The following is a 56,209-nucleotide window of genomic DNA, read 5'->3' as shown; positions in this document are numbered from 1 at the left end:
GTGCCTGAAGGACGTCGTCGAGCGGATGCTCCCGTACTGGTACGACGCCATCGTCCCGGACCTCGCCGCCGGCAGGACCGTCCTGGTCACCGCCCACGGCAACAGCCTGCGCGCGCTGGTCAAGCACCTCGACGGCATCTCCGACGAGGCCATCGCCGGCCTGAACATCCCGACCGGCATCCCGCTGGTGTACGAGCTGGACGCCGACTTCAAGCCCGTCGTCCAGGGTGGCCGCTACCTCGACCCGGACGCCGCCGCGGCCGCCATCGAGGCCGTCAAGAACCAGGGCAAGAAGTAGGCCCGAGAGCGCAGAGGCCCCGCCGCCCGGCTGGAACCGGGGACGGTGGGGCCTTCGTTCGTTTCCGGCCGGTCCGGGATCAACCCGCTTGCCCGGTAGGGGAGTTGGGTAGCCGGAAAATGGTTCAGACCATTGACGGTCCAGTCGGCGACTCCTACCGTGAGGGCACCGGACCGGCGCAGGCATGCCAGGAACTCCCCGTCCGGGCCGCCGCACCCCCACGCGCGCGCGTCTGCCGCCCCCGGCGCACACTCCATCCACCCCCACGGAGGAGCACCATGCGCACACGCCACATCGTCGGGGCGGCCGTCGCCGCGCTGGCGGTCCCGTTGACCCTCGCCTTCCCGGCCTCGTCCCACGGATGGATCTCGACCCCGCCCAGCCGGGCCGCCCTCTGCGACAGCCACGTGGACGGCGTGCCGTGGGACTGCGGCGACATCCAGTGGGAGCCGCAGAGCGTCGAGGGCGCCAAGGGCTTCCCGGCCCTAGGCCCCTCGGACGGCACCATCTGCGCCGGCGGCAACTCGCGCTTCGCCGAGCTGGACGACCCGCACGGGGGCGCCTGGCCGACCACACCGGTGGCGGCGGGCCGGCCGCTCACCTTCACCTGGACGTTCACCGCCCGGCACGCGACCACCGACTTCAAGTACTACCTGACCAAGCCGGGCTACGACGCGAGCCAGCCGGTCACCCGGGCCAACCTGGAGCTGACGCCCTTCCTGACCGTCCCGTACGGCGGCAAGCAGGTGCCGAGCACGCTCAGCCACACCGCGACCATGCCGGGCGGCCGGACCGGCCACCAGGTGGTCGTCGCGGTCTGGACGATCTCCGACACCCCGAACGCCTTCTACTCCTGTTCCGACGTCCGGTTCTGACGCCGGCGGCACTGCGCGAGGTGCACGGCCGCCGCCGGCCGTGCACCTCGGGGAATCCGGCGGGCGACGGCCCGCTCAGTGGCCGCCGCAGCAGCCGCCGTCCGCGCCGCCGCACTGGCAGGGCGCGCCGGACTGGCAGCCGCAGCCGCAGCCGGGGCCGCAGCCGCAGCCGGCCGCGACGACGGGAAGGAACTTCGGGGCGGGCGGCTCGACGGTGTCGTGGGCGGTTGCCGGTCGGGTCGGGTTGGCCTTCATCGAGCTTCCCTCCTAGTGACGGGCACAGTCCTGTGCCCCCACTGTCGAGTGAAGCCGCCGAACGGAGGGAGCGTCAACAGGCGTGCGGTGGTGGGGCGCACGGAAGACCGTGCGCCCGCACCACCCTCGTCGCAGGTTTACGCCCGGACCGGTGGTCAGTCGACCGGCGAGGCCTCGGCGGCCTCGGTGGCGGCCACGAACTCGGCCACGTGCTCGCCCGTCACCAGGTACACCACGCGCTTGGCGACCGACACCGCGTGGTCCGCGAAGCGCTCGTAGTAGCGGCCGACCAGGGTGATGTCGACGGCGGTCTCGATGCCGTGGTGCCAGCGCTCGTCGATCAGGTGCGACAGCAGCTCGCGGTGCAGGGTGTCGATCGCGTCGTCGTCCTGCTCCATCTCCAGCGCCTTGTCGACGTCCTTGGTGGCGATGACCAGACCGGCCTTGGCCACCAGGCGCTGGGCGAGCTGGCCCATCTCCAGGACGGTGGAGTGCAGGTCGCGCGGCACGGCGGTGTCGGGGTAGCGCATCCGCGCGACCTTGGCGACGTGCCGGGCGAGGTCGCCGCAGCGCTCCAGGTCGGCGCTCATCCGCAGCGAGGTGACGACGATGCGCAGGTCGGTGGCGACCGGCTGCTGGCGGGCCAGCAGGTCGATGGCCCGGTTCTCCAGCTCGTGGTGCAGCTCGTTGATCTTCTCGTCGGCGGCGATCACGCTCTCCGCCAGCGCCAGGTCCGCGTCGAGGAGGGCGGTGGTGGCGCGGCCCAGGGCAGAGCCGACCAGCCGGGCCATCTCGACCAGGCTGTCGCCGATCGCATCGAGTTCCTCGTGGTACGCGTCGCGCATGTTCTCTCCTCAGTAGCTGTGTCGGTGGCGGTGCCGACCGGTCAGCCCGTCCGACCGTGGTTCCGGTGTCCGGGTGACCGCTGCTGGTGGCGCGCATCGTACGCGCACACCCGAGCCGGTGGCCGCTGTTCGGCGCACCGATCTCCCCCACACGGGCTGCCTGGCCAACTTTCGGCCGTCAGGGCGACGGTGCACGGCCGCCACGGTGAATCGGTGGCTACCTGAAGGTGAATTCTCGGCAACGCGTGGTGGATGCCTTGATCCAACGCCTGGGGAGTGCCCTGGCCGTGCGCTTACGCTGGCCACATGGACGTGAACGTGGCCGCCGCCGCTGCCTGTGCCATAGCCGGGCTCGGCGTAGGCCTCACCGCCTCCATCGCCTTCCGCTGGAGCGAGCGCGAGCAGGCCAAGGGCAGGTACGGCGGAACCGGCGGCAGGAACCCCGGCCGGTACCAGTCGTTGGGCACCGGCACCCCCGAGCCGCCGCTGCCGCCCGGGGTCGACACCGTACTCTCCGTGCTCCGCTCCTGCGCGATCGTGCTGGGCGAGGGCGACGAGGTGGTCAAGGCCAGCTCGGCGGCGTACGCGATGGGCCTGGTGCGCGGCGGTGCGGTCGCCGTGGACCAGATGCTCGCGCTGGCCCGCGCCACCCGCCGGGACGGCGAGATCCGCCAGGTCGAGCTGGAGGTGCCCCGGCCGGGAGCGGCCCGCGCGGCGGAGCCGCTCGCGGTCTCCGTCCGGGTGGCCCCACTGGGCTCCCGGCTGGTGCTGGTGCTGGTCGAGGACCAGACCGAGCGGCGCCGGGTGGAGGCCGTCCGCCGGGACTTCGTGGCCAACGTCAGCCACGAGCTCAAGACCCCGGTCGGCGCCCTGTCGCTGCTCTCCGAGGCGGTCGTCGACGCGTCCGACGACCCGGAGGCGGTGCAGCGCTTCGCCGGCCGGATGCAGGTCGAGGCGGCCCGGCTGGCCAGCCTGGTCCAGGAGATCATCGACCTCTCCCGGGTCCAGGACGACCGGCTGATGGTCGACCCGGAGCCGGTCGCGGTGGACGAGCTGATCGCCGAGGCGATCGACCGCTGCCGCCAGCAGGCCGCCGCCAAGCAGATCCTGATCGCGGCGGGCGGCATCGCCGGCCTCTACCTGCACGGCAACCGCGGCCAGCTCGCCGCCGCGCTCGGCAACCTGGTCGAGAACGCCGTCAACTACAGCCCGCCCCGCACCCGGGTGGCCATCGCCACCCGCCGGATCTCCAGCGCCGCGGCGCTCGGGGAGGCGGACGGCGAGCTCATCGAGATCTCGGTCACCGACCAGGGCATCGGCATCTCCGAGAAGGACCGAGAGCGGGTCTTCGAGCGGTTCTACCGCGTCGACCCCGCCCGCTCCCGGGCGACCGGCGGCACCGGCCTGGGCCTGTCCATCGTCAAGCACGTCGCGGCCTCGCACGGCGGCACCGTCTCGGTGTGGAGCGTCGAGGGCCAGGGTTCGACCTTCACCGTGCGCCTGCCCGCCGGGCAGGCCCCCGCGGAGGACGAGCCCGACGACGGATTCGACGACGGATTCGACGACGGGCCCGGCCACGGACCCGGCCACGGGCCGGACGGCGCCCCCGCCGACCCCGCCGGACCCGCCGCCGCACCCCGAACCCTCACCACGGACCGTACGGCCCGTCCGCTCCCTGCCGGGGAGCGGGAACAACACCTGTCAGACACAACCCCTCAGCTTGCCCCGGAGGCCTGATCGTGACCCGAGTACTGGTGGTAGAGGACGAGGAGTCGTTCAGCGACGCCCTCTCGTACATGCTCCGCAAGGAGGGCTTCGAGGTGGCCGTCGCCGCCACCGGCCCGGACGCCCTGGAGCAGTTCGAACGCAACGGCGCCGACCTCGTCCTGCTCGACCTGATGCTGCCGGGCCTGCCCGGCACCGAGGTCTGCCGCCAGCTCCGGGTGCGCTCCAACGTCCCGGTGATCATGGTGACCGCCAAGGACAGCGAGATCGACAAGGTCGTCGGTCTGGAGATAGGCGCTGACGACTACGTCACCAAGCCGTACTCCACCCGCGAGCTGGTCGCTCGGATCCGCGCGGTGCTGCGCCGCCGCGGCGAGGACGGCGGCGCGGGCGACAACGGCAGCGGGCCGGGCGCCCTGGAGGCGGGCCCGGTCCGGATGGACGTGGACCGCCACGTGGTGACCGTGGACGGCGCCAAGGTCGACCTGCCGCTCAAGGAGTTCGACCTGCTGGAGATGCTGCTGCGCAACGCGGGCCGGGTGCTCACCCGGATGCAGCTGATCGACCGGGTGTGGGGCGCGGACTACGTCGGCGACACCAAGACCCTGGACGTCCACGTGAAGCGTCTGCGGGCCAAGATCGAGCCGGACCCGGGCGCGCCGCGCTACCTGGTCACGGTCCGCGGCCTGGGCTACAAGTTCGAGCCGTAAACCGTCCCGACCACGCGGAAGGCCCCCGCCGGCAGCCGGCGGGGGCCTTCGCGTCGCTCCGGCGGGCCCGGGCGGGCCCGCCGGCAGCGGGGTGGGGCGTCAGTGCGCGGCCGGGACCGCCGGGGTGGTGGCGGTGCCGGCCGGGGTGGCGGCACCGGTGGCCGGGGCGGTGGCACCCGGGGTGGCGGTCTTGGTGGGCGCGGCGGTCGGGGACGAGGTCGGCCCGAAGCCCTTGTAGAGGCCGCGGCCGTGCTCGCCGGAGTCCGGGGCCACGCCGGCCCGGGTCTCGACCTTCTGGCCGTCCTTGAAGGTGAAGACGGTCGGGACGAAGCCGCCGACGTGGACGGTCGCCGAGGCGACGTAGGCGGACGGGTTGCCCTGGCCGCCGATCACCACCGACTCGCCGGCCGGGACGACGATGCTGGACAGCGGGGAGCCGGCGGCGTCCTTGAAGGTGGCGGCGGCACCGCCGACGCTGACGGACTGGAGCTCGGTCGGGGTGTCCGCGGAGTTCGCGATGTTCACGACCACGTTGGCGGCACCGGTGTGGTCGCCCGCGGCGCCCTCCTCGGTGACGACCACGATGTTGTTCAGCCGGATGTTCGTTCCGAGGGTCGCCGCAGCGTTGTCGGGCTTGATCTGCAGGGTGTCCGGCGTGTTGCCGGCGGCGCAGGAGGACAGCGAGGCGATGGCGATGGCGGCGATGGCGGCGATGCTGCCGCGTCGAAGGCTGCGGCTCACGGCGGCGGCTTCTCCCTAGGTTCACGTGTCGGTCGGTCAGGTCTCAGATTATCGACCTCGCTTATGCGCTCCTCACGGGGTGGTCCCCGTGTCGCACTCCCGGGGGCCGCCGAGGGCCGTCCGGCGGTACCTCCGGCGGTGCGTCCGGCATGTCCGGGTCGCTCGACGGACAAGGTTCGACCAAGATCGAATAACGATCGGGTCGCGACCCGGAAAGGGGTGAAAGCTCAAGATCCAATCATGGTTGCGGGGGTGTTGCGCAAGGGTTTCACCGAACCCCGGAACCGCCTCCGACCTGCGGGAAGCCCCTCCCGAACGCCGGTCGCAGCACGTCATGGGGGTCCTTGTCAAGCCCCGAGACCGGCCCTGACCTGCGAAAACGCCCTTCGGGTGGGCCGAGAAGCGTGTTATTCTGGAAAGCCACGGAAGGGGTCCTGTCACATGACGTTCAAGGTTGGCGACACGGTGGTCTACCCCCATCACGGGGCCGCGCTGATCGAGGCCATCGAAACTCGCCAGATCAAAGGTGTGGACAAGACCTACCTGGTGCTCAAGGTGCAGCAGGGAGACCTGACGCTCCGCGTGCCCGCCGAGAACGCGGAGTTCGTCGGTGTGCGCGATGTAGTCGGCCAGGAGGGTCTGGACCGGGTCTTCGAGGTGCTGCGGGCACCGTACACGGAAGAGCCGACCAACTGGTCCCGTCGCTACAAGGCGAACCTGGAGAAGCTCGCCTCGGGCGATGTCATCAAGGTCGCCGAGGTCGTTCGCGACCTCTGGCGCCGCGAGCGCGAGCGCGGCCTCTCGGCCGGCGAGAAGCGGATGCTCGCGAAGGCGCGCCAGATCCTCGTCAGCGAGCTCGCGCTGGCGGAGAACACCAACGAGGACAAGGCGGAGACGCTGCTCGACGAGGTCCTCGCCTCGTAGCGCACGCCACCGCAGTGCGGTCGGGCTGCCGCCCAACGCTCACAGCGCCCGGTGCCGACGCGCCACTCCTCGGACGAACCGTCCGGGAGTGGTGCAGTGGCACGTCGGGCGCTGAGGCATGTCCGGACCACGCCACCCGCCCTGGCCGGCCAGGTCGGCAATACCGTTTCCGCACCCGCTGTCGTGCGGAGTTGCGGAGCTGTGCGGCGGGCGGTGGACCGTGGTTCTTCGGAAGGGGCCCGGTGCGCCCGCCGGGCACGCCATGGCCATACCCACTTCGCCGAAGGAGTGAAACCTGAACGCGTCAGGAGCAGTCGCAGCAGCAGTGGTGCCCGCCGCCGGACGCGGTGAGCGGCTGGGGCCCGGAGCCCCGAAGGCCTTGCGGGAACTGGGGGGCGTGCCGCTCCTGGTGCACGCCGTCCGGGCCCTGGCCCGCAGCCGGGCGGTCGGCCTGGTCGTGGTCGCCGCACCTGCCGACGGGGTGGCCGAGGTGGTCGCCCTGCTGGACAGCCACGGGCTGGACGGCAAGGACATCCGGGTGGTGGCCGGCGGGGCGACCCGCCAGGAGTCGGTCCGGCTCGGCCTGGCCGCGATCCCGGACGAGGTCGGGATCGTGCTGGTGCACGACGCGGCCCGCCCGCTGGTCCCGGTCGAGGTGGTCGACGCCGTCGCGGCCGCCGTCCGGGCCGGGGCGCGGGCCGTGGTGCCGGCGGTGCCGCTGGCCGACACGGTGAAGCGGGTCGAGCCGAAGCCGGGCGGCCCCGAGCCGGTGCTCGACACGCCCGAGCGCGCCACCCTGCGCGCGGTGCAGACCCCGCAGGGCTTCGACCGCGCCACCCTGGTCGAGGTGCACGCCAAGGCGCTGGCCGAGGAGAGCGCGGGCACCGCCGACGCGCCGCCGGTCACCGACGACGCCGGCCTGGTCGAGCGCTACGGCGGCCGGGTCGTCGTGGTGCCCGGCCACGAGGAGGCGTTCAAGGTCACCCGTCCACTGGACCTCGTGCTCGCCGAGGCCGTACTCGCCCGCCGGAGGGCCGCCGATGCCTACTGACCCCCAGACTCCCGTGATCCCCCGCATCGGGATCGGCACCGACGTGCACGCCTTCGAGGCCGGCCGCCCGCTCTGGGTGGCCGGGCTGGAGTGGCCGGACGCCGAGGTCGGGCTCTCCGGCCACTCGGACGCCGACGTCGCCGCGCACGCCGCCTGCGACGCGCTGTTCTCCGCCGCCGGGATCGGCGACCTGGGCGCCCACTTCGGCACCGACCGCCCGGAGTGGGCCGGCGCGTCCGGGGTGAAGCTGCTCGGCGAGGCGGCCCGGCTGGTCCGCGAGGCCGGCTTCGAGATCGGCAACGTCGCGGTCCAGGTGATCGGCGTGCGGCCGAAGATCGGCAGGCGCCGGGCCGAGGCGCAGGCCGCGCTGTCCGAGGCGGCCGGCGCCGCGGTGTCCGTCTCCGGCACCACCACCGACGGGCTGGGGCTGACCGGCCGGGCCGAGGGCCTGGCCGCGATCGCCACCGCGCTGGTGTACGAGCGGCGTTGAGCCGGACGCGGTGGGCCGGTGGGACGAACCCGTGCCTGACGGGTGTTCACCGACCTTCCTCGGGGCCCGAGTCGCTAGTGTTCGACCCGGGCCCGTGCGGGGCTTCCGCTCGGGCCGCGCCGCGACGAGAAGAGGTTTCCGATGGGTGTCGAACTCGCCGACAAGGTCAAGGACCTGCTCGACAGCAAGAGCTTCGCCGTGGTCTCCACGATCCAGCCGGACGGGAGTCCGCAGTCCTCGGTGGTCTGGGTCAAGCGGGACGGTGACGACATCCTGTTCTCCACCGTCCAGGGCCGCCGCAAGCACCTCAACCTGGTCAGGGACCCCCGGGTGTCGCTCCTCATCAACTCGACGGAGAACCCGTACGAGTACTTCGAGGCGCGTGGCGAGGCCACGCTGACCACCGAGGGCGGACGGGAGCTGATCGACGAGCTCTCCCACAAGTACATGGGCAAGGACTACGGCTGGGACGGGCCGGAGGACGTCCGGGTGGTCGTCCGGATCTCCCCGCGCAAGGTGGTCGGCAACATCTGATCCACCCGCCCGCGCCGCACCGTTTCCCCGGGATCACGGCCCCGTTGTCCCGGGGAATGTGGCGGGGCACCCCCCGGTGCCCACTACGCTTGACGCTGTGAGCATTCGTCTGTACGACACCAGCACCCGCCAGGTACGCGACTTCGTCCCGCTTGTACCGGGTTGTGTCTCGATCTACCTGTGCGGCGCTACCGTCCAGTCGGCGCCACACATCGGGCACATCCGGTCGTACCTCAACTTCGACCTCATGCAGCGGTGGTTCGCCTACCGCGGCTACCAGGTGACCTTCGCCCGCAACGTCACCGACATCGACGACAAGATCATCGCCAAGGAGCGCGAGCTCGGCACGCCGTGGTGGCAGATCGCCTACGAGAACGAGCGCGCCTTCAACGACGGCTACGACGCCCTCGGCTGCCTGCGGCCGACCGTCGAACCGCGGGCCACCGGGCACGTCCCCGAGATGATCGAGATGATGCAGCGGCTCATCGACGGGGGCCACGCCTACGCGGCCGACGGCAACGTCTACTTCGACGTGCGGTCGTACCCCGACTACCTGGCGCTCTCCAACCAGAAGCTGGACGACCTGCGCCAGCCCGAGGGCGAGGGCGAGACCGGCAAGCGGGACCAGCGCGACTTCGCGATGTGGAAGGCCGCCAAGCCGGGCGAGCCGAGCTGGGAGACCCCGTGGGGCCGCGGCCGTCCGGGCTGGCACCTGGAGTGCTCGGCGATGGCCCACAAGTACCTGGGCGCGGCCTTCGACATCCACGGCGGCGGGCTGGACCTGATCTTCCCGCACCACGAGAACGAGATCGCCCAGTCCAAGGCCTACGGCGACGACTTCGCCAACTTCTGGGTGCACAACGCCTGGGTCACCATGGCCGGCGAGAAGATGAGCAAGTCGCTGGGCAACTCGGTGCTGGTCTCCGAGATGGTCCGGGCGTGGCGGCCGATCGTGCTCCGCTACTACCTGGCCGCCCCGCACTACCGCTCGATGATCGAGTACAGCGAGGAGTCGCTGCGCGAGGCCGAGGCCGGCTTCGGCCGGATCGAGGGCTTCATCCAGCGCGCCGTCGAGCGCTGCGGCTCGGTCGACGCGGCGCCCGAGGTGCCGCCGGCCTTCGCCGAGGCGATGGACGACGACTTCGGTGTGCCGCAGGCGCTGGCCGTCGTGCACACCGCCGTCCGCCAGGGCAACAGCGCCCTGAACGCGGACGACAAGGAGAGCGTGGTGGCGCGACTGGCCGAGGTCCGTGCGATGCTCGGTGTACTGGGACTCGACCCGCTCGACCCGCACTGGGCCGGGACGGAGCGCGGCGAGGACCTCCACGGCGTGGTCGACTCGCTGGTCCGCCTGGTCCTGGACCAGCGGCAGGCGGCGCGCGAGCGCAAGGACTTCGCCACCGCGGATGCCATCCGCGACCAGCTCGGCCTGGCCGGGCTGGCGATCGAGGACACCCCGTCCGGCCCGCGCTGGACGATCAACAGCCAGTAACCCCATCCGACGATCGGGGTGATGGGTGGGCCGTACCGGACCGGTGCGGCCCTCCCGCATGACGTAGCGCATGCCGTCGGCCGCCACCGGGCAGACCGGGACGGCCGGGGCATGCCGGACAGACAGGAAGTACAGCCATGGCCGGCAACAGCCAGCGCAGGAACCGCCGCAACCCCGGATCGAAGAAGGGCGCGTCTGTCGGTACCGGCGGGCACAGCCGGAAGTCCCTCCAGGGCAAGGGCCCGACCCCGCCCGGCGCCGAGCGCAAGGGCCACCCCAAGCAGCGCGCCGCCAACGCCGCGCTCAAGCGCGAGCGGGACGCCAAGGCCCGGGCCGGCATGCGCCGGGCCGGCGCCGGCGGTCGCGGCGGCCGCGGCGGCGCGGGCAGCGCCGAGCTGGTCTTCGGCCGCAACTCGGTGGTCGAGGCCCTGCAGGGCGACGTACCGGCCAACGCGCTGTACGTCCAGCAGTTCATCGACACCGACGACCGCGTCCGCGACGCATTCCAGGCCGCCAACGACCGCGGCATCCCGCTGATGGAGGCCCCCCGGGCCCAGCTGGACCAGATGACCGGCGGGATGAACCACCAGGGCCTGGTGCTCCAGGTGCCGCCGTACGAGTACGCGCACCCGGAGGACCTCCTGGAGGAGGCGTCCGACGCCGGCCAGGACGCGCTGATCATCGCGCTGGACGGCGTGACCGACTCGCGCAACCTGGGTGCCGTGGTCCGCTCCGCCGCCGCCTTCGGCGCGCACGGCGTGGTCATCCCCGAGCGCCGCGCGGCCGGCATGACCGCCGGTGCCTGGAAGACCTCCTCCGGCGCCGCGGCCCGGCTGCCCGTCGCCCGGGCCACCAACCTGACCCGCACCCTGGAGGCCTACCAGAAGGCCGGCCTGATGGTGGTCGGCCTGGCCGCCGACGGCGAGGCCGAGATCGGCGACCTGGAGCTGCTGACCGGCCCGGTGGTGATCGTCGCGGGCAGCGAGGGCAAGGGCCTGTCCCGGCTGGTCTCGGAGACCTGCGACATGCGGGTCCGGATCCCGATGTCCGGCCTGACCGAGTCGCTGAACGCCGGCGTCGCGGCGGGCATCGTGCTGTACGAGGCCGCTCGACTGCGCGCCAAGCGCTGAGGTTCTCCGGAGCACGGCGGGGGTGCGGAGCGCAGGCGATCTCCTGAATTCCCCGCAATCCGAGTGAAAGGCGATCGGGCCCGACCGGGCCCGATCGCTTTTTTCATGATCACTTCAAGTGTGCGCCGGACATCCACCCGGGAGAGTGTCCAAAGCGGCGGTCACCCGGTTAGACGGGCGTGGACACCAGAACACCTCGGCGCCCCCTGTTCGGCGACGGCAGCACCGGGATAGACGCGGGCCCCGACCTCAACACGGTCAAGGTGGAGTCGGACCCTTCGCGGCTCAGCAGCACCCAGGCGAGCTTCCGGCTCCGGCTCGGCGCCCCGGTGGCGCCGCTGATCGAGGCCCCGGCCGGACTGCTGTCCTCCGGTGCCGCGTTCGGCGACCCGTACGCCAACCAGGGCCTGATCCGTCGTCCGCTGGTCACCCCGCAGGTCGTCGTGCCCGCCTCCGCCGTCCCGGTGCTGGCCGGGGCCGGGGCCGGCGGCGCACCGCGCCGCAAGGGCCGGGTCACCGCCGTCACCTGGACCGGCCAGGCGCCGCCCGGCGACCTCGCGGCCACCCAGCTGCTGGAGGCGGTGCGCCAGGGCGGCACCCCGGCCGGCGGCGTCCGCCTGGTCGACGCGGACACCCAGCTGCTCCCGTCCCTCGCGGGCGCCCGGGCCCTCCCGCGCCAGCCCCGCGAGGGCACCGGCACCGCCACCGACGCGGGCGTCGGCCCGGTCGGCGAGCCGCACGGCTGGACCCCGAGCGGCGAGCTGCCCGAGGTCTCCGCCGTCGACGCCGAGGGCAAGCAGCCCTGGTACCCGGGCCGCCGGGTCGACCTCGGCCTGGTGCTGCTGCCGCTGCGCGCCGTCCTCGGCTCGCTGTCGGTCTACGCCGGGTTCAGCAAGCTCTGCGACCCGGTGTACTTCGACGGCGGCGAGCGCGGCTCGATGATGCGCTGGCTCTCCTCGCTGCACCCCTGGAAGGTCGCCGAGCCGCTGCTGGCCTTCGCCATGGCGCACCCGGTGGGCGCCGGCCTGGTGGTGTCGTTCACCCAGATCGTGGTCGGCGTGCTGACCGTCCTCGGCCTCTGGCAGCGGTTCGCCGCCGGTGCGGCGATGGCGCTCTCCGCCGCGCTGCTGTTCACCGTCAGCTGGCGGGCCGTCCCGGTCTACGACACCCCGGACCTGATCTTCCTCGCGGCGTGGAGCCCGTTGCTGATCGCCGGGGCGCCGTTCGCCTCGCTGGACGGGCGGCTCAGCCTGGAGGCCTGGCGCCGGTTCGGCGCGGACGCGCCCGGGGCGCTGCGCCGCCGGGTGCTGCGCCGCGGCACCGTCGTCACCACCGTCGTGGTCGGCCTCACCCTGCTGCTCGGCTCGATGCTCGGTGCCGCCGTCCGCACCGGCGCCCGGGCGCACCAGGCGCCGGACCGTCCCGCCACCGACTACGGCACCCCGGTCTGGCCGTCCGGCAGCCCGTCCGGCGGCCCCGGCGGCAAGGGAACGTCCACCACGCCCCCGCCCGCCGCCCCGCGCCCGGCCACCCCGACGCCGAGCGCGCCCGCCCCGTCCACCACGCCGTCCGCCAAGCCGGGCACCCCGACGCCGAGCGGCAAGGGGCACTCGGCCAAGGCGGAGGCCGGGACGGGCGCCTCCCCGGCCGCGTCCGCGCCGTCCGGCGGCTCGGGCGGTACCGCCCCCGCGTCGCGCAGCACCCCGGCCACCGGCGGCGCGGGGTCGGCGCCCAAGTCCAGCCCCAGCTCCGGCGGACTGCTCGGCGGGGTGCTGGGCAGCGCGCCGCTGGCCGACCTGTCCGGCGGCCGGGCCACCCACCCGGGGGTGCCGACCGCGACCTGAGGCCCCTCGGGGACGACGATCGGCCGGGTGCTCCGTGGGGGAGCACCCGGCCGACGTGCGTCCGCGGGCGGTGTGCCGGTTACCGGTGTGCCGGTCGTCGCCGCGCGCTGGTTACCGGGGCGCCCGGCCCGCGCCGGAGGCGAGCTCCTTGGCGGCCTCGGTGAGGTCCTTGGCGGTGTCGATCGCCCGCCAGTACACGCCCTGCGGCAGCTGGTAGCCCGCCAGCCGCTTGCCGCGGGCGAGTTGGGGGAAGGTGGTGCGCTCGTGGTCGCCCACGTCCGGCAGCAGCCCGGCGAACTCGGGGCTGAACACGTACAGGCCGGCGTTGATCAGGAAGGGCGAGGGCGGGGCCTCGATGAAGTCCAGCACGTTGCCGAACTGGTCGGTCTCCACCGCGCCCCAGGGGATCCGCGGCCGGGCCAGCGCGAGCGTCGCGACGGCGTCCCGCTCGTGGTGGAAGGCGGCCATCTCGCGCAGGCTGAAGCGGGTCCAGATGTCGCCGTTGGTGGCGTACCAGGGCTCGTCCGGGCGGGGCAGCGCCTTGGCCGCGTACTTGAGCCCGCCGCCGCGTCCGAGCGGCTCCGCCTCGACCACCGTGCGCACCCGCAGCGGCAGGTCCGCCTTCTCCAGCCACTCCTCCAGCACGTCGGCGAGGTGCCCGCAGGAGACCACGGCGTCGGTGACGCCCTCCTCGGCCAGCCAGGCCAGCTGGTGGCCGAGGATCGGCGTGCCCGTCCCGGGGATCTCGACCAGCGGCTTCGGGCGGTCGTCCGTGTAGGGGCGCAGCCGGGAGCCCTGGCCGCCGGCCAGGATGACGGCCTGGGTGACGGGCGTCGTGGTCGGCCGCGGCGGTCGGGGCCGGGGGTGCGGGGCGGCGGACGGGAGGTCGGCGGCGGGGCCGGAGTCAGCGGTCATGCCTGAACAATAGGGCGGCGGACGGGGGCGTCCGCCGCCTCGGCGGCTTCGGGTGCCGCGGCCCGTTCAGGTGCCGCGGCCCCGTCTCCTCGGCCCTCTCCGGCTTTCCCCGGCCCTCCCCGACTCCTCAGCCGACGACGCCGGCCGCGAACGACCCGTCGCAGACCGGGCGGGCGAAGGAGCGGGCCCGCTGGACGTCGCCCTGGTACTTGCGCACCGCCGCCTTGCCCAGCTCACCGGCCAGCGACGTGCAGTAGGGCGTCAGCGACGGCTGCTCGCGCATCGAGCGCTCCAGCAGGTCCAGCGCGGCGGAGGGGTTCTTCGCGCGCAGTTCGTCCAGCAGTGCCACCCGCAGCGACTCCTGCGGGGCGAGCCCGTCCGAGCCCTTGGCGGCGGCTCCGGCCGCGTTGTTGGAGCGCCCGATCCCGGCGCCGTCGCCGCTGGAGGCCGCCACGACCTGCTGGTCGAGCCCGGTCGGCGGGGCCCACGGGACCCGGGTCACGGCGAGGGTGCCGGTGGTCACCAGGACGACCGGCAGGGTCAGGGCGACGGTCTGGCCGATACGGCGCACTAGCTGCTTCACCCTCAGGAGAGTAGCGGTGCGTACGGCCCGGATCGCCCTCCGTTACACCATCGGGTGACGCAGTGTCCGGTTTTGTCCCCTTGCCGGGTTGACGCGGGGGTGTACGGACGGAGCCCGCCGGACCACGGGGGTCCGGCGGGCTCCGGCGTCGCTCGGAGGCGGCGTCAGTTGCTCAGGCGCAGGCCGGAGCTGGTGGAGAAGACGTGGGTCTCGTTGGCGATCGGTACGACGTGGACGGTCTCGCCGCGGGCCGGGATCTGGCGGCCGGGGACGCGGACGACCAGGTCGTGGTCCTTGCCGCCGATCTGGGTGGTGCCGTAGACGAAGCCGTCCGAGCCGAGCTCCTCGACCACGTTGACGGTCACCGCGACGCCCTCGATGCCGCCCGACGGGACGATCTCGAAGTGCTCGGGGCGGACGCCGACGGTCACCGTCTTGTCGGTGCCGGCGCCGGCCAGGTCCTCGCGGGAGATGTTGACGACCGAGCCGCCGAACTTCACGCCGCCGTCCACCAGCGGCACCTCGACCAGGTTCATGGCCGGCGAGCCGATGAAGCCGGCCACGAAGAGGTTGGCGGGCTTGTCGTACATGGTGCGCGGGGTGTCGACCTGCTGGAGCAGACCGTCCTTGAGCACCGCGACCCGGTCGCCCATGGTGAGCGCCTCGGTCTGGTCGTGGGTGACGTACACCGTGGTGATGCCCAGGCGGCGCTGGAGGCCGGCGATCTGGGTGCGGGTCGAGACGCGGAGCTTGGCGTCCAGGTTCGACAGCGGCTCGTCCATCAGGAAGACCTGCGGCTGGCGGACGATCGCGCGGCCCATCGCGACGCGCTGGCGCTGACCGCCGGAGAGCGCCTTCGGCTTGCGGTCCAGCAGCGCGGTCAGGTCGAGGATCTTCGCGGCCTCCTCGACCTTGGTGCGGATCTCCGCCTTGTTCACGCCGGCGATCTTGAGCGCGAAGCCCATGTTGTCGGCGACGGTCATGTGCGGGTAGAGCGCGTAGTTCTGGAACACCATGGCGATGTCCCGGTCCTTCGGCGGCAGGTGGGTGACGTCGCGGTCGCCGATCCGGATCGCCCCGGTGTTGACGTCCTCCAGACCGGCCAGCATGCGCAGGCTGGTCGACTTGCCGCAGCCCGAGGGGCCGACCAGCACGAGGAACTCGCCGTCCGCGATCTCCAGGTCCAGCGCGTCCACCGAGGGCTTGTCCGCCCCGGGGTAGACGCGGGTCGCCTTGTCGTACGTGACAGAAGCCATGGTCGTTGCTCTCCTTCACCGGCAGGAACGTGCCGGACGATCCGAGTAAAGGGGGTCCGATGTAGTCCGCCGGCCCACCAGTGGTCTGAACCACTGCACTAACCGGCTCCCGGCGACGCTACCTGCGCTCCCGTCGCTTGTCAGCCCCCACCCCACCCGATTTCGGCATCGGTTCCATCACGCCCACCCATCCCACCAACCCCCGGATATCCCCCCACCCCGTCACCCGGGCCCGGTAGACTGCCCCCGGTGCCGCCGTGATCCGTCGCGGACGGCCACCGTGCCTCCTTAGCTCAGCTGGCCAGAGCACCGCTCTTGTAAAGCGGGGGTCGTCGGTTCGAACCCGACAGGGGGCTCCGCGCAGCAGTGGGGAAGGGCCGGTCCGACGGGTGTCGGGCCGGCCCTTCGGCGTTGCCGGGGTCAGACCTGGGTCAGTCCGGGGGGAGGGTGAGGGTGGCGAGGGCGCCGCCGTCGGGGTGGTTGGTGAAGGTCAGGGTGGCGCCGATGACGCGGGCGTGGCCGGTGGCGATGGTGAGGCCGAGGCCGTGGCCGCGGCCGCGTTCGGGGGCGCTGGTGCGGAAGCGCTGGGGGCCGTGCCGCAGGAGGTCCTCGGGGTAGCCGGGGCCGTGGTCGCGGACGGTGATCCGCGGGCCGTCGACGTGCAGGTGGACCGGGCCGGCGCCGTGGCGGTGGGCGTTGAGGAGGAGGTTGCCGAGGATGCGGTCCAGCCGGCGCAGGTCGGTGCGGACCTGCCGGTCGGCGGTGACGTCGACGGTGACGTCCAGGCCGGTGAGGGTGACGGTGCGGCGGGCCGCGCGTTCCAGCGGGACGGCGGAGAGGTCGGGGGACTCGGCGTCCGCGTCCAGGCGGGAGACCTCCAGCAGGTCCTCGACCAGGCCGCGCAGCGCCTGCACCCGGTTCTGCACGAGCTGGGTGGGGCGGCCGGGCGGCAGCAGTTCGGCGGCGGTGACCAGTCCGGTGAGCGGGGTGCGCAGCTCGTGGGCGACGTCCGCGGTGAAGCGCTGCTCGTCCTCCAGCCGCCGGTGCAGGGTGCGGGACATCAGGTCGACGGCGGCGGCGAGGTCGGCCACCTCGTCCTTGCCGTCGACGAGTTCACCGATCCGGGTGTCCGTCCCGCCGGCCGCGATGCCCCGGGCGGCGGTGGCCGCGGTGCGCAGCCGGCGGCTGATCCGGTCGGCGACGAGCACGCCGGCCAGCACGGTGGTGAAGACCGCGGCGACGACGGTCAGCAGGATGATCCGGTCCAGGTCGGCGATGGCCCGCCGGTCCTGGGCGAAGTCCACCCGGACGGACAGCACTCCGTTCTGTACCGGTCCGGCCGCCCACATCGACTCCCCGGCGCCGTCGGCGGCGAGCAGCGAGCCGTGCCGGCCGCTCTCGGCGAGGGCGCGCAGCCGCTCGGGCAGGGCCGGGTCGTCCACGGCGGCGCCCCGGCCGGACGGGGCGCCGCCGCGGCGGTAGTCGTCCAGCGCGGAGTCGAGGACGGCGAGTGCGGTGGAACGGGCCTGGTCGACGTGCTGACGGATCATCGCCTGGTGGACCAGCAGGCCGACGGCCACCGCGACCAGGACGGCGATGGCGGCGACGGCGGTGGCGATCTGGCGGCGCAGGGTCATGCCGGGCGCCGCAGCTTGTAGCCGAACCCGCGGACGGTCTCGATCCGGCCGGAGCCGATCTTGGCGCGCAGCCGTTGCACGTGGACGTCCACGACCCGGGTGTCGGCGCCCCACTCGTAGTCCCAGACGCGTTCGAGCAGGGTGGAGCGCTCCAGCACGATCCCGGGCGCGGCGGTGAACTCCAGCAGCAACCGCAGTTCGGTGGGGGTGAGCGGGACGAGGCGGCCGTCCACCCGGACCTCCATGCTGTCGGTGTCCACCTGGAGGCCGTCGAAGCTGCGCACGGTGGGGGAGGGGACGGGGGCGGGGGCCTCCGGCGGCGGGGTCCCGGGGGCGGCCGGGGGCGGGGGCGGGGCGTCGGCCGCCGGGACGACCCGGACGCGGCGCAGCACGGTACGGATCCGGGCGACCAGGACGGCGCTCTCGAAGGGCTTGACCACGTAGTCGTCGGCGCCGGCCTCCAGCCCGGAGACCACGTCCACCGGGTCGGTGCGGGCGGACATCATCAGGATCGGCAGCTGGCTCTCCTCGCGGATCCGGCGGCAGAGGCCGACCCCGTCGAGCAGCGGCAGCATGACGTCGAGCAGGAGCAGGTCGGGCCGGACGGCGTGGAAGGCCTCCAGCCCCTCCAGGCCGTCGGCCGCCGTGGTGACCGGGAAGCCGTAGCGTTCCAGGGCCATCCGGGTGGCCTCGCGGATCACCTCGTCGTCCTCGACCAGGAGGATGTGCGGGTGGGCGGGGGTGCCGGCGGCGGTGGTGCCGGCGGCCGGGGTGCCGGCGGCGGTGGTGCCGGTGGCGTTGCTGCCTGCGGGGGTGCTGCCTGCGGGGGTGGTCATCGCTTCGCTTCCGGGAACACGGCGGGGGCGGAGGGCACGGTGGACGGCCGGGTGGCGCGCGGGGACGGTACGGCGGCCCCGGGGGCCGCCGGCCTCGGCGCGAGGGGGGTGGGGCGCACCGGTCCCGGACTGGCCTCGGGCGTGGCGGCGGCCGTCCGGCCGGTGTCCGGGCCGGTGGCCGGACCCATGGGCGGACCGGTGGGTGGGAGCACGCCGACGCCCTCGTCCCTGCGTTCCTTCAGGGCGAGCCTGGCCCCGTCCCACTGGTAGTGGCTGCTGGTCTGGACGTAGGCGCTGGTCGGCTCGTACAGCCAGAGGTCGGGGCCGATGGTCGCGGCGCTGAAGGCCGGCTGGACCGGTACCTGGAGGACGGGCAGCAGGCGGTCCTCGACGAGGGTGTAGACGTGCAGCACGACCCGCCCGGGGGTGACGACGACGGTGATCAGCTCGGGCTGCCCGTCGCCGGTGACGTCACGGAACTCGGGGGCGCGGACCTCGCAGCCGGCGCAGGTGCCGAGCGCCTGCCGCTCCTCCGGGCCCACCTTCGGGTCCTTGGCGAGGACGGTGCGGACGTCGACCGCGGTGATGTCGTGCCCGGGGACGGTCACGTCCGGTACGGGCTGCGGCGGCTCCTGGGTGGCACCGGCCGCGGGCGTGGCCGGCGGCGGGGAGGTGGGCAGCTGCGGCCAGAGCGGCAGGGGCACCGGCGGCGGCGTGACGGCCTCGGCCGGGCCCTGGTCGCGAAGCTCGCCGGGGGTGGCCCGGCCGAAGGCCAGGGCGGCGAGGGCGAGGACGACGACCAGGCCGGCCAGGGCGGCCACCGGGACGGCGCCGGGTCGGCGGCGGGGTGGTGGGGTTGCTGCCACGGTCGGTGTCGTCCTCCTGATCTGCGGCGACGCTTCGGCCGTCGCTCCCGTCACCGCCCCGGTGGTAGGTCGCGCGAACGGCGGCCGGCGGTTCCGTGGCGGGGCCCCGTGTCCTCGTGGGGGGCGGCGGGGTTCCGTGTGCTCGTCAGGCCGGGTCCGCCAGCACGATGATGTTGTCCGTCCAGTGGCCGTCCGAGCCGATCCGTCCGCCGCAGGTGATCAGCCGCAGTGCGGGCGCGGGCGTGTCGCCGTACACCTGCTCGGTCGGGAAGTGGTCCTTGGCGGCCTGGAGCAGGGTGCGGACCTTGAAGTCCACGGTGCCGCCGTCCGCGCGCCGGATCCGGATCAGCTCGCCGGGCCGGAGCTTCGGCAGCTGTTTGAAGACCGCCGGGCCGTGCGCGGTGTCGTAGTGCCCGATGAGCACGGCGGGACCGGTCTCGCCGGGGGTGGGGCCGTTGCGGTACCAGCCGACCTCGTCGCCCCGGTCGGCCGACGGCACCTCGACCGTGCCGTCGGGGTTCAGGCCGAGTCCGGCCACCGGAGCGTCCACCCCGACGGAGGGGACCAGCAGCCGGGTCGGCGGCGAGGGCGGGTACGGCTTGGGAGCGACGGGTGCGGTGGGCGCGGTGCCGGTCGTGGCCGAGGCGCCCTGGGCTGTCGCCGGGGTGTCGGTCCCGGCGCCGTGCCCGGAGGTCTCGACCCGCACCACTGGGGTCTCCCGGCCGGACAGGGCGAGCGAGGTGCCGAGCACCAGGCAGAGCAGGCCCGCGGTGCCGAAGGCGGTACGGCGCAGCGGGCCCGGGCCGGGCCGGGCGGCGCGCCGGCGGCCCCGGCGGCGGTCCTTGGCGCGTCGGCGGGTGTCGGTCCCCGCCACCGGGGCGACCCCGGCGCCGCTTCCCCGACTGGCCGGGTACGGGGAAGCGGCGCCGGGGTGCCCGGCGGACTCGGGACCGGTGTCAGCCGCGCGCACCGGAGCGGCGGCGCAGGACGGCGAAGCCCAGGCCCGCGGCGCCGATGGCCGCGACGGTGCCGCCACCGGCGAGCATCAGGCCGGAGCCGTCGGAGGCGGCGGAGCCGTCACCGGCCTGCGCGGCGCCCTTGGGCACCTCGCGGACCTGCGGCCGGGCGTCGCCGGGGGCGACCGGGGCCGGCGAGACGGCGCCCTTCGGGACGGTTACGGCCGGCGAGGCCTCGGGCTTCGGGGCTTCGGCCCGCGGGGCGCTCGGTGCGGCCGGTGCGGGCGTGGCGGTCTTCGTCGCCGCGTCGACGCTCGGGCTGGCGACGCTGGGGGCGGCGGGCTTCGGCGCGCTGTCGGCCCAGGCCTGCCCGCCGGTGACGGTGGCCAGCAGCGCGGCGCCGGTCAGGGCGCAGGCCGCCAGGACGCGGCGGGCGGGCGAGCGGTGGGTACGGCTCATGCGGGGTGTCTCCCTCTGCATCGGTCGGTGCGTGGTGGACGCCGCTCCGCGGTGCGGTTCGCGGGGTCCGCCGTGCTGGTGTCGCGGGACGTCCGTCGTCGGCGCCGGACGCGTACGTCCTCGTCGTGGACGCCCTCCCGGCCGGTTCGAACGGGTCGGTCGGTGGCGTCGTGGACGACGGTAGGACCGCCGTGTCGCGGTCCTCGGCCGGTCGTGTCACGGCGGCCCATCGGCTGCGTAACGGCGGCGCGGAGTCCGTCGCGCCTCACGGCCCGACGGGCGCGGCTACCGGCCTGCCCGCAGTCGGCGGAGGGTCCAGTCCGGGCCGAGGGGACGGGCGTGGGCGGTGAAGAGTTCGGCGGCGCGGCGGTAGGAGAGGCGGGCGTGGCCGGTGTGGGGGCAGCGGTCGCGGGCGGGGGTGCCGGCGGGGGCGCGGCGGTCGGTGAGGAAGAGCGGGCCGGTGGCGCGGCCGGCCATGAGGAGGGGGAGCAGCCGGGCGGTGCCGGACTGCCAGTGGACGGCGGGGTACCCGTGACGGGTGCGGCGGCGGGGCAGGTCGAGGTGGTCGGTGTCCAGGGCGAGGACGGTTTCGATCGGGGCGCCGGACTCGTGCAGCAGGTGCCAGAGCGTCTGTTCGCGCAGTGGCGCGCGGAGGGCGAACAGAGTGCGCAACTGTTCGGCGCTCAGGGCGGTTTCGGCCGGTTCGGGCAGCCGGTGGGGGCGGAGGTCCGCGGTCGGGTCGTCGTCGAGCCAGCCCCGGGCCCGCCACCAGGCGACGGCCGCGCGCAGGGTGGAGAGTTCCCGGTTGAGGGTGCGCGGGTCGGTGTCGGTTCCGCGCCGGGCGGCCGCGGCGCGGAGCCGCGCGGCGGCGTCGGGGTGGTCGAGCAGGGCGAGCGGCAGGACGGGCGGCCGGGCGCGCCGCCGTTCGCGGCCGGTGGGGGCGGGCCGGTCGGCGAGTGCCCACGCCCAGGTGTCCAGCGCGATCCGGTAGATCCGGCGGGAGCCGGCGGAGAGCCCGGAGGCGGCCAGGTAGCGCTCGACGGCGACGGCGTACTCGACCGGTGGGAGCTCTGCCACGGTCCGACCTCTTTCCGCAGTAAATGGCATTCCGGCGACATTCTCGAAGACGCTCGATGCTATCCGTGGTTCGCGGTAAACGGCTAGCAATCGGCAGGTGAGAGGCCTTTCGGCGGGGTATTTACTGCGGTCATTGCCCACGTCGGCGAAATTGATGCCAAAAGACTCAGGTTTTCTCCCGGAAACCCTTGAACCGCGCTCCCGTCGAACCCCAGACTGGCTGCCCATGGCAGTGGACACAGACCGGATCCCGGCCCGCCGAAGGCGCCCGGGAGACCGTCTCGCCGTGCTGGGCGAGCGCGACTTCACCCGCTTCTTCATCGGGTACACGACCTCCCTCGTCGGCTCCTCGATGGCGCCGGTCGCGGTGGCCTTCGCGGTGCTCGACACCGGGGGAGACGGCACTGCGGGAGGCGTCACCGCGGGCAGCGGCACCGACCTGGGGTGGGTGATGGCGGCCCGGATCCTCCCGGTGGTGCTGGTGCTGCTGGCCGGCGGGGTGATCGCGGACCGGCTCGGCAGCCGCCGGGTGATGCTGGGCTCGGACCTGGTGCGCGGCCTGGTCCAGGCGCTGTTCGCCGGGCTGCTGGCGGCCGGGCACGTGCCGGTCTGGGCGATGGTCGCGCTGGTGGCGGTCTGGGGGGTCGGTGAGGGGCTGTTCATGCCGGCCTTCGGCGCGATCGTGCCCGACCTGGTGCGCCGCGGGGAACTGATGGCGGACGCCAACACCCTGCTGGGACTGGCCCGTTCGGTGTCCACCGTGGTCGGCCCCGCCACCGCCGGCCTGGTCACCGCCGCCTGGGGCCCGGCGGCGGTGCTGCTGGCCGACGCGGCGACGTACGGCGTCAGCGCGGTCGCGCTGGCCGGGCTGCGGCTGCCGGTGCGGGCGGCGGCGGCCGGCGGGGAGTCGATGATCCGGGACGTCCGGGCCGGCTGGTCGGAGTTCGCCGCCCGTCCGTGGCTGTGGATCACCACCGTGCAGACCGGCCTGTTCAACCTGCTGGTGTGGGCCCCCTTCCTGGTGCTCGGCCCGCTGCTCGCGCAGCGGGACCTCGGCGGCGCCCGGGCCTGGGGCCTGGTGATGGGCGGGTACGGCGCCGGCGCGGTGCTGGGCGGCCTGCTGATGCTCGGCCGGGCGCCCGCCCGTCCGCTCGCGGTGGCGTCCGTGGCGGCGCTGGCCTGGGCGGTGCCCTCCGGGGTGCTCGCGGCCGGGGCCGGGCTGCCCTGGGTGGCCGCCGGCGCCCTGGTGGCCGGGGTCGGCTCGGCGGTCTGCGGGACGCTCTACAGCACCACCACGCAGAAGTGGGTGCCGGTGGAACTGCTCGGCCGGTTGACGGCCTTCGGCGTGCTGGGCTCCTTCGCCCTCGGCCCGCTCGGGCTGGCGGCGGCCGGTCCGCTGGCGGGCCGGTTCGGCGCGGACACCGTGTTGCTGCTCGGGGCTGTCTGGCAACTGGCAGCCGGGGCCGTAGTGTTGGCCGTACCGGCGGTACGGAACCGCCGCTGGGAGGAGGGCCCGGACAGCTGACCAACCCCTCGGACGGCTCCGGGGCGCACCCCCGGCCCACCGCGCACCGCGCCCGGCCGGCCCCGGAGCGCAACCGGCTGCCCCTCCCGCGCACGTACGCCTCCGCGGCGGGCGGGGCGGCCGACCCGGTCGTACGGTGGAGGGCGGGGGTGACGGAGGAGGTCGATCATGCCCGGCTCGCTCACCATCAGCCATCACGAGTCCGCGGTCACCCTGGACCACGCGGACGCGGAGCGGCTCGCCACCGTCCTGGCGGAACTGGCGTACCTGCTGGAGATCCCGGGGCCCAACCGGATCAGCGACGAACAGCTCGCCGTGCTGTGCGAGGGCCGCGCCCCGGCCCGCGCCGAGCTGGTGCACTGGTGCGCGTCGAACGCCCGCGCGCTGAAGGGGCAGCTCTGACCGGATCCGTCCGTGCCGCCGGCCACCCGCCGTACGATGGCGCGCGGGGCGGGGACGCCCCCCGGGTGCCGGGGTGGCCGGCGGCCGGTCCGGCGGAGGGTGGGGGCCCGAGCGTGCCGCAGTCCTGGTCGATGTCGTGGCTGACCGTGCCGACACCGTTGCCCAGCGGGCCGATGCACATCGCGGTGACCCCGCTCGGCGTGGCCTCGGCCGGGTACACCGGGCCGCGCGACGGCGGCGTGCCAGCGTGCACCGACGCGTCGAAGGTCGCCGCCGTCACCGAGCGGATCGGCGCCTACCTGGCGGGCCGCACCCGAGAGTTGGGCCTGCCGGTCGACTGGAGCCTGACCTCCGGCCCGCACCGCGCGGTGCTGCAGACCCTCTGGCGCGAGGTGCCGTACGGCCGGACCATCACCTACGGCGAACTGGCCGCCCGCAGCGGGGTGTTCGAGGACGTCGCGGAGCCCGGCCTGGCCGCCCGCACGGTCGGGCAGATGATGGCGGCCAACCCCGTCCCCCTGCTGGTGCCCTGCCACCGGGTGGTGGCGGCGGACGGGATCGGCGGCTTCGGCGGCGGCCGGGTCGGGATCGAGGTGAAGCGCTGGCTGCTCACCCTGGAGGGCGTGCTGGAGCCGACCCTGGACTGGAACGGCCCGCTGTAGCGCCGACGTGCCCGCCGACGGCGGCGGCCGCACCGCGCTCGTTCGGCGGCGCCACGCGCGGAGCGTGTCGGAGGGTGGCGCGGGCCGAGGTGCGGATGGGGGAGGATGGGGCCCGGCCCGCGGCCCAGCCGGCGCGCGGATGAGGCCCGGATGAAGCATGGCTGCGCCCGGCGGAGACCCGGCTGAAGCGCGGGACCCCGATACGTTCGAATAAATAGTCGAACGAATATCGATCGGGTGATCTATTCGTACTATTTGTTTGGCCATTCTGAACCACTCGAACGAGTGATTGCGGGTCGCCCTCGAATGGGCCCACCATGAAGCTGCAACACGCATGTGCAAGGCGACACTTCATCGGGATACGCGAAGGGCCCCCATGTCGACCGAAACCAATGCCGGTATTCCCGCGCCCGGTGCGCGATCGGAGCTCCGGCAGCAGCAGAGTCTGAGCACGGCGGGCGCGCGGAACCTCGCGACGACCACCAAGTCCGCCCCGCAGATGCAGGGCATCAGCCCGCGCTGGCTGCTCAGGAAGCTGCCCTGGGTGCAGGTGTCCGGCGGCACCTACCGGGTGAACCGCCGCCTGCGCCACTCGGTCGGCCGCGGCCGGGTGAGCTTCGTCAAGACCGGCGCCGAGGTGCGGATCGTCCCGCCCACGCTGGTCGAGGTGCCGGTGCTGCGCGGTTTCCAGGACGAGGCCCTGCTGGAGGAGCTGGCCTCGCGCTTCGTGCAGCGGGACTTCAACGCGGGTGACGTCCTGGTCCAGGCCGGGGCGCCGATCACCGAGGTCTTCCTGATCGCGCACGGCAAGCTCGACCGGCTGGGCACCGGCAAGTACGGCGAGGAGACGGTGGTCGGCTCGCTCGCCGACGGCGACCACCTCGGCGACGAGGCGATCCGGCAGGACGGCGGCGACTGGCCGTACACCGTCCGCGCCGCGACCTCCGGCACCGTGCTGACGCTGTCCTGGCCCTCCTTCCAGGAACTGCACGACCGCTCCGAGGCGCTCCAGCTCCAGGTCATCGAGTACCTGAACGGCTTCCAGCAGGCGCAGAACAAGCACGGCGAGGCCGCGATCGACCTCTCCGCCGGCCACGAGGGCGAGTACGAGCTGCCCGGCGCCTTCGTGGACTACGAGCTCAAGCCGCGCGAGTACGAGCTGAGCGTCGCGCAGACCGTCCTCAAGGTGCACACCCGGGTCGCCGACCTCTACAACCAGCCGATGAACCAGACCGAGCACCAGCTCCGGCTGACCATCGAGGCCCTGCGCGAGCGCCAGGAGCACGAGCTCGTCAACAACCCCGAGTTCGGCCTGCTCAGCAACGCCGCGTACGACCAGCGGTTCCAGACCCACTCCGGGCCGCCCACCCCGGACGACATGGACGAGCTGCTCAGCCGGCGTCGCGGCACCAGGATGTTCCTGGCCCACCCCCGGGCCATCGCCGCCTTCGGCCGGGAGCTCAACAAGCGCGGCCTCTACCCGGGGACGGTCGAGGTCGAGGGCAAGCAGATCATGTCCTGGCGCGGGGTCCCGGTCTTCCCGTGCAACAAGATCCCGATCGTCGGTAGCACCAGCTCGATCATCGCGATGCGAATCGGCGAGGACAACCAGGGCGTCATCGGTCTGCACCAGACCGGAATTCCGGACGAGTACCAGCCGAGCCTTTCGGTGCGGTTCATGGGAATCGACGACAAGGCCATCATTTCCTACCTGGTGAGCGCCTACTACTCCGCCGCGATCCTGGTGCCGGACGCGGTCGGCGTCCTGGAGAACGTGGACATCGCGCAGTACTGACGGTCCGCGGGGCCGGTCGCCGAGCCGCGCCGTCCTGCCGGGGGCCGTTGGGCGGCCCCGGCGGACGGCGCGCCCCGGTGCGTACGGGCCGGCCCGAGGCGGCCGGTGCGTACGACCGTGCCCGGTCCCGCGGCGCAACTCCGGCCCGCCATCGGCGGGCCGTCCCACGACAGGCGCCCGACAGGGGGAGACACCCATGACGAGTCCCACGCTGGAGCGGGACCACAAAGAGGGGCACGAGGCGGCGGACATCCTCGCCCGGACCCGCGCCCTGGTCGATCCGGTCCTGCGGGCCGCCGTCGACTCGCTGCCCGGCACCATGCGCAAGGTGGCCGGCTACCACTTCGGCTGGTGGGAGGCGGACGGCACTCCTGTCGAGGCCTCGGCCGGCAAGGCGATCCGGCCGGCCATGGTCCTCGCCGCCACCCAGGCACTGGGCGGCAGGCCCGGCGAGGCCGTTGCCGCGGCCGCCGCGGTGGAGCTGGTGCACAACTTCACCCTGCTCCACGACGACGTCATCGACCGGGACGACACCAGGCGCCACCGGCCCACCGCCTGGCGGGTGTTCGGCACCACCGAGGCCGTCCTGGCCGGGGACGCCATGCACTCCCTCGCGCTGCGTCTGCTCGCCGAGGACGGCCACCCGGCCGCCCTCGGCTCGATCCGCCGGCTCGCTGACTGCGTGGTCGAGCTCTGCGAGGGCCAGCAGATCGACTGCGCCTTCGAGCGGCGCAACGACGTCTCGCTGTCCGAGTGCCTGGCGATGGCGGAGGCCAAGACCGGCGCCCTGCTCGGCGCGGCCTGCGCGATGGGCGCCCTGTACGGGGGCGCCTCCGAGGAGGCCGCGCAGGCGTTGGACGGCTTCGGGCGGGAGATCGGCCTGGCCTTCCAGCTGATCGACGACCTGATCGGCATCTGGGGGGACCCGGCGGTCACCGGCAAGCCGGTCGGCGCGGACCTGGTCGCCCGGAAGAAGTCGCTGCCGGTGGTCGCGGCGCTGGGGTCCGGCACCGTCGAGGGAAAGACGCTGGCCGAGCTGTACGCGCTCGAACGACCGCTGAGCACCGAGGAGTTGGCGCAGTGCGCGGCGGCCGTCGAGGCGGCCGGCGGGCGCGGCTGGGCGCAGGGCGAGTCCTGCGAGCGGATGGCCACGGCGATGGCGCAGCTGGCCGCCGCCGTCCCGGAGCCGGCCGCGGCCGACGAACTGCTGGCGCTCGCCGAGCTGGTCACCCGCCGCACGCACTGAGCGGGGCCGTCCGCGTCCTGCGCGTTCTGCGCGTTCTGCGCGGGCCGGTCGCTCGCGTCCGAAGCGGCCGACCGTGCACTGAGCGGGGCCACACGTCCGACGCGCTCGACGGAGTGGGAAGTCGGCCCGGCCGACTTCCCACTCCGGCTGTCCGGGGGCGGCCGAGCGGTCAGCCGAAGGCGGCCAACAGCCGCCGCTCCTTGGCGGGTTCGATGCCGTGCCGGATCGCCGCCCCCGGCCGCCCCTTGCGCCCCTCGGCGTCGGTGTCCTCGACCGGCCCGCGCGTCCGCAGCCACTCCCAGGTGTCCCGAGCCGTCTCGGCGAACGGTCGGCAGCGCAGCCCGGCCGCCTCCGCCCGGCCGGTGTCGGCCAGCCAGACGCCCGCCAGCTCGGGCAGGTCCGGTGCCCAGAGGGGGAGTTCGGTCCACGCGCCGACCTGGTCCGGCCCCTCGGCGAGCAGCGGCCCGTCCGGGACCCAGACCAGCTCGGTGTCCGCGGCGCCCGCGACCTTCCGGCAGGTCTCCAGCCATTCGCCGAAGCGGAGCCGGCCGGGCGGCGCCGTGGTGACGAACCGCCCCGCCGTCCCGGCCGTCAGCAGGTCCAGTCCGAAGGCGGCGAAGTCCCGGACGTCGATCACCTGCATGGTCCGCTGAGGATCCCCTGGGGCGAGCACCCGTCCGCCGCGGGCCATCCGCTCCAGCCACCAGGGCAGCCGGCCGCCGAACTCGTACGGCCCGACGAGCAGCCCGCTGTTCAGCACCAGCGTGCGCCCGGTGCCGAACCCCTCCAGGACGGCGCGTTCGCAGCCGGCCTTCAGGGCGTTGCCGGGTGGCTGGTCGGGCGGGGTGTCGGCGGGGCAGGGGTGCGGCGCGGAGTCCTCGTCGATCACCCGGGCGGGCCAGTCGGCGAAGGCGTGCACGGAGGAGACGAAGGTGTAGTGGCCGGCCCGCTCGCGCAGCAGCCGGGCGCTGAGAGCCGCCTGGGCCGGCTGCTGGGCGGAGGTGTCGACGACGGCGTCCCAGCTGCGGCCCTCGACCAGCCGGGCGAGGTCCTCGGCGCTGTCGCGGTCGCCCCGGACGGCCTCGACGCCGGGCAGATCCGCGGCGCTGCGGCCGCGGTTGAAGGTGGTCACCCGGTGGCCCCGGGCAAGGGCTTCGGCGGCGTAGGCCCGCCCGAGGAAGGACGAGCCGCCAAGCAGAAGGATCTTCATACCGACGACCCTCTCCCGGCCGCCCCGCCCGTACGCCCGGATTCGCGGTCAGCAGACAGCGGCCCACCGGATGCCGCGCGGCATCCGATCCGACGTGCCGCCCCACCCGGCCCCGCTTAGCATCCGATGTGTACCGCGCTCGGCGACCGCACCCCGGCCGGTGCACGACCCGGACGGCGGACCCACCCGCCGCAGCCGGCCCGAACGGCCGCGGGACGCCGAGCGGTTCCGCCGACCGGCCGCCCGCCCCGGACGAAGGACCCGCGATGAACCAGCCCGAGCTGGAGGCCCTGGCCGCCGACGCGTACGTCTACGGCTACCCGCTGGTCGCCGGCCTCACCATGGTCGAGCGCTTCGCCCGGGGCGGCCTGGGCACCCTGCCGGCGGCGCCGTTCAACCAGATCAGCCACGCCGCCCGGCTGGCCGGCCCGGCCGACGACTTCGTCTCGGTCAACAACGACACCGTCTACTCGATCGCCCAGCTCGACCTCTCCGAGGGCCCGCAGGTGCTGAGCGTCCCGGACACCGCGGGCGCCTACTACGTGCTGCAGTTCATCGACGCCTGGACGGAGAACGTCGCCTACCTCGGCCGCCGGGCCACCGGCACCGGTGCGCAGACCTGGCTGATCGTCCCGCCCGGCTGGCATGGCACCCCGCCGGACCCCAGCCGGGTGATCGAGCTGCCGACCACCGTCGGCACCCTCGTCGGCCGCTTCGCCTGCACCGGCCCGGACGACCTGCCCCGGGTCCGGGCCCTCCAGGCCGCCCTGGAACTGGAGCCGCTGGAACCCGGCGGCCTGGTCGCCGGACTGCCCGAGCCGGACGGGGACGTCCCCGAGCGGCTGGCCTTCTTCGAGCGGCTGCGGGTCTGGATGCAGGCCTTCCCGCCCGCCACCACGGACATCGAGTACCAGCGCCGCTTCGCCCCGCTCGGCCTGCTGGACGACGGCGCCTCGCCGTACCGCGCGGCCGCCCCCGAGTGGACGCTCGCGCTGGCCAAGGGCCTGGCCGCCGGCCGGGAACGGGTCGAGGACGCCACCCGCCCGCCCGAGGACCACCCGCCCGGCGAGTGGCGCAGCGCGCTGCACCTCTTCGACTACAACACCGACCACCTGGGCCCCGGCACCCTGGACGACCCCGAGTGGCGCATCCCCGACCGCCGCGCCGCCTATCTCAGCCGGGCCGCCGCCGCCCGGGCGGGCCTCTGGGGCAACCACGCCTACGAGGCCTCGTACGCGATGACCTACGACGACTCCGACGGGCGGCCCCTGACCGGTGCCCACAGCTACACCCTGCGCTTCGACCAGCCGCCCCCGGCCGGGGCGTTCTGGTCCGTCACGATGTACTCCGTCCCGGACTACTACCTGGTGGAGAACCCGATCGACCGCTACTCGATCGGCGACCGCACCCCCGGCCTGGTCCACGGCGAGGACGGCTCCCTCACCCTGACCCTCCAGCACGACCAGCCCGAGGACCCGGTCGCCGCCGCCAACTGGCTCCCCACCCCGCCCGGTGAGTTCCGCCCCATCCTCCGCATCTACCAGCCCGAGCCCGCTGTCCTGGACGGCACCTACCAGGTCCCGCCGATCCACCGGCTCTGACGCGACGCCCGCACCAGAAGTCGGCCAGGCCGACTTTCTGTGCATCCGCCGTTCGGGTTGCAACGAAATATGCAGACCGGTCTACATGTTCTGGTCGCGCATCAGCGGTCGGCCTGGCCGACTTTCTGCGCGTCCACTGCGCCCCGGCTGCCGGGAGGAATATGCAGACCGGTCTACATGTGGGTCGGGCGCCAGCACGAGAAGTCGGCATGGCCGACTTTCTGTGCTGGGCACGGGAAGAAGAGGAGCGTCCCCGCCTTTCCTGTGCGAGAAGTCGGCCCAGTCGACTTCTGGTGCATTCCCCGCTCGGGCTGGCGGAAAGTATGCAGACCGGTCTACATATTCCTGTCCCTGCACGAGAAGTCGGCGTGGTCGACTTTCTGCGCCGGGCGGCGGCAAGAAGAGGGCGCACTTCTTGCCCTGTGTGTGGGAAGCCGGTCGAGTCGGCTTCCTCCCTTTCCTGTGCATTCCCTGCTCGGGTGCGACGAAATATGCAGACCGGTCTACATGTGAGCCGGCGCGCGTGAGAAGTCGACCAGGCCGACTTCTCGCGCGGGCTTCGGCGAGGCTCGGAGGAAGGAATATGACGGTCGGTCTACATATTTTGCTCCCGGCCCGCCCAGCCCCGCACCAGAAGTCGACCCGGCCGACTTCTGGTTCAGCCCTCGGCCAGCGGGCTGCGCCCGCTGTTACCGCCCCGACGGCGAGGCTGTCGCCGTGCCTGACGGGTGTGGCGAGGCGTCCGACGGGGGCGCCGTAGTGGCCGTGCCCGAGGGGGGCGGGGAGCCCGCCGGGGAGCCGGACGGTGATGGGGTCGACGTGGGTGAGCCGGAGGCGGTGGGGGCCGTGGTGGGTGAGGCGGTGGCGGAGCCGGTCGGCACCGGTGTGGCGGACGGCGTCGAGGACGGAGTCGAGGAGGGCGACGGATCGGCCGGGGAAGTGGCCGATCCGCCGCGGTTGTGCGGCCCGCCCTCCAGGGTGACCACCGCCTGCGAGGGCGGCAGCGCGATTCGGGCGGTCCAGGGCGTCGTCGGTGCCCGGTCCTCGTCCACGGTGACGATCACGGTGATCCGCTGGCCGGGCGCCAGGGTGCCGGAGTCGCGGCTGAGCCGGAGCCAGTCGGCCTCCGTCACCGCGCGCCAACGGATCTCCGTGGTGCCGGAGTTGGTGAGGGTGAGGACGGTCCGGTTGCCGTACTCGCCGGCCTCGACGGTGAGCAGCCCGGCCGGGGCCGGACCGCCCGTGCCCGTCGCGGAGGCCCGGTCGACGGTCGGGGCCGGTGCGGCGACCAGGCCGGGGCCGTCGAGCGGGGAGGCGCCGTGGGCCGGTACGGGGACCACCGCGCCCTGGAAGAGGAGCCGCGGAGACCCGGGAAGCAACGTTTCTGCACCGCCCGCACCGGCCCCGCCCCCGACCATCCCGGCCCCGGCCCCAGCCCAGGCCCCGGCCCCGGCCAGCTCCGTCCCCGGCATGCCGGACGCACCCAGTCCCGCCGGACCGTCCACCGCGGGCCGCGGCCGCTGCCCGGTCGGCCGCCCGGCCTCGTCCACCCGCACCGCCGACACCGCGGCCGTCGACCCGGACCCGCCACCACCTCGGTGCCCGGCCCAGAGCGCGACCACCGGCGCCGCCAGGACGGCCGCGAGCACCCCCGTGGTCACCACCCGCCTGCGCACCGCCAGCCCGCGCCCCGCGTCCGGCGCCCGGTGCCGGGGGAAGCCACTCTGGTCGAACCGTGGCCCCGGCTCCGCCCCCCGGGCCGCCGCCACGCCGGTGACCGCACCGGTGACCGCACCGGTGACCACCCCGGTGACCGCACCGGTGATCGTGCCAGCCCCGGGAAGGTCCGCCGGAGCCCGCAGCAGTGCCAGGCCCGACAGCCCCGCCGTACCCTCCACCGCCTCGCTCGCGGCCACCCGCTCCGCCGTTCCCCGGCAGGTCGGGCAGTCCACCACGTGCTGCACCAGCTCCCGCCGCAGCGCCGGGCCGAGCACCCAGTCCCGCCAGGACTCCGTCCCGGCCCCGCCGAGCCGGTCCAGTTCCGGGCAGCTGCCCACCCCGAGCACCAGCAGCGCCGCCCTGGTCCTGGCCACCTCGGCCTCGGCCCCGGCCAGCAGCTCGCGGGTCCGCTCGAACGGCAGGCCCAGCACCGCCGCGACCTCCAACGGGGTCAGCCGGTGCCGGACGGACAGCTCCAGCGCCTCGCGCTGCTCCGGATCGGTGCCGGCCGCCTCCGGCCAGGCGAGCGAGGACAGCTCCCGCCGTCGCCGGGCCGCCTCGGCCTCGTCCGGTTCGGTTCCGGGCGCCCGCCCGGCCCCGGTGCCGGTCACGTCCGGGGCGCCACCCGCGAGCCGGCGCAGGCAGCAGTACCGGGCCAGCGAGAACAGCCAGGCGCGCAGCAGCCCGGGCTCGGCCAGCCGGGCACCGTGCCGCCGCGCCAGCTCGCGGACCTCGCGCAGCGCGTCGGCGGCCGCGTCGTGCTCGCAGAGCACCGAGAGGCAGTAGGTGAACAGGCCGTCCACCTGACGGTCGTACGCCGCGAGCGCGGCGGCCCCCCGGCTCCCGGCAAGCCCGGCCGACCCCGCCGACCCGGCCGCCGGAGCCTGGGCGCCCGACCGGCCCCACCGGCCCGATTCACCCGGCCCGCCCGACCAGGTCGGACCAACAGTTCTCGTCGTCACCCGTCCGACGGTAGAGAACGCGGACGGCTGATCCCGGCCATTCACCGCGTATGTACTTCTTTCGGGTAACAACATCGCCCATCTGTGTGGACGCGCGGCGAGCCGCCGGGCGGGCCGTCGCTGTCGGACCCAGGCGCTACGGTGGGCCGCATGCCTCCGCGTTCCAAGACCACCACCAAGCCCCGCCCGGCGTACCGCTGCACCGAGTGCGGCAACCAGCTGCCCAAGTGGGTCGGCCGCTGCCCGGAGTGCAACGCCTGGGGCACGGTCGAGGAGTACGGCGCGGTGCCGATCCGGACGACGGCCGCCGGCCCGGTCAGCGCGCCGGCCCGGCCGATCGGCCAGGTGGACGGCCAGGTCGCGACGGCCCGTTCGACGGGCGTGCCGGAGCTGGACCGGGTGCTCGGCGGCGGCCTGGTGCCCGGCGCGGTGGTGCTGCTGGCCGGCGAGCCCGGCGTCGGCAAGTCCACCCTGCTGCTGGACGTCGCCGCCAAGGCGGCCACCGCGCAGCACCGCACGCTCTACGTCACCGGCGAGGAGTCGGCGAGCCAGGTCCGGCTGCGCGCCGACCGGATCAACGCCCTCTCCGAGCACCTCTACCTCGCCGCCGAGTCCGACCTCGGCGCGGTGCTCGGCCACATCGAGGCGGTCAACCCCGGCCTGCTGATCCTGGACTCGGTGCAGACCATCGCCTCCGCCGAGCTGGACGGAGCCCCCGGCGGCCCGGCCCAGGTCCGCGAGGTGGCGGGCGCGCTGATCCGGGCGTCCAAGGACCGCGGCATGGCCACCCTGCTGGTCGGCCACGTCACCAAGGACGGCCAGATCGCCGGCCCGCGCCTGCTGGAACACCTGGTGGACGTGGTGCTGAGCTTCGAGGGTGACCGGCACGCCCGGCTGCGGCTCATCCGCGGGGTCAAGAACCGCTACGGCGCGACCGACGAGGTGGGCTGCTTCGAGCTGCACGACGAGGGAATCGTCGGCCTGGCCGACCCGTCCGGCCTCTTCCTGACCAGGCGTGACAAGCCCGTCCCCGGCACCTGCCTCACCGTCACCCTGGAGGGCAAGCGCCCGCTGGTGGCCGAGGTGCAGGCGCTGATGGTGGATTCGCAGATCCCCTCCCCGCGGCGCACCACCTCGGGCCTGGAGTCCCCCCGGATCGCGATGATCCTGGCCGTGGTCGAGCGGCACGGCGGGGTGAAGCTCGGCAAGCAGGACATCTACACCGCGACGGTCGGCGGCGTGAAGCTGACCGAGCCCTCCGCGGACCTCGCGGTGGCGCTCGCGGTGGCCAGCTCCTCCACCGACACCCCGCTGCCCAGCAACCTGGTGGCGATCGGCGAGGTCGGCCTGGCGGGCGAGGTGCGGCGGGTGACGGGTGTGCAGCGGCGGCTCGCCGAGGCGCACCGGCTGGGCTTCACCCACGCCCTGGTCCCGCCGGACCCGGGCAAGGTGCCGCCGGGCATGAAGGTGGTCGAGGTGGCCGACATCGGCGAGGCGCTGCGGGCCATCCCGGGCCGCCGCCGCTCCGCCGCCAAGCCGCGTACCGAGGCCCGCGGTGAGGCCCCGTCGGCGCCGCCGGCCCCGCGCTCCGCCCGGGCCGCGGCCGGCCCGGCGGCGTACCCCGAGGAGCTCATGGAGGGCTGGGAGCCGCTCGACTCCGACGAACTGCGCTGACCCAAGCCCTGCCGAAGCCACACACAGTTAGACTTCCCCCAGTCTCATTGGCCAGAAGGCAGTACCGAGCGGTACTGAGCGACAGAGCAACAGACCGCGGACCGGCGCACGGCGCGAGGCGCGCGGCACGGGTCGACCGGAGGAGTCACGTGGCAGCCAGCGACCGGGGGGCGGACAAGGCCTCCCGCGAGGAGGCCCTGCTGCGGGCCTCCCTCACCGCCATCGCGCCCGGTACCGCGCTTCGTGACGGCCTGGAGCGGGTCCTGCGGGCCAACACCGGCGGTCTGATCGTGCTGGGCTTCGACAAGGCCGTCGAGTCCCTGTGCACCGGCGGCTTCGTGCTGGACGTCGAGTTCAGCGCCACCCGGCTGCGCGAGCTGTGCAAGCTCGACGGCGCGGTGGTGCTCGACAAGGACATCACCAAGATCGTCCGGGCCGGCGTGCACCTGATGCCGGACTCGACCATTCCCACCGACGAGACCGGCACCCGCCACCGCACCGCCGAGCGGGTCAACCGGCAGACCGGCTACCCGGTGGTCGCGGTCTCGCACTCGATGCGGCTGATCGCGATGTACGTCAACGGCACCCGCCGGGTGCTGGAGGACTCCACCACCGTCCTCTCCCGCGCCAACCAGGCGCTGGCCACGCTGGAGCGCTACAAGCTGCGCCTGGACGAGGTGGCCGGCACGCTCTCCGCGCTGGAGATCGAGGACCTGGTGACGGTCCGGGACGTCACCGCCGTGGCCCAGCGGCTGGAGATGGTCCGGCTGATCGCCACCGAGATCGCCGGCTACGTGCTGGAGCTCGGCATCGACGGCCGGCTGCTCTCGCTCCAGCTGGACGAGCTGATCGCGGGCGTGGAGCCGGAGCGCGAGCTGGTCGCCCGGGACTACTTCCCGGAGCGGGCCGCCAAGAAGGGCCGGACGGTCACCGAGGTGCTGGCCGACCTCGAGGCACTCACCCACGCCGAGCTGCTGGACCTCCAGACCGTCGCCAAGGCGCTCGGCTACTCGGGCACCCCGGAGTCGCTGGACTCCGCCGTCTCACCGCGCGGCTACCGCCTGCTGGCGAAGATCCCGCGCCTGCCCAACACCGTCATAGAGCGTCTGGTCGAGCACTTCGGCGGCCTCCAGAAGCTGCTCGCCGCGAGCATCGACGACCTGCAGACCGTCGAGGGCGTCGGCGAGACCCGCGCGCGCTCGGTCCGCGAGGGCCTGTCCCGTCTTGCCGAATCGTCCATCCTGGAGCGCTACGTCTGACCGGACGCGCTCCCGTACGGACGCCCGAACCCGGCGACGGCCCCTGGAGAAACGCTTCTCCGGGGGCCGTCGCACGTCCACGCCAGGCTCGTTCCCCAAGTCACGACGAAGCCCCCCGGAGACGACGGAGCCCCCGGCCGCGCGGCGGAGCCCCCGGCCGCGCGGCGGACGGGGGCTCTGCGGGAAGTTGACCGGTTCTCAGCTGTCCAGCCGGATCGAGGCCCGCGCCGAGACCTTGTCCCCGGAGAGCCCGGTGAGCTCCGCGAGCACCACGTAGGTGCCGCTCGGCGGCGGCGTCTGGTCGGCCGTCGCGCACTGCGGCTTGCTGCGGCTGCGGTCCCAGGTGAAGGTCTCGGTCTGGCTGCCGCTCGCGCCGAGCTGCACCCAGATGCTGCCCTTGTCGGCCGGGCAGTCGCCGGAGGACCAGACCCGGTCGTTGTTGCTCCCGCTCACCGTGATCACGGAGGCGGTGCGGCCCAGGTCCACCCGGCAGTTGGTGCCGGAGGAGTTCTTGACCGTCAGGGCCAGCCGCGGCTTGTCCTTGGGCTGGTACGAGTTCTGGGTGCCGGCCAGCTCCAGCGCCACCTGCGAGGAGGCGCAGACCGGCAGCGCCATGATCTCGGGGGTGTTCACCGCCGGGGCGCCGCCGCCGGGGCCGCCGGAGCCTCCCGTGCCGCCGGAGCCGCCCGTGCCGCCGCCGGTGGCCGGCGCGGCGCCGCCCCCGGGAGCCGGGTTGGCACCGGCGCCGGTGCCGCCGCTGAGGTTCACCTCGGTGCCGCCGCCGCCCGCGACCGGGCCGCCCCCGGTGCCGCCGCCCGGGCGCGCCGCGGGGCCGCTCGGGGAGGCGCCGGGCGTGATGGCCTGGGCCGGGGACTGGTTCTGGGACGGAACGGCCTGTGCGGCCCTGCCCTGTGAGCCGCCGTCACCGCCCCCGCCCTGATCGATCATCAGCCAGGCGATCAGCGCGACGACCGCCGCGACGGCGACGAGCACGACGACGCGCCGACGCCAGTAGATCGAGGCCGGCAGTGGTCCGACGGGTTGACGCAGAGAAGGCACGACCAAACTCTACGAGACTGTGTGTGGCGATTGACTCACCAACACCGCACAGTCACCCCTTCCTTCACATGATCCGCCATTTGATCCGTTCGAGCGAGCTCCAATCGGACGATTTCCGGGAGCTCCCGGGAGGATCCGGAGCGGCCTGATCCACTTCGGCCCGGTCGGCGGGCGTGGGAGGATCGAAGGGCCATGACTGCCATCACCGTTCCCGCCCCCGCCACCGCCACTGCCCCCGCCACCGCCACTGCCCCCGCCACCGCCACCGACGCCGTCCGGCCGCCGCTTCCCCTGCCGCTGTTCCACTCGACCGTCCTGGACTGGTACGAGGCGAGCAAGCGCGACCTGCCCTGGCGGGCCCCCGACGCGACGCCCTGGGCCGTCATGGTGAGCGAGTTCATGCTCCAGCAGACCCCGGTCAAGCGCGTGCTGCCCGCCTGGGAGGCCTGGCTCACCCGCTGGCCGACCCCGGCCGACCTCGCCGCCGAGGCGCCCGGCGAGGCGGTCCGGATGTGGGGCCGGCTGGGCTACCCGCGCCGGGCGCTGCGCCTGCACGCGGCCGCGGTGGCGATCACCGAGGACCACGAGGGCGAGGTCCCGGACGACCACGCCACCCTGCTCTCGCTGCCCGGGGTGGGGGAGTACACCGCCGCCGCCGTCGCGTCCTTCGCCTTCCGCCAGCGGCACGTGGTGCTGGACACCAACGTCCGCCGGGTCTTCGCCCGCGCGGTGACCGGGGTCGAGTACCCGGCCCAGGCCACCACCGCCGCCGAGCGCCGCACCGCCACCGCGCTGCTGCCGGACGACGCCGAGACGGCCGCCACCTGGGCGGTCGGCGTGATGGAGCTGGGCGCGCTGGTCTGCACCGCGCGCGGTCCGGAGTGCGGGGACTGCCCGCTGTTCACGACCTGCGCCTGGCAGCGGGCCGGCCGCCCGCCGTACGAGGGCCCGGCCCGGCGCGGCCAGTCCTACGAGGGGACGGACCGCCAGGTGCGCGGCAAGCTGCTCGCGGTGCTGCGCGAGTCGCACGGGACGGTGCCGCAGGCCCGGCTGGACGCGGTCTGGCCGGACGCGGTGCAGCGGGCCCGGGCGCTGGACGGCCTGGTGGCGGACGGCCTGGTCGAGCCGGTCGAGCAGGGCGTCTACCGGCTGCCCCAGTAGCCGCCTCCCGCAACCGCCTTCCGCAGCCGCTCCCCACGGACGGAAGACGCCCCCGGGAGGACGAACCTCCCGGGGGCGCCGTACGGGGCGGAGCCGTCAGACGGCCGCCGCCTCCAGGGAGGACTCGGCCGGCTTCTCGTCCTTGCCGGCCCCGCGCAGCGGCACCTCGCGCAGGAAGAACGCGGCGGCGATCGCGATCACGGCCACCCCGGCGCCCCACAGGAAGACGGTGTGCATGCCGTTGGACACCGCGTGGTGGTAGGCGTCCTGGACGTTCGCGGGCAGCTTGCGCAGGTCGGCCATGCTCAGCTGGCTCGGGTCCTGCACGCCGCCGCCCGCGGTGGCCTGCTCGCCGAGCTTCTCCGTCATGGTGTCGGTCACCCGGCTGTTGAACAGGGCGCCGAACAGCGCGACGCCGAAGGAGCCGCCGATGGTGCGGAACAGGGTGGCGGTGGAGCTGGCCACGCCCATGTCCTTGAGCTCGACGCTGTTCTGCGCGACCAGCATGGTGATCTGCATCAGGAAGCCCATGCCGGCGCCGAGCACGACCATCCAGCAGGCCGAGGTGAAGCTGCTGGTCTCGGTGCCCATGGTGGAGAGCAGGAGCAGGCCGCCGGTCATCACGAGGGTGCCGATGATCGGGTAGATCCGGTACTTGCCGGTCTTGGTGACGGCCTGGCCGACCACCAGCGAGATCACCAGCATGCCGAACATCATCGGCATCAGCAGCAGGCCGGAGTTGGTCGCCGAGGCGCCCTGGACCGTCTGCTGGTAGAGCGGCAGGAAGACGGTCGAGCCGAACATCACGAAGCCGACGATGAAGCCGATGATCGAGACCAGGGTGAAGTTCAGGTTCTTGAACAGGCCCAGCGGCAGCATCGGCTCCTGCGCCCGCTGTTCCACGTAGCAGAAGGCGATCAGCGAGGCGGCGGCGAGCGCGGCCAGGCCGAGGACCTCCTTGGAGCCCCAGGCGTACTCCTGGCCGCCCCAGGTGGTGATCAGCACGAGCGAGGTGATGCCGACGGTCAGCAGGACCGCGCCCGGGTAGTCGATCCTGGCGGTGCTGCGGACCTTCGGCAGCTTCAGGGTGACGACGACCACGGCCAGCGCGACCACGCCGAGCGGCAGGTTGATGTAGAAGGTCCAGTGCCAGCTGAGGTGGTCGGTGATGAAGCCGCCGGCCAGCGGGCCGCCGATGGTGGCGAGGGCCATCACCGCGGCGAACATGCCCTGGTACTTGCCGCGGTCGCGCGGCGGGACCAGCGCACCCATGATCGACATGACGCCGACCATCAGACCGCCGGCGCCCAGGCCCTGGACGGCGCGGAAGCCGATCAGCTCGTTCATGTTCTGCGACAGGCCGGACAGCGCCGAGCCCACCAGGAAGACCACGATCGAGGTGAGGAAGGTGCCCTTGCGGCCGTAGAGGTCGCCGAGCTTGCCCCAGATCGGGGTGGAGGCGGCGGTGGCCAGGGTGTAGGCGGTGACCACCCAGGACAGGTGCTCGGCGCCACCGAGGTCGTGGACGATGGTCGGCATCGCGGTGCCGACGATCAGGTTGTCGAGCATGGCCAGCAGCATGGTGACGACCAGGCCGACCATCACGAGGCGGATCTCGCGCGGTGACCGCGGTTGCTCCTCCTCGGCCGTCCTGTCCTCCGGCACCGGGCCGGCGGTCTTGGGCTGTGACATGAGGTGGGTCTCCCGGAGGTGGTGCGGACGGACGTCGCGCCGTGCGGCGGCTCACTTACTTGTCGCCCGGCTAGTTTATCGACCGACGGCACGGTAGGTTGTTCCCTAGCCGGTCGTCAAGCCAGTTTTCCGAGCGGCCGTCTGGGCAGGGAGAATGAGCCCGGGGCGGACACCACCCCGGGGTCCGCAGTAGTCACCGACGCAGTCATGAGGCAGGCCATGGGCACTCCGCACAGCCCCCGCAGCGACACCCGGGCTCGCATCATCGAGGTGTCACTGGAGCTCTTCGCGGAGCAGGGCTACGAGCAGACCTCGCTGCGCGAGATCGCCGACCGCCTGGGCGTCACGAAGGCCGCGCTCTACTACCACTTCAAGACCAAGGACGACATCGTCCTCGGCATCGTCGAGCGGATGGCCGCACCGATCGACGAGACCATCGCGTGGGGCCGCAAGCAGGCCTGGAACCCGGCGATGCGCGACGAGCTGATCCGCCGCTTCGCGGACGGCATGGCCGAGCGGGCCCCGCTGCTGCGCTTCTTCCACGAGAACCAGCCCGCGCTGCGCGAGTCCCCGGCCGGGCTGGCCTTCAAGGACCGCATGATCACCATGGTGCAGCTGGTGCACGGGCCGACGGCTGACTTCCACGACCGGCTGCGGGCCGCGATGGCGCTGTTCACCGTCCACTCGTCGCTGTTCCTGCTCAAGCAGGACACCGCGGACTGCGGCGAGGCCCGGAACGTGTGGGGCGAGCAGTTGCCCACCGCCGACCTGGACGAGGCGATCGGGGCGGCCCGGGACATCGCGCTGGAGATCGGCGCCGGGATCCGCCACCCCGCCCCCGGCCACCCCGCCCCCAGCGCGGGCTGAGGGCGCCCGGCGCCGGTCACCTGCTGCCCCGGAGGACGCCGGGGGCGCCGGGGCGGCTCAGAAGTCCGTGACGCCGTGCCCCGCGAGGTACGCGATCGGGTTGACCACCGCGCCGTAGCGGTTGCTGGTGCGGATCTCGAAGTGCAGGTGCGGGCCGGTCGAGTTGCCGGTGCTCCCGGAGAACCCGATCCGCTCGCCCGCCGGCACCCACTGGCCCGCCGAGACGGTGACCGAGGACATGTGGGCGTACTGCGCGAAGTGCCCGTCCGCCAGCCGCAGCACGACCTCCTTGCCGTACGCGCCGTCCCAGCCGGCCGAGACCACGGTCGCGTCGCCGACCGCCAGCAGCGGCGTGCCCGGGGAGACCGCGAAGTCCACCCCGGTGTGGTACCCGGCCGCGTAGCTGCGGTTGGGCTTCCCGTACGGGTTGCTGGTCGGCGCGTTCGGCACCGGTGCCGACCACCCGGGAGCCGGGGCCGGCTCGGGCTCGGGGGCGGGTGCGGGGGCGGGTGCGGGCTCGGGGGCCGGCTCGGCGGCGGGCTCCGGAGCCGGGGCCGGCGGTTCGAGCGGCAGCAGGTTGGCCGCCACCGCCACGAACTCCTGCGCCGATTCGCCGTCGTCGGGCAGCTTGTACGGGCTGGGCCCGGCCACCTGGACCAGCCCCGCGCTCGGCACCTCCGCCCTGGGCACGGTGAAGGCCGAGCTGCCCGGCGTGGTGGGCAGCACGGTCTGCGCCGAGGCGGTGCCCGGGGCGGCTACCAGCAGCACCCCGGCGAGCAGCACGGCGGCCGCTCCGGCCGAGACCAGCGCGTGGTCGTGCTCGGCCCGCTGCCGGCTGCCCGGCAGCGTGGCGTGCCGGGGCGACGCGAGCGAGCGCAGCGGTGCGGCCTGGGTGCGGACGGCGTGGCGGATCCGGGGCTGCCAGGCGGCGGCCTGGGCGGCCGTGCGGGCGGCGAGCCGGCGCAGGGCCGGCCCCACGGGCGGGACGGTGGACATCGCTTGCCGTACCTCACGGTCGTACGAGGGCAGCACGAGGGGCCTGTCGGGGCGCGTGCTGAGCGGGGGACCACTCAGGTGTAACGGTCACCGAGCGGAGTCCCAAACGGTGTGACGTACTACGGCGTGTAGTCAGCGTGGCGCCGGAGATTCAAACCGACGGAGTAATGATCATGAGATCCGATCGTCGGTGCCCGCTCCGCGGCGCGCCCCGGTTCCCCGGCTCCCGCTACTACCTCCGGTCGTACCGTGCCGAAGGCCTGTGACCAGCACCACGCACGGCCGGCGTTTGCGGGCTCGGACCGCTTTCGGTCCGCACCGCTGACCGGTCCGGCCGGCTGGGGGACCATCGAGCCATGTATGGCAACAGGAGTGAAGACCCCGGCGCCGGTGGCCGCCCGAGCCTGCCGGACCGCCGCTTCGCCGCCCTGCGCGGCTGCGAGCGGCTGCTGTCCGGCGTCCGGCCGCAGAGCATCCGCGAACGCCTCGCCGACCTGGCCGGCCCGCCGCCGGACGCCGCCCCCGGCCCGTACGGCGGCCCCGACCTGGACGGCCGCCCGGACCAGTACGGCGACGGCGTGGTGCGCGCCCTGGAGCACCGGGTCGCCGAGCTGCTCGGCACCGAGGACGCGGCCTTCTTCCCGACCGGCACGATGGCCCAGCAGATCGCCCTGCGGATCCATGCCGAGGCGGCCGGGACGCCCACCGTGGTCACCCACCCGCTGGCCCACACCGACCGGCACGAGCGGCACGCCCTCGGCGTCCTGTCCGGCCTGCGCAGCCTCTGGCCCACCTCCGCGCCGCGCCAGCCCACCGCCGAGGAGCTGCGCGCCCTGGACGAGCCGTACGCCGCGCTGAGCCTGGAGCTGCCGCTGCGCGACGCCGGGTTCGTGCTGCCCGGGTGGGCGGAGCTGGTGGAGCTGGCCAAGGTGGTGCGGGAGGAGCACGGTGCGGCGCTGCACCTGGACGGCGCCCGGCTCTGGGAGTCCGCGGCCGCCCTCGGCCGGCCGCTGCCGGAGGTCGCCGCCCTGGCCGACTCCGTCTACGTCTCCTTCTACAAGACGCTCGGCGGGATCAGCGGCGCCGCGCTGGCCGGCCCGGGCGGCCTCGTCCGCACCGCCCGGGCCTGGCGGCACCGCTACGGCGGCCAGCTCTACCAGCAGTGGCCGTCCGCGCTGGCCGCGCTGACCGGGCTGGAGCGCGAACTGCCGCGGCTGGCCGGGTACGTGGCGCACGCCCGGACCGTCGCCGGGGCGCTGGAGCAGGCGTTCGCCGCCGTCCCCGGCGCCCGGGTGCACCCGGCCCCGCCGCACACCCACCAGTTCCAGCTCTGGCTGCCGTACTCGGCCGGGGAGTTGGAGGAGGCCGGGCTCGGGCTGGCCGAGGACACCGGGACCGGCCTGTTCGGCGCCTGGCGCGAGGACGGGCCGCCGGGGCTCTCGATGACCGAGGTCACGGTCGCCGCGCCGGCGCTCGACTGGACCGGCGCCGACGTCGCGGCGGCGGCGGCCGCCTTCCTGGACCGGCTGCCGGCCGTCCGGTCCTGACAAGGCGTCCGGCCCGCCCCCGCGCGCTGCGGGGACGGGCCGGACGTGGAGTTGTCAGAGCTGCCTGGTCACAGGCCGATCGCTACCGGAGCGGCGATCAGTTGTCGACCGGGCGGACCCGGATCCAGGTCTCCAGGTAGTTCGAGGACTCGTTCTCGACCTCGATGCTGGTGCCGGTCTTCGGCACGTTGACACCGCTGTACGGGTTGTCCTTGTTCCACCACGACTTCAGGTCGCTGAACTCGTCAACGCCCTTCGACTTCGGGATGACGGTCTCGACGCCCTTGTTGTGCAGCGTCACGCCGGAGGTGCGGCGGGAGCCGAAGGTGGAGTCGTAGCCCTGGACGCGCGGACGCATCAGCTCGCCGTTGGTCCACTTCAGCGGGGCCGGGTGCGAGTCGACCGGCAGGATCAGGCCCTGGCCCGGGTGGGCGCTGACGTTGTTGTCGGTCTGCGACTCGTCCCAGTACCAGATCAGCAGACCGGGCTGGTACGAGTAGTGCTCGACCCAGTCCGGACGGTCGGCGAAGCCGAAGTTGTACGGGCCGGTCTTCAGGGTCTGGTCGAAGGACACGTACTGCCGGTTCTCCGCGATGTAGTACTGCGCGTAGTCCTTGGTGTACGAGCCGCCGAAGCGGGAGAACCCGTCGGTCGCCCAGCCGTTGTCACCGTTCTCGACGTCGTCGCTGAACACGGCGGCGCCGTCGGCGACGACCGCGATGTTGTCCAGCGTCAGGCCGCGGAAGTGCAGGCCGCCGTCGGTGGTCTGGTGGTAGCGGAACTTGATCTGCTTGCCCGCGTAGGCGTCCAGGTTGAAGGACAGGTCGCCCCAGGCCGCCACCTGGCCGCTGAGGGCCGGACGGTCGTTCTCGCGCGGCAGCGCGGTGCCGTTCCAGGTGCCGTCGATGACGGTCCAGGTCTTGCCGCCGTCGGTGGAGACCTCACCGAACGCGTAGTCGAAGTCCTGCTCCAGCTCGTACCAGGCCTTGGCGTTGATGCTGGCCTTGGTCTTGCCGGTCAGGTCGATGTCGCGGGCGAGCGTGACGTTCAGGTTGTCGGCGCTGCCGCTCCACCACTCACCGGCGCCGGCGAACGGCTTGTTGATCTCGGTGGTGATGCTCTTCTTCGGCAGGTCGACGATCAGCGCCTGCGGGAGCTTGCTGTTGTACTCCGCCGGGCCGATGTGGTGGGTCGACTCGGTACCGGCCTTGGCGTGGTCGGCGTTCAGCCAGCCGAGCTTGAACTTGCTCCAGGCGTCGAAGTCGTTCGGCATGTCGCCGATGCTGTTCTTGCCCTCGCCGAGCCAGGAACCGGAGGACATGATCGACCAGAAGCCGACCGAGTTGTCGATGCCCTTGCCGGCGGTGTCGTAGAGGTCCGGCAGACCGAGGTCGTGGCCGAACTCGTGGGCGAAGACGCCGAGGCCGCCGTTCTCCGGCTGCATCGTGTAGTCGCCGACCCAGATGCCGCTGCCGCCGACCTGGACGCCGCCGAGCTTGTTGCCGTCGGGGCCGGCCGTGCCCTGCAGGTTGCCGTAGACGTACGAGCGGTGCGCCCACAGGGCCTTCTTGCCCTGCTTGCCGCCACCGGCCGACTTGTCCTCGCCGGCGTGCACGATCTGGAAGTGGTCCAGGTACCCGTCGGGCTGGTTGAAGTTCCCGTCGTGGTGCGAACCGTAGCGGTCCCACTGGTCGTACTGGGCCAGGGTCGCCTTGATCTGCGCCTCGGTCTGACCCTTGGCCAGCTGGTCCTTGTACCAGATGTCCACGGCGTCGCGGATCAGGTCCTGCGCGCTGGCGCAGACGTTGGAGCCGCAGTAGTCGGAGCCGTAACGGGCCTCGTTCCACGGCACCCGGACCCAGTCCGTGACCACGCCGTCGACCGAGTAGCGGCCCGAGGACTGCTTCTCGTAGTAGGTCTTCAGCGAGGGCTGGTCCTTGGAGAAGTACAGGTCCTGGTAGTGCTGCCGGTTGTAGTCGGCCTGCCACAGGGTCGAGTTGTTGGTGGCCGGGTCCGGCTTCTCGATCTCGTTGTGCTTCGGGCCGGGCTCACCGCCGTACTTGACCTTGCCGTCCGGCGTCGTGGTGGTGTTGTCCACCTGGTCACCGAAGTCGACCAGGATGGTGAAGATCTTGTCCGTGCGCTCGCGGGCGAGCTCGACGTACTTGTCCTTGCCGAGCTTCACACTGGTGCTGCCGTTGTGCTGCTCGACCTCCGCGGTGCCGTTGAGCAGCTTCTCGGTGGCGGCCTTCTGCTCCGCCTCCACCTTCGCGGTCAGCGGGCCCGGGATGTTGTGCTCGGTGTTCTGGACGGCTTCGGCCGGGTCCTTCGGGACCGGGGCCGAGCCGGCGGCGACGGCGGTGCCCGGGAACAGGCCCGCGCCGAGCGTGACTATGACCGCTGCGGCTGTGGCGACCGCAGCGGTTCTCCTGGTGCTCTTCAACGTTGTGACGTCCTCCCCGACCGGGGCCAGCTCATGGCCAAAGCCCGGCAAACCAAAATGAAAGACAGGTGGACGTCATTTGATACAAGCGTGCACAGAAAAGATAGACCTTGACCATGACATGGTCACGGCGCTATGCTCCGCGACCCCCCATCACCTGACCACATGTCAACCGTATGTTCGTTAAAGCTTGCTGAGAAACCGAGCGCACCCGTACCAGCCAGCAGGGGAGCCAGCCATTCCGGTCCGTGCCCTCGCCGGCCGCGGCGGGGCGGAACGCACCGAGCCCCCGACGTGAACGCCGGGGGCTCGGTGGCTGTGAAGTTGTCTGTTAAAAGTTGGGTTACTTCGTCAGGTCGGGACCGGACGAGGCGACCGCGGCCGGGGTGTCCGCGACGGCCGACTTCTCCTCGCCGCGGAAGGTGAACTTGGCTTCCTTGCCCTCGCCCTCGACGTCGACGACGACGATGTGGCCGGCCCGCAGCTCACCGAAGAGGATCTTCTCGGAGAGGTGGTCCTCGATCTCGCGCTGGATGGTGCGGCGCAGCGGACGGGCACCCAGGATCGGGTCGTAGCCGCGCTTGGCCAGCAGCTTCTTGGCCTCGACGCTGAGCTCCAGGCCCATGTCCTTGTCCTTGAGCCGCTCGTCCACCTTGGCGATCATGAGGTCGACGATCTGGATGATGTCGTCCTCGGACAGCTGGTGGAACACCACGATGTCGTCGACACGGTTCAGGAACTCGGGGCGGAAGTGCTGCTTGAGCTCCTCGCCGACCTTCGCCTTCATCCGCTCGTACCCGGTCTGGGTGTCACCCGTGGCCGCGAAGCCGAGGTTGAAGCCCTTCGAGATGTCCCGGGTGCCGAGGTTGGTCGTCATGATGATGACGGTGTTCTTGAAGTCGACCACGCGGCCCTGGGAGTCGGTCAGGCGACCGTCCTCCAGGATCTGCAGCAGCGAGTTGAAGATGTCCGGGTGGGCCTTCTCGACCTCGTCGAAGAGGACGACCGAGAACGGCTTGCGGCGGACCTTCTCGGTCAGCTGGCCGCCCTCCTCGTAGCCCACGTAGCCGGGCGGGGAGCCGAACAGCCGCGAGACGGTGTGCTTCTCGGAGAACTCGGACATGTCGAGCGCGATCAGCGCGTCCTCGTCGCCGAACAGGAACTCCGCCAGCGTCTTGGACAGCTCGGTCTTACCGACACCGGACGGGCCGGCGAAGATGAACGAACCGCCGGGGCGCTTCGGGTCCTTGAGGCCCGCACGGGTGCGCCGGATGGCCTGGGAGAGCGCCTTGATGGCGTCCTTCTGGCCGATGACGCGCTTGTGCAGCTCGTCCTCCATGCGCAGCAGGCGGGAGGTCTCCTCCTCGGTGAGCTTGAAGACCGGGATGCCGGTGGCGGTGGCCAGGACCTCGGCGATGAGCTCCTCGTTGACCTCCGCGACGACGTCCATGTCGCCGGCCTTCCACTCCTTCTCGCGCTTGGCCTTGGCCTGCAGGAGCTGCTTCTCGTCGTCGCGCAGGGACGCGGCCTTCTCGAAGTCCTGCGCGTCGATCGCGCTCTCCTTCTCGCGGCGCACGTCGGCGATCTTCTCGTCGAACTCGCGCAGGTCCGGCGGCGCGGTCATCCGGCGGATGCGCATCCGGGAGCCGGCCTCGTCGATCAGGTCGATCGCCTTGTCCGGCAGGAAGCGGTCCGAGATGTACCGGTCGGCCAGGGTGGCGGCGGCGACCAGGGCGGAGTCCGTGATGGAGACCCGGTGGTGGGCCTCGTAGCGGTCGCGCAGCCCCTTGAGGATCTCGATGGTGTGCGGCAGCGACGGCTCGGCGACCTGGATCGGCTGGAAGCGGCGCTCCAGCGCGGCGTCCTTCTCCAGGTGCTTGCGGTACTCGTCCAGGGTGGTGGCACCGATGGTCTGCAGCTCGCCACGGGCCAGCATCGGCTTGAGGATGCTGGCGGCGTCGATGGCGCCCTCGGCGGCGCCCGCGCCGACCAGGGTGTGCAGCTCGTCGATGAACAGGATGATGTCGCCGCGGGTGCGGATCTCCTTGAGCACCTTCTTCAGGCGCTCCTCGAAGTCACCGCGGTAGCGCGAGCCGGCCACCAGGGCGCCCAGGTCCAGCGTGTAGAGCTGCTTGTCCTTGAGCGTCTCCGGGACCTCGCCCTTGACGATCGCCTGGGCCAGGCCCTCGACCACGGCGGTCTTGCCGACACCGGGCTCACCGATCAGCACCGGGTTGTTCTTGGTGCGGCGGGACAGCACCTGCATGACCCGCTCGATCTCCTTCTCGCGCCCGATGACCGGGTCGAGCTTGGCCTCGCGGGCGGCCTGGGTGAGGTTGCGGCCGAACTGGTCCAGGACCAGCGAGGTCGACGGGGTGCCCTCGGCGGGCCCGCCGGCCGTGGCCGACTCCTTGCCGCCGCCGGTCTGGTAGCCGGAGAGCAGCTGGATGACCTGCTGGCGCACCCGGTTGAGGTCGGCGCCCAGCTTCACCAGGACCTGGGCGGCGACGCCCTCGCCCTCGCGGATCAGGCCGAGCAGGATGTGCTCGGTGCCGATGTAGTTGTGGCCGAGCTGCAGGGCCTCGCGGAGCGACAGCTCCAGGACCTTCTTCGCCCGGGGGGTGAAGGGAATGTGACCGGACGGGGCCTGCTGGCCCTGGCCGATGATCTCCTCGACCTGCTGGCGAACGGCCTCAAGAGAAATCCCGAGGCTCTCCAGGGCCTTGGCGGCGACGCCCTCGCCCTCGTGGATCAGACCCAGGAGGATGTGCTCGGTGCCGATGTAGTTGTGGTTGAGCATCCGGGCTTCTTCCTGAGCCAGGACGACAACCCGCCGCGCGCGGTCGGTGAACCTCTCGAACATCGTTTATCGCTCCTCAGAGCGGTCGGGCAGTACGGGGTCCGTCCCCGCCCTGTCCTTCCGCATGCTAGTCCCGCTCAGCGGCGCGGCCCACGGATTCACTCCCCGGTAGAGGAGCGAGATGCTGCGCGACCAGCCGACACCAATCCCAACCTGATGCTGGGAAACGGTGTTCCCACAGGTGGGCCGGATGCACCGGATTCCGCTACGCCATCGGCGAACACGTGCCGCCGGGGCGCGGGCCGGAACACTCCGGCCGGTCGCACATACTGCCCCTGGACGGGCCGAAGAACCCGTCCACCTGCATTCATACCCGGTATCGGGGCGGTTCTCGCGCAGTTTCCGCGGTGGCGGTGTTCGCCTGGCGAGAAGTCGGGCCGTGGCGACGGCGGTTCAACGGCGGCCGGGGCCCGGGTACGTGTCCCGGTGGTGTCCGCGTTACCGCTTCGCCCTTACAGCGTTGCACAGCCCGCGATTGTTCCGCCGCCCGAGCCGGTGCCCGAGCCGGTGCCTGATCCGGTGCCCGGGCACGCGCCGCGGGGCGCGGAGGAGACTCCTCCGCGCCCCGTGCGTGTACTGGCGGCGCCGCCTCCGGCCGCCGGGGCCCCGCGCCCGCACCGGCGGGCCGACGGCGCCGGGATCAGGACGCGTTGGCCTTCTCGTAGGCCTCGCGGACGTTGCTCGGAACGCGGCCGCGGTCGTTGACCTCCAGGCCCTGCTCCTTGGCCCACGCGCGGATCTTGGCCGTGTCGGGCGCACCGCCGCCGGCCGGACGCGCCGCACCGCCGCGGCCCGGACGACGGGTGCCGGCGAGCCGGCCGCTCTGCTTGCGGCCCTTCTCCACGTACGGCGCCAGCAGACCGCGGAGCTTGTCCGCGTTGGCGCTCTTCAGGTCGATCTCGTAGGCAACGCCGTCGAGGGCGAACGTCACCGTCTCGTCCGCCGAACCGCCGTCGAGATCGTCTTCAAGAATGACCTGCACCCTCTGTGCCACGGGCTTCCCTTTCCGCTAAACGACCCATTGCCTGAGGAAAGGAAAGCGCCTTTCTCCGGAAAACACAAACCCTTGACCCGGGTGGAGCGTCTCAGAGGTGCAGCAGCATGCGCGAGTTGCCCAGTGTGTTGGGCTTCACCCGCTCCAGGTCGAGGAACTCGGCGACGCCTTCGTCGTACGAGCGGAGGAGTTCTTCATAGACATCCGTAGCGATCGCCGCCGGATCTGTCGTACCATCATCGGTTTCCTGGAGCTCCCCGATCTCGACGAAACCGTGTTTCGCGAAGAACGCGACCTCGAACGTCAAGCAGAAAATCCGACGGACGCCCAGCCAGCGTGCCGTCTGCACCAGCTTCTCCAGCAGCAGGTGCCCGATCCCGAAGCCGCGGACGACCGGATCCACCGCGAGCGTGCGGACCTCGGCGAGGTCCTCCCACATCACGTGCAGTGCGCCGCAGGCCACGACCGCGCCGTTGTCGTCGCGTTCCGCGACCCAGAACTCCTGGACGGATTCGAACAGTGTGACTGTGGGCTTGTCCAGCAGAATGCCGTCGCGCGCGTAGGCGTCGATGAGCCCGCGCACTGCCCGCACGTCCGTGGTCCGCGCCCGGCGGATGGTGACCTCCATGGTCGGGACGTTATCGCGCCGCTCCCGGTTCCGTCCCACCGGTATCCGGTCCGTCACCCGGGGAATCCGCGCCGGGCGGATCGGACGGGAACAGTGCGGCCACCCGCAACGCGTCCCGGAGCGCTTCGCGTTGCTCGGGGGACATCAGGCCGAAGAAGTGCACCAGGGCCGCCGCCGGATTGTCACTGGTGGCCCAGGCGTCGTTCATCAGGGCCGCCGTGTACGCCTCGCGCGAGGAGACCGGTTCATATCGATAGGCCCGGCCCACCCGCTCGCGGCGCAGCCAGCCCTTTCTGTGGAGCTTGTCCAGGACGGTCATCACCGTGGTGTACGCGATTTCGCGTTCCGACCGCAGATCCAGGAGAACCTCGCGAACCGTGACCGGTCGGTTCCACTGCCACACCCGGGTCATGATGGCGTTCTCAAGTTCGCCGAGTTGCCGGACCATAGTGCGGCCAGGATAGGGAGTGAATGGGGCAAATCTTGTGAAGTGCGCCAAACCGGCGCGCCGCCACCCCCGGGAATCGGGAATGGCGGCGCGCCGGTCGTCCGGGACGGCTGACGGCGTCAGTCGACGTCTTCCTTGGCCCGCTGGGCCCCGCCCTGGCTGCGGACGATGGCCCGCACCAGGAATCCGAAGCCGATCGCCATGACCAGCGGCGGCACGATCGCGCTGACGTAGTCCATCAGGTCACTCCTCCTCGGTCTTCTCCGCCGTCGTGGCGGAAGCCTTCGGCTCCGGCTTCACCAGCGGGAAGAGCACCGTCTCCCGGATGTTCTTGCCGGTCAGCAGCATGATCAGGCGGTCCACGCCGAGGCCGAGGCCACCGGTCGGGGGCATCGCGTACTCCAGGGCGCGCAGGAAGTCCTCGTCCACCTGCATCGCCTCGACGTCGCCGCCGGCCGCCAGCAGCGACTGGGCGGTGAGGCGGGCGCGCTGCTCGACCGGGTCGACCAGCTCGGAGTAGGCGGTGCCGATCTCGGTCCCGAAGATCACCAGGTCCCACTTCTCGGCCACGCCGGGCTGCGAGCGGTGCTGGCGGGTCAGCGGGGAGACCTCGGTCGGGTAGTCCTTGATGAAGGTCGGCCGGACGGCGTTCTCCTCCAGCAGGCGCTCGACCATCTCCAGCACGATCTGGCCGTGGCCCCACTCCTTCTCGAACGGGATGCCGTGCTCGGTGGCCAGCTTGCGCAGCTCCTCGACGCCCGTCTCCGGGGTGACCTCGACGCCCAGGCGGGCCGAGATGCCCGGGTAGACCGAGACCTTCTCCCACGGCTCGGCCAGGTCGATCTCGTGCTCGACGCCGTGCGCGTCCACGCCCTTGATCACGGTGGTGCCCAGCGCGTCCCGGGCCGCGTTGACGATCGTCTCGCGGATCAGCTCGGCCTGGGTGTCGTAGTCGCCGTACGCCTCGTACGACTCCAGCGAGGTGAACTCCGGGTTGTGGGTGGAGTCCGCGCCCTCGTTGCGGAAGTTGCGGTTGATCTCGAAGACCTTCTCGGCGCCGCCGACCACCAGCCGCTTGAGGTACAGCTCGGGGGCGATGCGCATGTAGAGGTCGATGTCGTACGCGTTGATGTGCGTCTTGAACGGACGCGCGTTGGCGCCGCCGTGCACCGGCTGGAGCATCGGGGTCTCGACCTCGATGTAGCCGCGGTCCTCGTAGGTGCGGCGGATCGAGCGGACGACCTTGCTGCGCAGGTGCAGGATCTCGCGGGCCTCGGGGTTGACGATCAGGTCCACGTAGCGCTGGCGGACCCGGGCCTCCGGGTCGGTCAGGCCCTTGTGCTTGTCCGGCAGCGGGCGCAGGCACTTGGCGGTGAGCTCCCAGCGGTCCACCATCACGGACAGCTCGCCGCGCTTGGAGGTGATCACCTCGCCCTCGACGCCGACCTGGTCGCCGAGGTCGATGTCGGCCTTCCAGGCCGCCAGCCGCTCGGCGCCCAGCTTGTCCAGGGAGAACATCACCTGGAGGTCGCCGGTGCCGTCGCGCAGGGTGGCGAAGCAGAGCTTGCCGCCGGTGCGGGAGAGGATCACGCGGCCGGTGACGCCGGCCCGCTCGCCGGTCGCGGTGTCCGGCTCCAGGTCGGGGTGCTTGGCGCGGAGGTCCGCGATGGTGGTGGTGCGGGGGAATCCGACCGGGTACGGGTCGACGCCGGCCGCCCGGAGCCGGTCCAGCTTCTCGCGCCGGACGCGCATCTGCTCGGGAAGGTCGTCGGGCGCGGGAAAAAGGCTCTGATCGCTCACCCCACAAGGGTAGCCAGCCACACACCGTGCTCCGCGCCGGGATTCCCGCGGGGGGACCGCGACGGCGGTCCCCCTTCGGGGCGTGTCGTCCGGCTCAGCCGGTGCCGGTGGCCAGTTCGACGTCCTCGATGTCCTCGGGGGACTGGTCGGCGGGCGGGGTGGGACGGGTGGGGGGCTTGGGGCGGCGGCCGAAGAGCTCGGCGGGGGTGGGCATCCGGTGTGGGGTCTTCCCGGCGGCGGGCTGCTCCGGGCGGGACTCGGTGGTGCTCATGGTGGTCCGTCCTCCTACAGGGATGGGGTGACTGTGCGGCGGTGCGGCGGGGCTCGGTACGGCCACCAGGTGGCGGGGGCCGGTGTGGAGGGCGAGCCGCTCGCGGACGGCGGCCTCGGCCAGTGCGTGGCAGCGCCCGGCCAGCCGGGAGCGGCGGGCCCGCTCGCCCTGACCGCAGGGCTGGCGGGACAGCCCGCGCAGCGCGGTGAGGTCCTCCGGCCCGGGCAGGTACCCGTCGGACACCGCCTCCTCCAGCCGCTCCAGGTAGCCGGGGGCGCTGCCGGGCAGGGCGGAGCGGTAGCGTCCGAGGTCGGCGAGCAGGAAGGCACGCAGCCGGCCGCCCTCCCGGACCGCCTCGTCGATCGCCTCGGTCAGGCGCAGGGCGTCCTGGACGTCCTCCGCCCAGAGCTCGGCGCCCGGCCCGGAGAAGGCCGGGCGGTCGGGTGTCTGGAGGTGGGCGGGGACGGCGGGGTGCAGGGCTTGGGCGAGGGCTCGGCGCAGCACGCGGACTTCGTCGGCGCTGAAGGCCATGCCGCCGCGCGATCCGTGTGGCGTAGGCATGGGTTGACACTACGTGAGGAATATCCGATTTGTCGGTAACGTCGCGCCGAACGACCCACGTTCGGCGCGGTGAAGAATCCTTTCGCCGCCACCTGTAACGCCGCCCGGGGTGCACCTGGTCATCCAGGTGTCAGGGAAGAGCGAGCGAGGGGGCCGGGCAGGATGCAACCGGACGGTCAGGGGAAGGCGGCCCGGGGCGGGCGGCGGGACGAGGACTTCCAGGCCTTCGCGGCCGCCCGGGCCAGACCGCTCTACCGGTCGGCCTGCCTGCTCACCGGCGGGGACACCCACCTCGCCGAGGACCTGGTGCAGGAGGCGCTCGGGCGGATCTACGCCCAGTGGCACCGCACCGCCTGGTTCGGGGCCAAGCGGCGGATCGACAACCCGGCCGGGTACGCCCACACCGTGCTGGTGCGGGCCTTCCTCTCGCACCGCGGCCGCCGCTCCAGCGGCGAGCGGCCGGTCGACGCGGTGCCGGACGGCGCGGCCCCGCAGGGCGACCCGGAGCTGCGGCTGGCCCTGGTGGACGCGCTCGGCCGGCTCGCGCCGCGCGACCGGGCGGTGCTGGTGCTGCGCTACTGGGAGGACCGCAGCGTCGACGAGACCGCCGCGATCCTGCAGAGCACCCCGGGCGCCGTCCGGACCCAGTCCTTCCGCGCGCTCGGCCGGATCCGCACGGTGCTCGGCGGCAGCCTCGACGAGCTGGCCGGACGCTGAGCCGGCCGTCACGCGCTCGGCGACGTCACCGCATTGGTCACGTCAACTCACTTGGTAGAAAGGTTGGTTCAGCATGTCCGCAGAGCACGACGGGCCCGACGAGCGGTTCGAGCAGGCCTTCACCGAGGCCATCGGCCGGGCCGGCGGCGCCTACGAGGCCGACGCCACCCGGCTGGTCGACACCGGCTGGGCGTACGGCCGCCGGCTGCGCCGCAGGCGGCGGTTCGGCACCGCGGCGGGCGCCGCCGCACTGGCCCTGATCGGGGTGGGCGGGGCCGCGCTCGGCGGCCTGCTGCCCGGGCAGGGCCCGGCGGTGGTCGGCGCGGCCTCCGGCGGGGCCTCGACCGCGTCCGCGGCCCCGGTCACCGGGCCGGAGTTCCAGCAGATGCTCACCGAACTCCTTCCGCAGGGGTCGGTGACGGTGGGCGAGGCCAGGGGCACCGAGAGCGACATCCCGCAGCTGCGGTTGGTCCTGGACGACGGCCGGGGCGCGGCGCAGTACCTGTTCTGGATCATGCGTCACTCGGGTGGCAACGACATGGGCTGCCCGGCCGCGCCGGCGGGCGGCGATTCCTGCGCCGAGTCCGACCTCCCGGACGGCTCCCACCTGCGCCTCTACCAGGCCGCCACCCGGAGCGGCGAACCGGCCGGCTCGAAGACCTGGTCCGCCGTGCTGTCCGGGAACGGCTACCGGCTGATGCTCCAGGAGTGGAACCGCGAGCCGCTGGAGAACGGCTCGCCGATCACCCGCACCGACCCGCCGCTGACCACGGACCAGCTCGCCGCCGTGGTGAAGGACCCGCGCTGGAAGAAGGTCATGGCGGCCATTCCGGACCCGATGGCGGGGAAGCCGGCCCCGGCCCCGCAGCCGGGATCGACCGGGCGCACCGTCCCGCCGCCGGTGCCGTCCGGTCCGGTGACCCTTCCGCCGTCCCCGGCGGCGGGCTGGACCCCCGGGCCGGGCGTCCGGCTGTCGCCGCCGTCCGGCCCGGCCACCCCGCCGGGCGCTCCGGCGCCCGGCGACTGAGCGCCGCTCAGGGGGTCGTGGGGCGGTTGCGCTCGAACACCAGGCGCAGGCCGATCAGGGTCAGCCAGGGCTCGTGCACGTCGATGGTGGTGGCCTCGCCGAGGACGAGGGTGGCGAGGCCGCCGGTGGCGATCACCTGGACGTCGTCCGGGTCCTTGGCGAGCTCCCGGGCCATCCGCTCGACCAGGCCGTCGACCTGGCCGGCGAAGCCGTAGAGGATGCCGGACTGCATCCCCTCGACGGTGTTCTTGCCGATCACGTTGCGCGGGCGGGCCAGCTCGATCTTGCGCAGCTGGGCGCCGCGGACGCCGAGCGCCTCGACCGAGATCTCGATGCCCGGCGCGATCGCGCCGCCGACGTAGTCGCCGCGCGCGTTGACCGCGTCGAAGGTGGTCGCGGTGCCGAAGTCGACCACGATGCACGGGCCGCCGTACAGGTGGTTGGCGGCCAGCGCGTTGACGATCCGGTCCGCGCCGACCTCCTTGGGGTTGTCCATCAGGACGTGCACCCCGGTCTTCACGCCGGGCTCCACGATCACCGCGGGGACGTCGCCGTAGTAGCGGCGGGTCACCTCGCGGAGCTCGTGGAGCACGGCGGGGACGGACGAGCAGATCGCCAGGCCCTCCACTGCGGCCTCCTTGACCGCGGTGTGGTTGCCCATCAACCCTTGCAGCAGCACCGCCAGTTCATCGGCCGTGCGGCGCGGGTCGGTGGAGATCCGCCAGTGTTCCACCACGTCCTCGCCGTCGAACAGGCCGAGCGTGGTCTGGGTGTTGCCGACGTCGATGGTGAGGAGCACGGGGACGCTTTCTGCGAGTCGGGACAGGTCTGTTCTCGACCTGACGGTCAGGCGCGCAGGTCCAGGCCGATGTCCAGGATCGGCGAGGAGTGGGTGAGCGCGCCCACGGCCAGGTAGTCGACACCAGTCTGGGCGACCTCGCGCGCGCCGGCCAGGGTCAGTCCGCCGGAGGCCTCCAGCTTCGCCCGGCCGGCCACCAGCGAGACGGCCTCCTTCAGCTGGCCGACGGTGAAGTTGTCCAGCAGGATCAGGTCCGCCCCGGCCACCAGCACCGGCGGGATCTGCTCCAGGGTGTCCACCTCGACCTCGACCGGCAGCTCCGGGTACGCGGCCCGGACGGCCCGGAAGGCCTCGGCCACGCCGCCGGCCGCGACCACGTGGTTGTCCTTCACCAGCGCGGCGTCCGAGAGCGCCATCCGGTGGTTGGCGCCGCCGCCGCAGCGCACCGCGAACTTCTCCAGCGCGCGCAGGCCCGGGGTGGTCTTGCGGGTGTCCCGGACGACCGCGCCGGTGCCCTCCAGGGCGTCCGCCCAGGCACGGGTCGCGGTGGCGATGCCGGACAGGTGGCAGAGCAGGTTGAGCGCGCTGCGCTCGGCGGTCAGCAGGTCGCGGGTGCGGGAGCGGACCGAGAGCAGCACCTGGCCGGCCTCCACCCGGTCGCCGTCCTCGACGTGCCGCTCGACCTCGAACTCCTCCTCGCAGACCAGCGAGACGACGGCCTCGGCGACCCGCAGGCCGGCCACCACGCCGGCCTGGCGGGCGGTGAAGTCGGCGGTCGCGACGGC

50 protein-coding genes and 1 tRNA gene (2 of these 51 only partly in view) are annotated in these 56,209 nt (G+C 73.2%); 25 read left to right on the top strand and 26 right to left on the bottom strand.

Translation table 11 applies throughout. From position 1 onward, the window contains the following. Together ACZ7RU_RS08445 and ACZ7RU_RS08440 are read left to right on the top strand one after the other, a co-directional pair. A protein-coding gene (locus tag ACZ7RU_RS08445) for a phosphoglyceromutase (RefSeq protein WP_470340092.1) crosses the window boundary here: on the top strand, positions 1 to 298 show its 3' end. Its footprint begins 461 nt before the window's first position; only the last 298 of its 759 coding nucleotides appear in the window; its start codon lies beyond the left edge, outside the window; the stop codon is at positions 296 to 298. Positions 299 to 576: 278 nt separating this feature from the next. Beyond that, positions 577 to 1,173, top strand: coding sequence for a lytic polysaccharide monooxygenase auxiliary activity family 9 protein (locus ACZ7RU_RS08440; protein WP_470340091.1), 597 nt, complete (start codon positions 577 to 579; stop codon positions 1,171 to 1,173). A gap of 75 nt (positions 1,174 to 1,248) precedes the next feature. Here ACZ7RU_RS08440 and ACZ7RU_RS08435 read toward each other — a convergent pair whose 3' ends face one another. Beyond that, on the bottom strand, positions 1,249 to 1,428 hold the full coding sequence (locus ACZ7RU_RS08435) for a hypothetical protein (protein WP_387752789.1): 180 nt from the start codon (positions 1,426 to 1,428) through the stop codon (positions 1,249 to 1,251). Between the two features lie 155 nt (positions 1,429 to 1,583). Continuing rightward, positions 1,584 to 2,273 (bottom strand): phosphate signaling complex protein PhoU, encoded by a 690-nt coding sequence (gene phoU / locus ACZ7RU_RS08430; RefSeq protein ID WP_470340090.1) that lies wholly within the window; start codon positions 2,271 to 2,273, stop codon positions 1,584 to 1,586. Positions 2,274 to 2,579: 306 nt separating this feature from the next. Here phoU and ACZ7RU_RS08425 point away from each other — a divergent pair, with 306 nt between their 5' ends. Together ACZ7RU_RS08425 and phoP are read left to right on the top strand one after the other, a co-directional pair. Beyond that, positions 2,580 to 4,010, top strand: coding sequence for a sensor histidine kinase (locus ACZ7RU_RS08425; RefSeq protein WP_470340089.1), 1,431 nt, complete (start codon positions 2,580 to 2,582; stop codon positions 4,008 to 4,010). A gap of 2 nt (positions 4,011 to 4,012) precedes the next feature. Continuing rightward, a complete protein-coding gene (phoP, locus tag ACZ7RU_RS08420) occupies positions 4,013 to 4,708 on the top strand; it encodes a two-component system response regulator PhoP (RefSeq protein ID WP_188296603.1) in 696 nt (231 codons plus the stop codon). A gap of 99 nt (positions 4,709 to 4,807) precedes the next feature. On the opposite strand, the gene ACZ7RU_RS08415 is transcribed toward phoP, so the two are convergent. Continuing rightward, positions 4,808 to 5,449, bottom strand: a complete 642-nt coding sequence (locus ACZ7RU_RS08415; protein WP_470340088.1) for a DUF461 domain-containing protein — start codon at positions 5,447 to 5,449, stop codon at positions 4,808 to 4,810. 441 nt (positions 5,450 to 5,890) lie between these two features. Here ACZ7RU_RS08415 and ACZ7RU_RS08410 point away from each other — a divergent pair, with 441 nt between their 5' ends. The 7 genes from ACZ7RU_RS08410 to ACZ7RU_RS08380 all read left to right on the top strand — a co-directional run bounded on the left by ACZ7RU_RS08410 (position 5,891) and on the right by ACZ7RU_RS08380 (position 12,914). After that, the gene (locus tag ACZ7RU_RS08410) at positions 5,891 to 6,373 is read left to right on the top strand and encodes a CarD family transcriptional regulator (protein WP_014136563.1); all 483 of its coding nucleotides are present in this window, start codon (positions 5,891 to 5,893) and stop codon (positions 6,371 to 6,373) included. 295 nt (positions 6,374 to 6,668) lie between these two features. Continuing rightward, entirely contained in the window at positions 6,669 to 7,424 is a 756-nt protein-coding gene (gene ispD / locus ACZ7RU_RS08405) for a 2-C-methyl-D-erythritol 4-phosphate cytidylyltransferase (protein WP_470340229.1), read from the top strand. After that, positions 7,414 to 7,914 carry a 2-C-methyl-D-erythritol 2,4-cyclodiphosphate synthase gene (gene ispF / locus ACZ7RU_RS08400; RefSeq protein WP_470340087.1) on the top strand — a complete coding sequence of 167 codons (501 nt, stop codon included), beginning with the start codon at positions 7,414 to 7,416 and terminating at the stop codon, positions 7,912 to 7,914. Before ispD ends, ispF begins: the two co-directional genes overlap by 11 nt. A gap of 141 nt (positions 7,915 to 8,055) precedes the next feature. Next, a complete protein-coding gene (locus ACZ7RU_RS08395; RefSeq protein WP_470340086.1) occupies positions 8,056 to 8,448 on the top strand; it encodes a PPOX class F420-dependent oxidoreductase in 393 nt (130 codons plus the stop codon). 97 nt (positions 8,449 to 8,545) lie between these two features. Then, entirely contained in the window at positions 8,546 to 9,940 is a 1,395-nt protein-coding gene (cysS, locus tag ACZ7RU_RS08390) for a cysteine--tRNA ligase (RefSeq protein WP_470340085.1), read from the top strand. Between the two features lie 137 nt (positions 9,941 to 10,077). Beyond that, positions 10,078 to 11,070 (top strand): 23S rRNA (guanosine(2251)-2'-O)-methyltransferase RlmB, encoded by a 993-nt coding sequence (rlmB, locus tag ACZ7RU_RS08385; RefSeq protein WP_470340084.1) that lies wholly within the window; start codon positions 10,078 to 10,080, stop codon positions 11,068 to 11,070. A gap of 179 nt (positions 11,071 to 11,249) precedes the next feature. Continuing rightward, a complete protein-coding gene (locus ACZ7RU_RS08380; protein ID WP_470340083.1) occupies positions 11,250 to 12,914 on the top strand; it encodes a DoxX family membrane protein in 1,665 nt (554 codons plus the stop codon). Between the two features lie 111 nt (positions 12,915 to 13,025). Here the strand turns inward: ACZ7RU_RS08380 and ACZ7RU_RS08375 are convergent, their stop codons facing one another. The 3 genes from ACZ7RU_RS08375 to ACZ7RU_RS08365 form a co-directional block, all read right to left on the bottom strand. Continuing rightward, on the bottom strand, positions 13,026 to 13,829 hold the full coding sequence (locus ACZ7RU_RS08375; RefSeq protein ID WP_470340082.1) for a nucleotidyltransferase family protein: 804 nt from the start codon (positions 13,827 to 13,829) through the stop codon (positions 13,026 to 13,028). A gap of 127 nt (positions 13,830 to 13,956) precedes the next feature. Beyond that, positions 13,957 to 14,412, bottom strand: coding sequence for a hypothetical protein (locus ACZ7RU_RS08370; RefSeq protein WP_387752815.1), 456 nt, complete (start codon positions 14,410 to 14,412; stop codon positions 13,957 to 13,959). 164 nt (positions 14,413 to 14,576) lie between these two features. Further along, entirely contained in the window at positions 14,577 to 15,668 is a 1,092-nt protein-coding gene (locus ACZ7RU_RS08365; RefSeq protein ID WP_470340081.1) for an ABC transporter ATP-binding protein, read from the bottom strand. A gap of 282 nt (positions 15,669 to 15,950) precedes the next feature. Here ACZ7RU_RS08365 and ACZ7RU_RS08360 point away from each other — a divergent pair. Continuing rightward, positions 15,951 to 16,024 (top strand) — tRNA-Thr (locus tag ACZ7RU_RS08360). Positions 16,025 to 16,099: 75 nt separating this feature from the next. Here the strand turns inward: ACZ7RU_RS08360 and ACZ7RU_RS08355 are convergent. The 6 genes from ACZ7RU_RS08355 to ACZ7RU_RS08330 all read right to left on the bottom strand — a co-directional run bounded on the left by ACZ7RU_RS08355 (position 16,100) and on the right by ACZ7RU_RS08330 (position 21,499). Next, positions 16,100 to 17,305 carry a sensor histidine kinase gene (locus ACZ7RU_RS08355; protein ID WP_470340080.1) on the bottom strand — a complete coding sequence of 402 codons (1,206 nt, stop codon included), beginning with the start codon at positions 17,303 to 17,305 and terminating at the stop codon, positions 16,100 to 16,102. Then, positions 17,302 to 17,985 (bottom strand): response regulator, encoded by a 684-nt coding sequence (locus ACZ7RU_RS08350; protein ID WP_470340228.1) that lies wholly within the window; start codon positions 17,983 to 17,985, stop codon positions 17,302 to 17,304. Before ACZ7RU_RS08350 ends, ACZ7RU_RS08355 begins: the two co-directional genes overlap by 4 nt. Positions 17,986 to 18,137: 152 nt before the next feature. Next, entirely contained in the window at positions 18,138 to 19,007 is an 870-nt protein-coding gene (locus ACZ7RU_RS08345) for a hypothetical protein (protein ID WP_470340079.1), read from the bottom strand. A 145-nt stretch (positions 19,008 to 19,152) separates the two neighbouring features. Then, on the bottom strand, positions 19,153 to 19,881 hold the full coding sequence (locus ACZ7RU_RS08340; RefSeq protein WP_470340078.1) for a class F sortase: 729 nt from the start codon (positions 19,879 to 19,881) through the stop codon (positions 19,153 to 19,155). 82 nt (positions 19,882 to 19,963) lie between these two features. Then, entirely contained in the window at positions 19,964 to 20,422 is a 459-nt protein-coding gene (locus ACZ7RU_RS08335; RefSeq protein WP_470340077.1) for a sortase-dependent protein, read from the bottom strand. A gap of 285 nt (positions 20,423 to 20,707) precedes the next feature. Further along, positions 20,708 to 21,499, bottom strand: coding sequence for a hypothetical protein (locus tag ACZ7RU_RS08330; protein ID WP_470340076.1), 792 nt, complete (start codon positions 21,497 to 21,499; stop codon positions 20,708 to 20,710). 226 nt (positions 21,500 to 21,725) lie between these two features. On the opposite strand from ACZ7RU_RS08330, the gene ACZ7RU_RS08325 reads away from it, so the two are divergent. From ACZ7RU_RS08325 to ACZ7RU_RS08305, 5 genes are all read left to right on the top strand, one after another. Next, positions 21,726 to 23,024: an MFS transporter gene (locus ACZ7RU_RS08325; protein ID WP_470340075.1), complete on the top strand. Its 1,299-nt coding sequence runs from the start codon at positions 21,726 to 21,728 to the stop codon at positions 23,022 to 23,024. A gap of 168 nt (positions 23,025 to 23,192) precedes the next feature. Then, on the top strand, positions 23,193 to 23,426 hold the full coding sequence (locus tag ACZ7RU_RS08320; RefSeq protein ID WP_470340074.1) for a hypothetical protein: 234 nt from the start codon (positions 23,193 to 23,195) through the stop codon (positions 23,424 to 23,426). Positions 23,427 to 23,539: 113 nt separating this feature from the next. Further along, positions 23,540 to 24,088, top strand: coding sequence for a methylated-DNA--[protein]-cysteine S-methyltransferase (locus ACZ7RU_RS08315; RefSeq protein WP_470340073.1), 549 nt, complete (start codon positions 23,540 to 23,542; stop codon positions 24,086 to 24,088). Between the two features lie 376 nt (positions 24,089 to 24,464). Next, complete coding sequence (locus ACZ7RU_RS08310; RefSeq protein ID WP_470340072.1) at positions 24,465 to 25,883, top strand: family 2B encapsulin nanocompartment shell protein; 1,419 nt, start codon at positions 24,465 to 24,467, stop codon at positions 25,881 to 25,883. 196 nt (positions 25,884 to 26,079) lie between these two features. After that, a complete protein-coding gene (locus ACZ7RU_RS08305; RefSeq protein WP_470340071.1) occupies positions 26,080 to 27,129 on the top strand; it encodes a family 2 encapsulin nanocompartment cargo protein polyprenyl transferase in 1,050 nt (349 codons plus the stop codon). A gap of 169 nt (positions 27,130 to 27,298) precedes the next feature. Here ACZ7RU_RS08305 and ACZ7RU_RS08300 read toward each other — a convergent pair whose 3' ends face one another. Then, on the bottom strand, positions 27,299 to 28,339 hold the full coding sequence (locus ACZ7RU_RS08300; RefSeq protein ID WP_470340070.1) for an NAD-dependent epimerase/dehydratase family protein: 1,041 nt from the start codon (positions 28,337 to 28,339) through the stop codon (positions 27,299 to 27,301). 266 nt (positions 28,340 to 28,605) lie between these two features. On the opposite strand from ACZ7RU_RS08300, the gene ACZ7RU_RS08295 reads away from it, so the two are divergent. Beyond that, positions 28,606 to 29,940 carry a DUF1254 domain-containing protein gene (locus ACZ7RU_RS08295; RefSeq protein WP_470340069.1) on the top strand — a complete coding sequence of 445 codons (1,335 nt, stop codon included), beginning with the start codon at positions 28,606 to 28,608 and terminating at the stop codon, positions 29,938 to 29,940. A 689-nt stretch (positions 29,941 to 30,629) separates the two neighbouring features. On the opposite strand, the gene ACZ7RU_RS08290 is transcribed toward ACZ7RU_RS08295, so the two are convergent. Further along, a complete protein-coding gene (locus ACZ7RU_RS08290) occupies positions 30,630 to 32,462 on the bottom strand; it encodes a BACON domain-containing protein (protein ID WP_470340068.1) in 1,833 nt (610 codons plus the stop codon). Between the two features lie 309 nt (positions 32,463 to 32,771). Here ACZ7RU_RS08290 and radA point away from each other — a divergent pair, with 309 nt between their 5' ends. Together radA and disA are read left to right on the top strand one after the other, a co-directional pair. Beyond that, a complete protein-coding gene (gene radA / locus ACZ7RU_RS08285) occupies positions 32,772 to 34,295 on the top strand; it encodes a DNA repair protein RadA (protein ID WP_470340067.1) in 1,524 nt (507 codons plus the stop codon). A 200-nt stretch (positions 34,296 to 34,495) separates the two neighbouring features. Further along, positions 34,496 to 35,554: a DNA integrity scanning diadenylate cyclase DisA gene (gene disA / locus ACZ7RU_RS08280; RefSeq protein ID WP_387753192.1), complete on the top strand. Its 1,059-nt coding sequence runs from the start codon at positions 34,496 to 34,498 to the stop codon at positions 35,552 to 35,554. A gap of 198 nt (positions 35,555 to 35,752) precedes the next feature. Here disA and ACZ7RU_RS08275 read toward each other — a convergent pair whose 3' ends face one another. Beyond that, positions 35,753 to 36,613: a hypothetical protein gene (locus ACZ7RU_RS08275; protein WP_470340066.1), complete on the bottom strand. Its 861-nt coding sequence runs from the start codon at positions 36,611 to 36,613 to the stop codon at positions 35,753 to 35,755. Positions 36,614 to 36,805: 192 nt separating this feature from the next. On the opposite strand from ACZ7RU_RS08275, the gene ACZ7RU_RS08270 reads away from it, so the two are divergent. Further along, positions 36,806 to 37,774 carry an HhH-GPD family protein gene (locus tag ACZ7RU_RS08270; RefSeq protein ID WP_470340065.1) on the top strand — a complete coding sequence of 323 codons (969 nt, stop codon included), beginning with the start codon at positions 36,806 to 36,808 and terminating at the stop codon, positions 37,772 to 37,774. 96 nt (positions 37,775 to 37,870) lie between these two features. On the opposite strand, the gene ACZ7RU_RS08265 is transcribed toward ACZ7RU_RS08270, so the two are convergent. After that, a complete protein-coding gene (locus ACZ7RU_RS08265; protein WP_470340064.1) occupies positions 37,871 to 39,466 on the bottom strand; it encodes an MDR family MFS transporter in 1,596 nt (531 codons plus the stop codon). A gap of 219 nt (positions 39,467 to 39,685) precedes the next feature. Between ACZ7RU_RS08265 and ACZ7RU_RS08260 the strand changes: the two genes are divergently transcribed. Further along, complete coding sequence (locus ACZ7RU_RS08260) at positions 39,686 to 40,333, top strand: TetR/AcrR family transcriptional regulator (RefSeq protein WP_470340063.1); 648 nt, start codon at positions 39,686 to 39,688, stop codon at positions 40,331 to 40,333. Between the two features lie 57 nt (positions 40,334 to 40,390). On the opposite strand, the gene ACZ7RU_RS08255 is transcribed toward ACZ7RU_RS08260, so the two are convergent. Further along, positions 40,391 to 41,329, bottom strand: a complete 939-nt coding sequence (locus ACZ7RU_RS08255) for a M23 family metallopeptidase (RefSeq protein ID WP_470340062.1) — start codon at positions 41,327 to 41,329, stop codon at positions 40,391 to 40,393. Positions 41,330 to 41,685: 356 nt separating this feature from the next. On the opposite strand from ACZ7RU_RS08255, the gene ACZ7RU_RS08250 reads away from it, so the two are divergent. Beyond that, positions 41,686 to 42,876, top strand: coding sequence for a threonine aldolase family protein (locus ACZ7RU_RS08250; protein WP_470340061.1), 1,191 nt, complete (start codon positions 41,686 to 41,688; stop codon positions 42,874 to 42,876). 97 nt (positions 42,877 to 42,973) lie between these two features. On the opposite strand, the gene ACZ7RU_RS08245 is transcribed toward ACZ7RU_RS08250, so the two are convergent. The 7 genes from ACZ7RU_RS08245 to ACZ7RU_RS08215 all read right to left on the bottom strand — a co-directional run bounded on the left by ACZ7RU_RS08245 (position 42,974) and on the right by ACZ7RU_RS08215 (position 52,881). Beyond that, positions 42,974 to 45,319: an immune inhibitor A domain-containing protein gene (locus ACZ7RU_RS08245; protein WP_470340060.1), complete on the bottom strand. Its 2,346-nt coding sequence runs from the start codon at positions 45,317 to 45,319 to the stop codon at positions 42,974 to 42,976. Positions 45,320 to 45,662: 343 nt separating this feature from the next. Beyond that, positions 45,663 to 48,182 (bottom strand): ATP-dependent Clp protease ATP-binding subunit, encoded by a 2,520-nt coding sequence (locus tag ACZ7RU_RS08240; protein ID WP_380447677.1) that lies wholly within the window; start codon positions 48,180 to 48,182, stop codon positions 45,663 to 45,665. A 637-nt stretch (positions 48,183 to 48,819) separates the two neighbouring features. Further along, positions 48,820 to 49,173, bottom strand: a complete 354-nt coding sequence (locus ACZ7RU_RS08235; RefSeq protein WP_387752884.1) for a histone-like nucleoid-structuring protein Lsr2 — start codon at positions 49,171 to 49,173, stop codon at positions 48,820 to 48,822. Positions 49,174 to 49,264: 91 nt separating this feature from the next. Then, a complete protein-coding gene (locus tag ACZ7RU_RS08230; RefSeq protein WP_470340059.1) occupies positions 49,265 to 49,801 on the bottom strand; it encodes an amino-acid N-acetyltransferase in 537 nt (178 codons plus the stop codon). Positions 49,802 to 49,811: 10 nt separating this feature from the next. Beyond that, positions 49,812 to 50,249, bottom strand: coding sequence for a BlaI/MecI/CopY family transcriptional regulator (locus tag ACZ7RU_RS08225; RefSeq protein ID WP_470340058.1), 438 nt, complete (start codon positions 50,247 to 50,249; stop codon positions 49,812 to 49,814). Positions 50,250 to 50,492: 243 nt separating this feature from the next. After that, positions 50,493 to 52,049, bottom strand: coding sequence for a bifunctional lysylphosphatidylglycerol synthetase/lysine--tRNA ligase LysX (gene lysX, locus ACZ7RU_RS08220; protein WP_470340057.1), 1,557 nt, complete (start codon positions 52,047 to 52,049; stop codon positions 50,493 to 50,495). Between the two features lie 94 nt (positions 52,050 to 52,143). After that, positions 52,144 to 52,881, bottom strand: a complete 738-nt coding sequence (locus tag ACZ7RU_RS08215) for a hypothetical protein (RefSeq protein WP_470340056.1) — start codon at positions 52,879 to 52,881, stop codon at positions 52,144 to 52,146. A gap of 162 nt (positions 52,882 to 53,043) precedes the next feature. Here ACZ7RU_RS08215 and ACZ7RU_RS08210 point away from each other — a divergent pair, with 162 nt between their 5' ends. Next, positions 53,044 to 53,598 carry a SigE family RNA polymerase sigma factor gene (locus ACZ7RU_RS08210; RefSeq protein ID WP_470340055.1) on the top strand — a complete coding sequence of 185 codons (555 nt, stop codon included), beginning with the start codon at positions 53,044 to 53,046 and terminating at the stop codon, positions 53,596 to 53,598. Positions 53,599 to 53,671: 73 nt separating this feature from the next. Then, positions 53,672 to 54,625 (top strand): hypothetical protein, encoded by a 954-nt coding sequence (locus tag ACZ7RU_RS08205; RefSeq protein WP_470340054.1) that lies wholly within the window; start codon positions 53,672 to 53,674, stop codon positions 54,623 to 54,625. Positions 54,626 to 54,632: 7 nt separating this feature from the next. Here ACZ7RU_RS08205 and ACZ7RU_RS08200 read toward each other — a convergent pair whose 3' ends face one another. Together ACZ7RU_RS08200 and nadC are read right to left on the bottom strand one after the other, a co-directional pair. Next, entirely contained in the window at positions 54,633 to 55,424 is a 792-nt protein-coding gene (locus ACZ7RU_RS08200) for a type III pantothenate kinase (protein WP_470340053.1), read from the bottom strand. A 47-nt stretch (positions 55,425 to 55,471) separates the two neighbouring features. Next, positions 55,472 to 56,209, bottom strand: the 3' portion of a protein-coding gene (gene nadC, locus ACZ7RU_RS08195) for a carboxylating nicotinate-nucleotide diphosphorylase (RefSeq protein ID WP_470340052.1). It continues 231 nt past the right edge of the window; only the last 738 of its 969 coding nucleotides appear in the window; the start codon falls outside the window, past its right edge; its stop codon occupies positions 55,472 to 55,474.

It is taken from the genome of Kitasatospora sp. NPDC114501, from assembly GCF_055633695.1.
Note: the sequence above shows the minus strand (reverse complement) of the source record. Positions and strands in the feature narration are given on the sequence as shown.

Bases quoted from the DNA above. Each gene is read 5' to 3' on its own strand.
- ACZ7RU_RS08440 (WP_470340091.1), top strand. From the start codon at position 577: ATGCGCACACGCCACATCGTCGGGGCGGCCGTCGCCGCGCTGGCGGTC.
- ACZ7RU_RS08435 (WP_387752789.1), bottom strand. From the start codon at position 1,428: ATGAAGGCCAACCCGACCCGACCGGCAACCGCCCACGACACCGTCGAG.
- phoU (WP_470340090.1), bottom strand. From the start codon at position 2,273: ATGCGCGACGCGTACCACGAGGAACTCGATGCGATCGGCGACAGCCTG.
- ACZ7RU_RS08425 (WP_470340089.1), top strand. From the start codon at position 2,580: ATGGACGTGAACGTGGCCGCCGCCGCTGCCTGTGCCATAGCCGGGCTC.
- ACZ7RU_RS08410 (WP_014136563.1), top strand. From the start codon at position 5,891: ATGACGTTCAAGGTTGGCGACACGGTGGTCTACCCCCATCACGGGGCC.
- ispF (WP_470340087.1), top strand. From the start codon at position 7,414: ATGCCTACTGACCCCCAGACTCCCGTGATCCCCCGCATCGGGATCGGC.
- ACZ7RU_RS08395 (WP_470340086.1), top strand. From the start codon at position 8,056: ATGGGTGTCGAACTCGCCGACAAGGTCAAGGACCTGCTCGACAGCAAG.
- rlmB (WP_470340084.1), top strand. From the start codon at position 10,078: ATGGCCGGCAACAGCCAGCGCAGGAACCGCCGCAACCCCGGATCGAAG.
- ACZ7RU_RS08375 (WP_470340082.1), bottom strand. From the start codon at position 13,829: ATGACCGCTGACTCCGGCCCCGCCGCCGACCTCCCGTCCGCCGCCCCG.
- ACZ7RU_RS08365 (WP_470340081.1), bottom strand. From the start codon at position 15,668: ATGGCTTCTGTCACGTACGACAAGGCGACCCGCGTCTACCCCGGGGCG.
- ACZ7RU_RS08355 (WP_470340080.1), bottom strand. From the start codon at position 17,305: ATGACCCTGCGCCGCCAGATCGCCACCGCCGTCGCCGCCATCGCCGTC.
- ACZ7RU_RS08350 (WP_470340228.1), bottom strand. From the start codon at position 17,985: ATGGCCCTGGAACGCTACGGCTTCCCGGTCACCACGGCGGCCGACGGC.
- ACZ7RU_RS08335 (WP_470340077.1), bottom strand. From the start codon at position 20,422: ATGAGCCGTACCCACCGCTCGCCCGCCCGCCGCGTCCTGGCGGCCTGC.
- ACZ7RU_RS08325 (WP_470340075.1), top strand. From the start codon at position 21,726: ATGGCAGTGGACACAGACCGGATCCCGGCCCGCCGAAGGCGCCCGGGA.
- ACZ7RU_RS08320 (WP_470340074.1), top strand. From the start codon at position 23,193: ATGCCCGGCTCGCTCACCATCAGCCATCACGAGTCCGCGGTCACCCTG.
- ACZ7RU_RS08310 (WP_470340072.1), top strand. From the start codon at position 24,465: ATGTCGACCGAAACCAATGCCGGTATTCCCGCGCCCGGTGCGCGATCG.
- ACZ7RU_RS08305 (WP_470340071.1), top strand. From the start codon at position 26,080: ATGACGAGTCCCACGCTGGAGCGGGACCACAAAGAGGGGCACGAGGCG.
- ACZ7RU_RS08300 (WP_470340070.1), bottom strand. From the start codon at position 28,339: ATGAAGATCCTTCTGCTTGGCGGCTCGTCCTTCCTCGGGCGGGCCTAC.
- ACZ7RU_RS08295 (WP_470340069.1), top strand. From the start codon at position 28,606: ATGAACCAGCCCGAGCTGGAGGCCCTGGCCGCCGACGCGTACGTCTAC.
- radA (WP_470340067.1), top strand. From the start codon at position 32,772: ATGCCTCCGCGTTCCAAGACCACCACCAAGCCCCGCCCGGCGTACCGC.
- ACZ7RU_RS08270 (WP_470340065.1), top strand. From the start codon at position 36,806: ATGACTGCCATCACCGTTCCCGCCCCCGCCACCGCCACTGCCCCCGCC.
- ACZ7RU_RS08265 (WP_470340064.1), bottom strand. From the start codon at position 39,466: ATGTCACAGCCCAAGACCGCCGGCCCGGTGCCGGAGGACAGGACGGCC.
- ACZ7RU_RS08260 (WP_470340063.1), top strand. From the start codon at position 39,686: ATGGGCACTCCGCACAGCCCCCGCAGCGACACCCGGGCTCGCATCATC.
- ACZ7RU_RS08255 (WP_470340062.1), bottom strand. From the start codon at position 41,329: ATGTCCACCGTCCCGCCCGTGGGGCCGGCCCTGCGCCGGCTCGCCGCC.
- ACZ7RU_RS08250 (WP_470340061.1), top strand. From the start codon at position 41,686: ATGTATGGCAACAGGAGTGAAGACCCCGGCGCCGGTGGCCGCCCGAGC.
- ACZ7RU_RS08240 (WP_380447677.1), bottom strand. From the start codon at position 48,182: ATGTTCGAGAGGTTCACCGACCGCGCGCGGCGGGTTGTCGTCCTGGCT.
- ACZ7RU_RS08230 (WP_470340059.1), bottom strand. From the start codon at position 49,801: ATGGAGGTCACCATCCGCCGGGCGCGGACCACGGACGTGCGGGCAGTG.
- ACZ7RU_RS08225 (WP_470340058.1), bottom strand. From the start codon at position 50,249: ATGGTCCGGCAACTCGGCGAACTTGAGAACGCCATCATGACCCGGGTG.
- ACZ7RU_RS08215 (WP_470340056.1), bottom strand. From the start codon at position 52,881: ATGCCTACGCCACACGGATCGCGCGGCGGCATGGCCTTCAGCGCCGAC.
- ACZ7RU_RS08210 (WP_470340055.1), top strand. From the start codon at position 53,044: ATGCAACCGGACGGTCAGGGGAAGGCGGCCCGGGGCGGGCGGCGGGAC.
- ACZ7RU_RS08205 (WP_470340054.1), top strand. From the start codon at position 53,672: ATGTCCGCAGAGCACGACGGGCCCGACGAGCGGTTCGAGCAGGCCTTC.